The following is a 57,671-nucleotide window of genomic DNA, read 5'->3' as shown; positions in this document are numbered from 1 at the left end:
TGGCTTCCGGTGTCGCTCTCGCAGCGGGCGCCGACATGGGCCAGGTCGAAAAGCAGGCGACCAACTGGACCGCCATCGCCATGTTCGGCATCTTCGTTGCCGGCACGATGTACATCACCAAGTGGGCCGCCTCCAAGACCAAGTCGGCTGCTGACTTCTACACCGCCGGCGGTGGCATCACCGGCTTCCAGAACGGCCTGGCGATCGCCGGTGACTACATGTCCGCCGCGTCCTTCCTGGGTATTTCCGCCGCGGTGATGGCCAACGGCTACGACGGCCTGATCTATGCGATCGGCTTCCTCGTCGGCTGGCCGATCATCACCTTCCTGATGGCAGAGCGCCTGCGCAACCTCGGCAAATTCACCTTTGCCGACGTGGCCGGTTACCGCTTCCAGCAAACCCCGATCCGCGCCTTCGCCGCTTCCGGCACGCTGGTCGTGGTCGCCTTCTACCTCATCGCCCAGATGGTCGGTGCCGGTCAGCTGATCAAGCTGCTCTTCGGCCTCGAGTACTGGATGGCTGTGGTGATCGTCGGCGCGCTGATGATGGTTTATGTGCTCTTCGGTGGCATGACCGCCACCACCTGGGTGCAGATCATCAAGGCTGTGCTGCTGCTGTGCGGTGCCTCCTTCATGGCCTTCATGGTGCTGATCAAGTTTGGTTTCAGCCCGGAAGCGATGTTTGCCAAGGCTGTTGAAATCAAGACTGCACTGGCCGCCAAGGATGCCAAGCTGATCGCCGACGCTGCGGTTGCTGCTGCAGCACAGGGCAAGGACGTGGCTGAAGTGACCGCCGCGATGGCCGCCGCCAAGGGCGACTCCATCATGGCTCCGGGCAACTTCGTCAAGGATCCGATCACCGCCATCTCCTTCGGTATGGCGCTGATGTTCGGTACCGCCGGCCTGCCCCACATCCTGATGCGCTTCTTCACCGTGCCGGATGCCAAGGAAGCCCGCAAGTCCGTGGGTTGGGCAACTGTCTGGATCGGCTACTTCTACATCCTGACCTTCATCATCGGCTTCGGCGCCATCACCTTCGTGCTGACCGATCCGACCTTCCTTGATGCCAAGGGCGTCCTGAAGGGCGGCGGCAACATGGCGGCGATCCACCTGGCCAATGCTGTCGGCGGCAACATCTTCCTCGGCTTCATCTCCGCGGTTGCCTTTGCCACCATTCTGGCTGTGGTTGCCGGCCTGACGCTGTCGGGTGCTTCCGCCGTGTCCCATGACTTGTACGCCACCGTGTTCAAGAAGGGCAATGCGGATTCCGCCGCTGAGCTGCGTGTGTCCCGCATCACCACCATCGTCCTCGGTATCATCGCGGTCGTCCTGGGTATCGCCTTCGAGAAGCAGAACATCGCCTTCATGGTGTCCCTGGCTTTCGCAATCGCCGCGTCCGCCAACTTCCCGGTGCTCTTCATGAGTGTGCTGTGGAAGGATTGCACCACCAAGGGTGCAGTTATCGGTGGTTTCCTCGGCCTGATCTCCTCCGTGGTTCTGACCGTGGTTTCCCCGTCCGTCTGGGAAGTCACCCTCGGCAACCCGAAGGGTTCGGCCTGGTTCCCCTACACCTCGCCTTGCCTGTTCTCGATGACCATCGGCTTCGTGGGTATCTGGCTGTTCTCGATCCTTGATCGCAGCGCCAATGCCCAGCAGGAACGTGCCGACTTCGCTGCCCAGCTGATCCGTTCCGAAACCGGTATCGGTGCATCTGGCGCTTCGGGTCACTAAGCGCAAGACCAACCCGCCGGATCTATGATCCGGTGGGCGTTGCAAACAAAAACCCCGGCATGCCGAAAGGCTGCCGGGGTTTTTGTTTGTTCTGCGAGAACGCTTGCTGATGGTGCAGTGCGTCGACGAGGCGGGCGAAGGGCGTGTCCAGCAGCCCTGTGCTAGACTCGGGCGCAATCGTCTTGGGGCGCGCGGCGGCAGAAGAACTGTGTGGGTTTGTGCGCATCCGCTGAACGCGGGCGGCAGGCATCCAGCCAGGCAGCCGGATGCAGGAAAACCTAAAAAAACGGCGGGGGACTGGGCCGTCGGGCGGTCCAATCCCCCGAGGCCACGTCGCCGCAAACGCAGCAGCATCGCCCCCAAGACCGAGTAAAAGGAGAACAGCGGTTTCAATATGCCGGGCGCCGCTTACTTCAAACTTACACTTCTGCACCGACTGAAAACGCCATGCGCATCCTGTTGGCCGAAGACGATCCGATCATTGCCGACGGCCTTGGCCGGGCCCTGAAAAAGGCGGGTTATGCCGTTGATCATGTGCCCAACGGCGCCGATGCAGATGCCGCCCTGCTGGGCCAGAGTTTCGATCTCCTCATTCTCGATCTCGGCCTGCCCAAGCTTTCCGGAATCGAGGTGCTGCGCCGCCTGCGGGCCCGCAAGGGCGCGCTGCCGGTGCTGATCCTCACCGCCCAGGACGGTGTCGAGGATCGTGTCCGGGGGCTCGATGCCGGCGCCGACGATTACCTCACCAAGCCCTTCGCGCTCCCCGAACTGGAAGCCCGCGTGCGCGCCCTTACGCGTCGCGGCACCGGCCAGGCCCGCTGCATCGAGTACGCCCGCCTGATCTACGACCAGGCCGACCGGGTGGTCAAGATCGACGGGCAGGTGGTGGATCTTTCGGCGCGGGAAATCGGCCTGCTGGAAGTGCTGCTGCTGCGCGCCGGCCGGCTGGTGAGCAAGGAGCAGCTCGTCGATCACCTGTGCGGCTGGGGGGAGGAAGTCTCCAATAACGCCATCGAAGTGTACGTACATCGCCTGCGCAAGAAGCTGGAACGCAGCGGCGTGCAGATCGTCACCGTGCGCGGCCTCGGGTATTGCCTGGAAAAACCGGATGTGGTCGCCTAGGAGGCGCAAGGCGGAGGATGATTCCTCCGCAGACGGCAAGGCCTTCAACTCGCTGTTCGGCGAGATTCTCGACTGGATGCTCGCGCCTCTGCTGTTCCTGTGGCCGATCTCCATCATCGTTACCCACAATGTCGCCAACAGCATCGCCAACCAGCCCTACGACCAGGCGCTGGCGGTCAATGTGCGGGCCATCGCCCGTCTCGTGAAGCTTGAAAACAACCAGGCGCGGGTCAATTTTCCGGCGCCGGCCCGCCTCATCCTGCGGGCCGACGAAGACGACACCGTGTATTACCAGGTGCTCGGTTTCAAGGGCGAACTGCTCGCCGGGGACAAGGACATCCCGCCCGTCAGCGTGCCCGACAGCGTCGAGCCCGATCTGGTGATGTTCCGCGACGAGCAGATTGCCGGCGAGGACGTCCGCGTCGCCTACCAGTTCCTGCAGCCCGCCGAGGGCGCGTCGCCGAAGCGGCTGGTCGTGCTGCAGGTGGCTGAAACCCGCAACAAGCGCAGCACCCTGGCGTCACGGGTTGTTACCGGCGTGTTGCTGCCCCAGTTCGCGATCATCCCGATCGCTGTCATCCTCGTCTGGCTGGGCCTCTCCCGCGGCATTGCGCCCCTCAATCAGCTCCAGAGCCTGATCCGTCGCCGCCGCCCGTCCGACCTGTCGCCGATTTCGGTGGGTGGCGTCCCGGAGGAGGTCCGGCCGCTGATCATTGCTTTCAATGACATGATGGCGCGTCTCGAAGAAAACCTTCAGGCCCAGCAGCGCTTCATTGCCGACGCCGCGCACCAGATGCGCACCCCGCTGACCGGTCTGCGCATGCAAACCGATCTCGCCCTGATGGAAACCGATCCGGCGCAGGTGCATCGCTCCCTGATCCACATTTCCCAGAGCGCCGAGCGCGCCAGCCACCTGATCAACCAGCTCTTGTCGCTGGCCCGCGCAGAGGCCAGCTACGAGAAGATCTACGCCGTCGAACGGGTCGACCTGGAAGTGCTGCTGCGCGCCATGCTCAGCGATTTCGTGCCCCGGGCCCGCCAGAAGAACATCGATTTCGGCCTCGAAACCACCGGGCAGCCCCTGGTCATCGACGGCAACCCGGTGCTTCTCGGCGAACTCATCAAGAATCTCATCGACAACGCCATCAAATACACCCCCGAAGGGGGCTGCGTGACGGTTCGAACCATTGCCACCGAGCGGGCCATTGTCGAAGTTGAAGACACCGGAATCGGCGTGCCGGAAGCCGACCGGGAGCGGGTGTTTGAACGCTTCTACCGTGTGCTCGGCAGCTCCGAAAGCGGCTCCGGCCTCGGCCTGCCCATCGTCCGCGAGATCGCGGACCTTCACCGTGCCCAGGTCAGCCTCATCCCCAACCCCAGCGGCAAGGGCACCATCGCCCAAGTCGTCTTCCCGCGCAGCCGCACCCCCGACAGCGCCCCCCTGCCTGGCCTGGACGCTCCTCGCCCAATCACTTTCCCGCCCGCCTGAATCATCAGGGGATGAAATAAATGCTCGAAATTATTTGACAAGCCTTCGATCGAAGTCTATTATGCGGTCTCTCTCAGGCCAGTTAGCTCAGTTGGTAGAGCAGCGGATTGAAAATCCGCGTGTCCGTGGTTCGATTCCGCGACTGGCCACCAGATTCAAGCAAGAAACGCCGATCCATGTGGTCGGCGTTTTTGCGTTCACGCGGGTAAAAGTCCGTGGGTCGGGGGATGTCCCGGTCTGCTTCCGGCGCGGTGTTATCGCGCCCATGCAGATTGGTCTCCGGGTTTGGAGCGCCTGCGGGGCCGAAGAGGCCAAGGGGCTGGCGTACGGATTGGCAGAGTCCCCGCCCGCGGCAAAGCCATTTTGCCTGAGAGCATGCGCGAACAGGTCGCCATCCCCGGAGGGCGGGGCGTCCTGTTGGTCGCTTCGATGTGATGAAGTGTGGATTACGTCGAAATTAAATCGTATGCCATTTTTGGGTTGGCCTATGATTTGAGCTGGCAAACGAAGCGAGAGCTTCGGACGCAAAGCTACGGGTCCTAAACCAGATTCAACGGAAGGATAGCCGGGTTGCACTGCAGGGTTCCCACCTGCAGTTTCTTCACCCGCCTGGATTTTCCTTTCTGCGCTTCGCGCTCGGACTTTTAGCCATTTCCGATTTCAATAGAAAGGAACAGCCGTGTCCAGGATGACTCCAGAGCAAGAAAGCAAGTGCCATAAGATCATTCATACTGCAGCAGCCGGTGCTGGTGCGGGGAATCTGATACCTGTTCCAGGCACGGGCGTGGCCGCTGACATTGTTGCGATGTCGATGATGGCCATGAGTTTGGCTTCCGTGTTTGGTGGCAACCTCACTGAAGAGGTTGCCAAAGGTATGGCAGTTGCCGCACTCAAGCAGACCATGCTGAAGCAGCCGATCAAAGTCTTGACAAAAGAGTTGTCAAAGCTGATCCCATTCTTGGGGCAAGTTGTTGGCCCTGCAATCAGTGTCGGCATGATCGAGGCGGCGGGTTGGGCGCTTGCGAACGACATGGCGGTGAAGTTCAACAGGGCGCCAATTTCCGCCTGATGGTCGGGATCGGCCTGGGAAGGCGCCAGCGCCCACCGGGTCGTAGGGATGGCGGCGCTCTCGCAGGTTCGCTGCCGCGGCCGGGTTGCGATCCACACGGCCCCACTCCGAGGGCTGCCTGAACGTGGCCGAGGTCAGGGCGAGGCGGCGTGCACTGCGCGCACTTGATGCTGCGCAAGATTCGGGGCGCTGGCTGCGATTAAGGTTTAGTTTCCCCCCGATGGACAACCAGGAGAGACGGCAATGTTCACGCTCCAGCAACTGCTCGCAACGCCCGGCAAGGACAAGCTCGATGCCGTGTCGTCGATTTATCGAAGCGCATTTTTCTGTGCGCAACGGCTGATTCACCTCAACATCAAGGCGACCCAGTCGATCATGGATGGCAACATGTCTGCGATCGATGCGCTGACGAAGGCCAGGGACGCCGGGGCGTGGTACGCGACGCAAACGGTGATGATGCAGCGGCTCGTGGATCAGATCGTCAGCTATGCGGGTGATTTCAACGAGGTCGTTGCCGAAAACCAGCAGGAATTGACCCGTCTGATCAAGGCCCAGACCGATAACCTCGGGCTGGTGGAGGGGGGCTCCGAGTCATCACTGCATGCGGGGCCTGCGGTGATGATCGATGTCGTCAAATCCATGCTCGACGCTGCGCTCAAATCCCGCAATTCCATGTTGGACATGGCCCGGCTGGTCGATGGCAGCCGAAACGTGACTCCGGTGGCGGAGGCTCCGCCCAAAAAGACTCCCAGAGCGCCCGCCAAGCGACGCTGAGCTGGCGTCCTGATGTGCCGGATGGCGGGGGCTGCCGATCCAAAGCGGCATTTCGCGTCAGGGTTGAGGCCGACAGGCAATAATCCAACAATTACAGCGCTCGTGAAGGCGCCGGGCGCCTGAGCTTAATTTCCGGATTTCAATCAATGTACAAAGCCACGCGGGATTTCATCAGGGATCGGCAGCCATTTGCCAAATTCGCGGTCAAGCCGGTGGAGGTCAGGCAGCTCGGAGGCGGAGAAGAGGGTAGCCGCTATATGAACGCCCATCGCTGCATAGACCGCGAGAGGAACATCAAGATCGTCAGCGGATGGCTGGTCAAGCCCTACGACAAGGTGCTGAAGCGAACCGAGATCCTGCAGCACTGGTGGAATGTCGACGCCAGCGCCAAAACTTATTTCGATGTTTCGCCGCAGCTGGGGCGCGACTGGGAATATGTTCTGGATATGGATATCGCCGAATACGGAATAAGCCATTTCGCCGATCCGGCCGACAACGTCTGCCACGCCATTCAGATGAGTGACGGAAAATATACGATGGTCGATCGCATTTTCGGCGAGCTGTTCTACAAACCCATCGAAACGCTTGAAACGACGGCCTTGTTCAAGAAGCCTGTTTAAGACGTTTCTGTTTCCGCAAGACCGGGATCTTTCTGCGCTGCGCGCATCGACGCGGCACTGAAGAGGATTGCCCGGCAACTGGCCACAGCCCTTGGCCAGAACCTGCCGGCAGGCTGGCGCGGGCGAGGCGGGGGTGCTGTTTGCCAGGATTGGCAAAGTTTTGGTGGGCGGACAAAATGCAGGCTTTTGTAGCCACGCTTTTACGCCGAATGCGGGATACTTGCCGCGACGCACCATCGAAAACCTTGCCGTGACCCAAGACCAAAACACTGATTCGCCTCCGCCCCTTCCGCCGGCCGCCGGTTTCCTTCGCCGTCAGGGCTGGCCTCTGGGCGGCCTGCTGTTGTTGCTGCTTCTGGGGGCCGGATATCAGGTCGCCGAAGAGGTGCAGACTTCGCAGTTCCAGGCCCGCCATCTTGCAAGCTACGCCGCGGGGCTCGACTACCACGTGGTGAATGGCGCGAGCGACGCCGTGCGCTTTCCGGCACACGGCCCCTTCGATCAGCGCATGGGTTACGCCGAGCTGCCGCGGATCATCGAGCGCCTTGGTACGCGGGGTTACACGCTGGCGCAGCAGGCGCGCTTTTCCGATGCGCTGATGGATTACACCGGGCGCGGCTTGTCCGCCCCCTATCACGAGAAAACGCGCGCAGGGCTGGACGTGGACGATTGTCGCGGCCAGACGCTGTACCGCTTCCGCTACCCCTACCGCGGCTATGACGACTTTGCCGCCGTGCCACCGCGGGTGGCGCAGGCGCTGATGTTCATCGAAAACCGCGACCTGCTGGACGAGTCACGGCCGATGATGAATCCGGCGGTGGATTGGGTGCGTTTCACGCGTGCGGTGCTGGGCCGGATCGGGCACATGGTCAGCGACGATTTCGACGCGCCGGGCGGAAGCACCCTGGCCACCCAGATCGAAAAATTCCGTCATTCGCCCGACGGCGTAACCCATAACGCGCGGGAGAAACTGCGCCAGATGATGTCCGCCAGCGTGCGGGCCTACCAGGATGGCGAGCAGACCCTGCCGGCGCGGCGCCGGCTGTTGCTGGATTACCTGAATACCGTGCCCCTGTCGGCGGCGCCGGGTCATGGCGAGGTCAATGGCCTTGGCGACGGGTTGTGGGTTTGGTTTGCCACCGATTTCAGCGAGGCGAATGCGCTGCTCGCGTCGGCCGACGCAAGCGGCCCGAAACTGGCGGCGCAGGGCCGGGCACTGCATCAGGTCGTGGCGCTGATGATTGCGCACCGCCGCCCGTCTTTCTATCTGTCGGGCGGAGGCCGCCAAAGGCTCGCGCAATTGTCCGAAAGCTATCTGCGCCTGCTGGCCGAAAACGGCGTGATCAGCCCTCTGCTGCGCGACGCGGCACTTTCCGAGCCCCTGAAGTTTCGCGACATGACGGCAAACCCCGCCTTGTTGCCGGCCGACGTGGGCAAAGGCGCAACCGCCATCCGCAACCGGCTGGCGGGCATGTTCGATGCGTCGCTGTATGAACTCGACCGCTTCGACGTCGACGTTGCCACCACGCTCAACGGAGCGCTGCAGAAGGATGTCAGCGAGTTTCTGGGGCGTCTTTCCGACCCCGAATTCGCGCGCAAGCAGGGTTTGCTCGGCGATCGCATGCTGGTTCCGGCAAAGCTCGGTGCTGTGCGCTATAGCTTCAATCTGGTCGAAAGCACGTCCAGCGGCAACCGTGTACGCGTCCAGACCGACACCACCGACCAGCCCCTCGACATCAACGAAGGCAGCAAGCTTGAACTCGGTTCCACCGCCAAGCTGCGTGTGCTCACGACTTACCTGGAGATCGTTGCCGAGCTGCACCAGCGCCTTGCCGAAACACCCCCGGCCGAGTTGCGCCGCATGCAGCTTGATTCGCGCGATCGCCTGACCCTGTGGGCCGTGCAACACCTCGCGACGGCGTCGGATCGCAGCCTGCCGGCCATGCTGCAGGCGGCCCTTGAACGCAAATATTCCGCCAGCCCCGGCGAAAGTTTCTTTACCGGCGGCGGCGTGCACACCTTCAGCAATTTCCGCAGCGAAGACAACGGCCGCGTGCCCACGGTGCGGGAGGCGCTGCAGGGCTCGATCAACCTGCCCTTCGTGCGCCTGATGCGCGACGTGGTGCGCTACACCATGTACCACGGGCCGGAAAAGATCTCGCAGGTGCTCGAAAACGAGGACGATCCCCGGCGCCAGGATTATCTCGCCCGCTTTGCCGATCGCGAGGGGCAGGCCTTTCTGCGCCGCTTCTGGCACAAGTACCACGGCAAGACGCCCGACGAGATGCGTGAGGAGCTTCTTGACGACCTGCGTCCGGGCATGGACCGCGTGGCTGCCGTGTTCCTCTATTTGTCGCCCAAGGCCACGCCGGCCGAGCTGGGTGCCTTCCTGCGCGAGCGGCTGGGTGGCAAGGAGCTGTCCGCCGAGAGCCTCGAAAAACTCCATGCCCGCAACGCGCCCGAGGCCTACGACCTGCCGGATCGTGGCTACGTCGCCCGCGTGCATCCGCTGGAATTGTGGCTGGTGGGTTACCTTCAGCAAAAGCCCGACGCCGCCTGGACCGACGTGGTGCAGGCCAGCGTTGACGAGCGCCAGGCGGTCTACCGTTGGCTGTTCCGCACCCGCTTCAAGGGGGCCAAGGATTCGCGCATCTACACGATGCTCGAGATCGAGGCCTTTCTCGACATTCATCGTCGCTGGGCGCGGGTGGGTTACCCCTTCGGACACCTCGTGCCGTCGTTTGCCACTGCGCTGGGCAGCTCCGGCGACCGGCCGGCCGCGCTGGCCGAGCTGATGGGCATCATCTCCAATGACGGCATGCGCCTGCCCACGCTGCGCATCGATCACCTGAACTTTGCCGTCGATACGCCTTACGAGACGCGCTTTGCCCATCAATCCACCGAAGGTGAGCGGGTGATGGCGCCCGAAGTTGCGGCGGCCTTGCGCAATGCCCTGTCGGAGGTGGTGGAGGGCGGCACGGCCCGCCGTCTCTCCGGTGCATTCAAGCTGGCCGATGGCGCGCCACTGGCGCTGGGCGGCAAGACCGGCACCGGTGACAACCGCATCGTCATCGGTCGGGGCGGCGCCCGTGGCGTGGCGCTTAACCGGACGGCCACCTTCGTGTTCTACATCGGCCCGCGCCATTTCGGCACGCTCACCGCCTACGTCATCGGCCCCGAGGCCGCCAACTACCACTTTACGTCGGCGGTTCCGGTGCAGATATTGAAGGCGATGGGGCCGGTGCTGTTGCCCTATCTCGAACCGAAGGCCGCTGCAGGCTGCGCCTTGTGACAGTTGCCGGTGCCGGCGGGAGCAATGCCGGAACGCCGGCGGCCATCCACATTTTCACGAGAACGCCTTCATGCTGTTGATCGACATCGCCGACAACATCGGCACCGTCACCTTCGACCGCGACCACCGGCGCAACGCGCTGTGCGAGGAAATGGTCCTCGCCTTTGCGGCGGCCCTGGAATCCTTCCGTTCGGCGGGCGTGCGCTGTCTGGTCCTGCGCGCAAGGGCCGGCAGCAAGGTCTGGTCGGCTGGCCACGACATTGACGAGCTGCCCGCCGCCGGCCTTGATCCGCTGGCCTGGCGCGACCCCCTGCGCAAGCTGATTCGCGATATCGAAGCCTTTCCGGCGCCGGTGATTGCGATGATCGAGGGCAGCGTATGGGGCGGCGCCTGCGAAACGGTGTTTGCCTGCGACCTCATCCTGGCTGCCGACGACGCCACCTTTGCGGCAACGCCGGCCCGGCTTAACGTGCCCTACAACGTGGGCGGCCTGCTCACTTTTCTCAACGCGGCCTCGCTTAATCTCGCCAAGGAGATGCTGTTTACCGCCGACCCGATTTCTGCCCAGCGCCTGTGCAGCCTCGGCGTCATCAACAGGGTGGTCGATAAGGCCGAGCTGGAGGAAGTCACCTACGCCATGGCGCGTCGCATTGTTGCCAACGCGCCGCTTTCCATCTCGGTGATGAAGGAGCAGCTGCGGATCCTGGCCGGTGCCCACACCATGTCGCCCGAAGACTTCGAGCGTATCCAGGGCCTGCGCCGGGTGGTGTACAACAGCCGTGACTACGCCGAAGGCGTGCAGGCCTTCCGGGAGAAGCGCCCGCCCGTGTTCAAGGGCGAGTAGGGCCCGCATCCGCGCGCCACAAGGATGCGTTGCCGGCGGATGTCCGGCAGATAATCCGTCGCCGTCCCGTACCCGCGGCGCCAAACAGGGGCGACAGGCCTGCGCTGTCGTCCCTGTTTCCGTTAAAACAGCGGGTGATATAATCGCCGGCTGAAAAATTGCGCCCTCACCCGGTGCCGCGCATGCAACTCTTCGCCCTTGGTCTCAACCATCACACTGCGCCTGTCTCGATTCGGGAACAGGTGGCTTTCCAGCCTGAACGCCTCGTTCAGGCCCTGGGTGATCTCGTGCGTGCCAAGCCGGTGAAGGAAGCTGCGATCATCTCCACCTGCAACCGCACCGAGCTGTACTTCGCGACCGAAGAGCCCCAGTACGCGGCCGACTGGTTTGCCGAGTACCACCGTATGGCGCTGCACGATCTGGCGCCCTACCTCTACACCTTTCCCCAGCGTGACGCCGTGCGCCACGTCTTTCGCGTGGCCAGCGGGCTGGACTCGATGGTCATCGGCGAGCCGCAGATCCTTGGCCAGGTCAAGGATGCAGTGCGCCAGGCCGAGCAGGCCGGCACGCTCGGCACCACCCTGCACAAGCTCTTCCAGCGCACCTTCTCGGTAGCGAAGGAGGTGCGCTCGACCACCGCCATCGGCGCCAACACGGTGTCGATGGCGGCGGCTGCGGTACATCTGTCGGAGCGGATTTTCGAGCGGGTGAGTGAGCAGCGGGTCCTCTTCGTGGGCGCCGGCGAAATGATCGAGCTGTGCGCCGCCCACTTCGGTGGCGAGCAGCCGAAGAAAATGACCATCGCCAACCGCACGCCAGCCCGCGCCAAGGCCCTGGCCGAGCGCTTCAGCGCCGATGTGCTGCGTCTCGACCAGGTGGCCGAGTCGCTCGCGGCCTACGACATCGTGGTTTCCTGCACCGGCAGCCCGCTGCCCATCATCGGGCTCGGTATGGTCGAGCGTGCGCTCAAGGCGCGCCGCCACCGCCCGATGGTGATGGTCGACCTGGCGGTGCCGCGGGACATCGAACCCGAGGTTGCCGCGCTGGGCGACGTCTTCCTGTACACCGTCGATGATCTCGCCAAGGTTGTCGATTCCGGCCTCGAATCCCGCCACGCGGCAGTGATCGAGGCCGAAGGCATCATCGACGAGCGGGTCGACGGCTTTCTTCACTGGCTCGACAGCCGCGGCACGGTGCCGACCATTCGCGCCCTGCGCGAACATGCCGACCACCTGCGCCAGGCTGAAGTGGAGCGCGCGGTGCGCCTGCTGGCCAAGGGCGAAGATCCCCACAAGGTCATCGAGGCCCTCAGCCACGGCCTGACCAACAAGCTCATCCACGGGCCGACCCGCTTTCTCAACGACGCCGATGGCGACTGCGCCGAGCTGGTGCGGCGCCTCTTCAACCTCCACAAAGATCACTAGCCCACGCCGGGCGCGGTGTTTTTCACGCCTGCGTCCGCGGGCCCTCCACCCATGAAACAGCGCATCCGCGACAAGCTGGACAACCTTGCCGACCGTCTGCAGGAGCTCGACCGCCTGCTCGCCACCAGCGAGGCGGCCAGCGACATGGACAACTACCGCAAGCTGACCCGCGAGCACGCCGAGATCACGCCGGTGGTCGAGCTGTATCGCGCCTACTGCCAGGCCCTCGACGACGAGACGTCGGCGAAGGAGCTCCTCGCCGATCCGGAGATGAAGGAGCTCGCCGTCGCCGAGATCGAATCGGCCCAGGCCGCCCAGCTGCGCATCGAAACGGATCTGCAGACCGCGCTGCTTCCCCGCGACCCCAACGACGAGCGCAACCTTTTTCTCGAAATCCGCGCCGGAACCGGTGGCGACGAGGCCGCGCTGTTCGCCGGTGACCTGCTGCGCATGTACACCCGCTATGCCGAACGCCAGGGCTGGCGCGTCGAGGTCATCTCGGCCAGCGATTCCGAGCTGGGGGGCTTCAAGGAGGTGATCGTGCGCGTGGCGGGCGCCGGTGCCTATTCGCGGCTCAAGTTCGAATCCGGCGGCCACCGCGTGCAGCGCGTGCCGGCCACCGAAACCCAGGGCCGCATCCACACCTCGGCCTGCACCGTGGCGGTCATGCCCGAGGCCGACGAAGTGGGTGAAGTCGAGCTCAATCCCGCCGATCTGCGCATCGACACCTTCCGCGCCTCGGGTGCCGGCGGTCAGCACATCAACAAGACCGACTCGGCGGTGCGCATTACCCACCTGCCCACCGGCATCGTGGCCGAATGTCAGGACGGCCGCTCCCAGCACCAGAACAAGGCCTCCGCCATGCGCGTGCTGGCCGCGCGCATCAAGGACATCCAGGTGCGCGAGCAGCAGGCCAGGGAAGCCGCCACCCGCAAGAGCCTGGTGGGCAGCGGTGATCGCTCCGAGCGCATCCGCACCTACAACTATCCGCAGGGGCGCCTCACCGATCACCGTATCAACCTCACGCTCTACAAGCTCGATGCGGTGATGCAGGGCGAGCTGGATGAAGTGGTGGCCGCGCTTACCGCCGAACACCAGGCCGAATTGCTGGCTGCGCTGGCCGACGAGAATGGCTGATCTGCCGACGAGCGTCGGCGCCGCCCTCGCGCTGGCGCGCGGACGCCTGCCGGCCAGCGAGGCGCGGCTCTTGCTGCGTGAAATCCTCGGCTGCACGGCGGCCCAGATTGCGGCCTATCCCGAGCGCGCGCTGGCTGCCGGGCAGGCCGGGCGTTTCGTCGAGCTGCTGACGCGCCGCGTCGCCGGCGAGCCGGTGGCTTACCTGCTCGGCGAGCGCGAGTTCTACGGGCGCCGCTTCGGCGTGTCGCCCGCGGTGCTGATTCCGCGTCCGGAAACCGAACTGGTCGTCGATCTTGTGCTGGCGCGCGTTGCGCCCGGCAGCGCGCCGGCCATCCTTGATCTGGGCACCGGCAGCGGCGCACTGGCGGTCACGCTGGCCCTCGAGATTCCGGCCGCGCAGGTGACGGCGGTGGATTTTTCGCCCGCCGCGCTCATCGTTGCCCGCGCCAACGCCGCTGCGCTCGCTGCGTCGGTGCGCTTTGTCGAGAGTGACTGGTTTGCGGCGCTGGATGCGGCGGCAGGTTTCGATTTCATCGTCAGCAACCCGCCCTACATCGCCGAGAACGATCCGCACCTGGCCCAGGGGGACGTGCGCTTCGAGCCGGCAACGGCGCTGGCTTCGGGCCCGGCGGGCCTCGATGACCTGCGCCGCATCACCGCCGCTGCGCCGGGTTTTCTTGCGGCCGGCGGCTGGCTGATGATGGAGCACGGCTACGATCAGGCTGCGGCGGTGCGGGCTCTGCTCGTTGCCGCAGGCTTTGTCGAGGTGGCGTCGGCGCAGGATCTGGCCGGTATCGAACGGATCAGCTTTGGCCGTCGCCCTTGACGGCGGTGGCTGGCAAGCCTAGACTTTCCCGACTGAATTGCTCAACTATTTGCGAGATCACGATGGACGTTCAAAAAATCATTCACGAACAAGTCACCACCCACCCGGTCGTGCTGTACATGAAGGGCAGCCCGGCCATGCCGCGTTGCGGTTTTTCCGCTACTGCGGTCCAGATTCTGCAGGCTTGCGGCGCTGGTGAAGTCTTTGCGGTGGATGTGCTGGCCGACGAGGGTATCCGCCAGGGCATCAAGGAATACGCCAACTGGCCGACCATTCCGCAGCTCTACATCAAGGGCGAGTTTGTCGGCGGGTCCGACATCATGCGCGAGATGTACCAGTCCGGCGAACTGAAGCAGCTGATTGCCGATCTGGCCTAAAGCGGTGCGGTTCCGGTAAAAAAAGCGGCTCAGGCCGCTTTTTTTGCGTCCGGTTTTTCGTGGGACTTGTCGTCTGACAGCGGTTTGGTGAGGGCTTCCGGCGGAAAAAGCGCCTTGTGGGCCAGGTGATAGGCCAGCAGGTGAGGCGGCATGCGCAGCCAGTGGGCGCGGATGTAGAGGCTTTTGCGGGCGAGGGGGGAGAGGACGTCGGCGGTGCTCGGGTGTTGCGGGCGCAGCACGCGGGAATAGATCGCGTCGAGCATGCGCTGGCCTGGCCCGCCTGCGCCAAGGCAGTCCAGGGCAGCCGGCACCGGGGTGCCGAGCACGCGGCAGGTGTAGCGCAGGGCGAGGCGCAGCGGGCCTTCCAGCCCGAGTTGCTGAGCCCGTGCTACGAGTGCGTCCCAGTTGCCGGGGGTGGTGCCGAGGTGGCGCAGCAGTGCGTCCAGGTCGGTGAGGTCGCGCAGCAGGTTGTCGGGTTCGCCTTCGTGGAACAGGTGGGTGGCGCTGTGCAGGATCAGGTCGGGCAGGGCGAGGGTGCGCACGCCGGGCAGGCCGGGAATTTCGACGCTGGCTTCGACAAGGAGGCGCGGGTCGGGTTTGAGGCGCGCGGTCGGCGGCAGGATCGTGTGGTGCACATCGAGGGCCGTGCCGCGGAAGATGTGCTGCATGGCCGGCAGTTCGTGCATCCAGCGGCGGTAGTAGCGCTGGTCGTAGGCGTCGAGGGCGGTGCTTTGCCAGCCGGTCATCATCAGTGCTGATTCGGCTTCGCCAAGCTGTTCGCGGGGCACCAGGATGTCCACGTCGGCAAACAGGCGCCCTTCGGCGGCGGGCAGCCCGGCGGCGACGTAGGCCGCGCCCTTGAGCAGGATCAGCGGAATGCCGGCCGGCGCCAGGGCTTCGCGCAGAAAACGGACTTCGCGGCGGATCGAGTGATGCTGCTGCCCGGCCATGACGGCGCCGGACAGGAGATGATTGGCGGGGCGGCGGGGTATCTCGGCGGCCAGTCCGGCTGCCAGCAGGCGGTGGTGGAGCCGGCCGAGCAGGTTGGCGTGACGCGCCTGGCGAACCAGTAGATCCCACTCGTGTGCCTGGAGGCGCCGGATTTGGTCCGGCTGGCGGAACACCTGGACCAGCAGGCTCATCGGGCTTCGCTTTCCGCTTCTGCGGCCAGGCGATCGAACACTGCAATGGCGTCGTCGAGCCGGCTGTATTCGAAGCCGTAGCTCTGGCAGCTGTCCACCATGCGGCCCACCGCTTCGAAGCCCTGCGCGCCGAGGATGTGGTAGTTCATGGCGTTGTCGGCGATCTGCAGGAAGGCGGTGCCGCTGCCCATCGGGGTGAGGGTGGCGTCAGCGCCGGCGCGGTAGCGGGGCAGGATCATCCAGGTGGGCGCGGCCGGTGTGTCGACGGCTTCGACGCTGGCTGCGGTCGGGGCCATCAGGGCCACCGTGCCCTTGGTGGTGTCATGCACGGGCTGGGTCAGGAAGGCGTCGGGCGCGTAGGCGCGGATGATGTCGATCGAGGCGTTCTTGAGGTTGACCGGCCGGGCGAGGCCCATGACCTGGCCGGTTTCGACGCTGATCAGGGTCAGTTCGTCCGACAGCAGACGCCAGCCGCGGTTGACCAGCGCGGCGCACAGGGTGCTTTTGCCGGAGCCCGGCGGGGCAGGCAGGATGGCCGCCCGGTTGCCGCGGGCAACGGCTGCCGCGTGGAGCACCAGGATGTGCTGGCTGTAGGCGGTGACGCACCAGTTGAGGCCCCATTCCAGCATGGGCAGGGCCTGGGCACGGGGAAGCGGGGTGAAGGGCTCGACGGAATCCACCGAGAACAGCGCCTGCGGGCGCAGCCAGCGCCGCAGGCCGTGTCCGGGCTGGACGGCGATGTGGAAATCGGTGAAGGCGGAGCTGTCGACCAGCGTGTGGTGCGCGTAGAGCCGGGCGAGTTCATCGGCAATCTCGCCGATGCCGCTCTGCAGGCGGCAGTTGAACGGCCCCGTCGCCAGGCGGATGCCGTCTCCGCCGAGGCGGGCACGGAAGTCGGACGGGGACAGGTCGCGGATTCTCAAGAGGGACGGTGCTGCTCGATCAGGCGGGCCGCGGCGAGGGCGTCAACGGCTGCGCTGACCGCGAGGCGGCAGTCGTCGGGCGGCGCATCGGGCTCTTCGTGCAGGACGGCGTAAGCGAGATCATCGACCGAAAGGACGCGGCCGGGGAGCGACAGCTGACCGAGCACGAAGCGGCTGATCGGTGCCAGCAGCAGCGTCTGGCCGGCGGTCGGGTCGAAGCGGACCCAGCCTTCGTCGACTTCCTTCCAGAGAACGAACTGCAGCCCTTCGAGAAGGGCTGCAGTGGCGACGTAACCTTGTACAGGCAAAAGGAGAGGCAAAAACGGGCAGGGGTGGGCTGCTTATATGCCCAGGAAATAGTTGAAATAAGCTTCGACCTCAAGTGCATGCCAGGGCTTGGCGCCGACGCTGGGCACATAGCCCGCCCCTTCAAGGCCATCGTAAACAACGGCCTTGAGGGCGGCCCGCTCGGTGGCGTTGGCGTTGAGGTAGACGGCGGCCGCTTTGGCGTAGACAACATCAGAACCGTTGAGCGCACCGAGCAGAGTGCCGAAGCCCTTCGGGTCGCTGCCAAAGGCGGTAGCGTAGTTGATGTCCAGGGTGCTGTCGTTGGTGAGTTTGCTTTTCCAGAACGACACGCCCTGGTTGATGAATTCCGTGCAGACATAGTCGCGCGGACGGCTCAGGTTTCCGGAAACAGAGAAGCCGGACGGCAACTTGCAGTTCGAGGCCAGCACCGGCGTGCTTTTCAAGGCCATCAGCAAAGGGGCACCGGCGAGACCGGCCTGGACGAGTCGGCGACGGCCCTTCTGCGATGCGGCGCTGTCGGACTTGGCGACTTGCGGCGCGGCAGATTTTTCAGTTTTTTCCAGATTCATCCTAAACCTCGTTTTGCTGACGCCAAGACCGGCGTTCTCATGTGCAGTATAGGCAGCCCAGGCTTACGTTGACGTGACGTGGGTCCGCATTTGGTCAATATAGGCCAAGCAAATTTCGTTCCGGATTTCTCAACGATTTTAGCTCGATGATTTTAAAGGAATTAAAACCGCATGGGAAAGATCGGCGCGCGAATCTGCCGGCGTGTGTCAAAAAAGCCGACAGATTCGGATGGCGTTTCTTCGGGCGGCGGAGGCCGTCGCGCCTAGATGCTGGCGATGCGGCTGTTGGCGAGCGACAGGCGGCTGGCCAGAACTTCGAGGAAGCCTTTGTAAAAATGCATTTGGCACAGGCTGGATGCGCGCAGCAGGGCGGGGGCGCGGATGGTCAGGATGCGCGTTTCGGTGGTGGTTTCAACCGAGGCCGTGCGGGCGCCGCGGCCGGGGGAGAAAAGGGCCATCTCGCCAAAACAGTCTCCGGCGCTGAGCACGTTGAGCAGGTGGCTTTTCTTGGCAATGCGCAGCTCGCCCTGGACGACGAAGCAGAAGTAATTACCCGGTTCGCCTTCCTTCATGACCACGGTGCCGGGTGGGATCAGGCGCCATTCGGCAAAGCGGACGATCTCCCAGATTTCGATGTCGCTGAATTCACGGAAGAAACGGAAGGCGCGCAGGCGCTCGAATTTTTCGCTGTCGGGCGGCTCGGTGCTGTCGGCCACCGTGCGGCGGTTGCGATAGACCTCGGCCAGATCGTGGGAGAACTCCCTCCACGCCGCATAGCGCCCGGAGATGTTGCAGCGCATGGCCTTGCAGACGATGGCGTCCAGTTCCGGCGGGATCTCCGGGCGGATGCTCGACGGCGGCGGCGGCGTTTCGTGGGCGATCTTGTACATCAGCGTGGCCTTGCTGCTGCCTTCGAAGGGCAGCCGGCCGGTGAGCAGCTGATACATCACCACGCCGAGGGAGTAGATGTCGGTGCGGTGGTCGAGGGGCTGTTCGCGGACCTGCTCGGGCGACATGTAGGCGGGCGAGCCGAGGCCTGACAGCTGGGTGGTTTCGCTGGCGGTGAAGATTGCCGCGCCGAAGTCGGAAATCTTGATGTCCTGCCCGTCGGGGGCCGTGAGCAGGATGTTGGCCGGCTTGATGTCCCGGTGCGTGACACCCTGCAGGTGGGCGTAGTCGAGGGCCCGGGTGCACTTGAAGATGATCTCGATCAGCCGCTCGAAAGGCAGCAGCGTGTCGGGGCTCGTGAAGGCATCCAGGGTGCCACCGGGCACGTATTCCATGACCACGTAGGCGTCGCGCTCGTCGATGACCGCGTCGTGGATCTGGACGATGTGCGGGTGCTGCAGCTTGCCGGCGAGGGAGGCCTCGTTGAGCAGCATGTGGTGGTACAGGGTGGTGTGGTCGGTGACCCGCAGCATCTCCGGGTGAAGACGCTTGATGGCCACCTCCCGCTGGGCGAAAGGATCGAAGCCGAGATAGACGGTACTGGTCGCGCCTTCACCCAGCTTTCGCCTGACCTCGTATTTGCCGATCCTTTCCATTTTCATCTTTCCTCAGGCCAGACGACTGCGGGCGCGTGCGATGGCTGCGCGAACCTGGTTCGGGGCCGTGCCGCCCACGTGGTCACGCGACGCCAGCGAACCTTCCACGGTCAGTACTTGGAACACATCTTCGGCCAGACGTTCGACGGCGCCCGGCACGTGGGTCATGGCGGCCTTCAGGTCGGCCAGCGGAATCTGCGGCAGATCGCAGCCCGTGAGCTCGGCCGCGCGCACGGCCAGCGCCACGGCTTCGTGGGCGTCGCGGAAGGGCAGGCCTTTCTTGACGAGGTAGTCGGCCAGGTCGGTGGCGGTGGCGTAGCCCTGGGTGAGAGCGGCCTGCATCGCTTCACGCTTCACGCGGACGTTGAAGACCTTCTCGCCGTTGGCTTCGACGCGGCTGCCCATCATGTCGGCGTAGATGCGCAGGGTGTCGATGGCGGTGTCGGCGGAGTCGAACAGGGGCTCCTTGTCTTCCTGGTTGTCCTTGTTGTAGGCCAGCGGCTGGCCCTTCATCAGCGTGATCAGGCCCATCAGGTGGCCGACCACGCGGCCGCTCTTGCCGCGCGCCAGTTCGGCCACATCGGGGTTGCGCTTCTGCGGCATGATCGACGAGCCGGTGCAGTAGCGGTCGGCCAGGTCGATGAAGCCGAAGTTCTGGCTCATCCACAGCACGATCTCTTCACTCAGACGCGAGACGTGCACCATGCAGATGGCCGCGAAGCCGCTGAACTCGAGCGCGAAGTCGCGGTCACTCACGGCGTCCAGGCTGTTCTGGCACACCCCGTCGAAACCCAGCGTGCGCGCCACCCGTTCGCGGTCCAGCGGATAGCTGGTGCCGGCGAGGGCCGCGGCACCCAGCGGCAGGCGGTTGGTGCGCTTCCTCACATCGACAAGCCGTTCGGCATCACGCGCAAACATCTCCACGTAGGCCAGCAGGTGGTGCGCAAAGCTCACCGGCTGCGCCACCTGCATGTGCGTGAAGCCGGGCATCACGGTGTCGGCATGTTGTGCCGCCAGTTCCACCAGCGCGTGTTGCATGGCGCCCAGCAGGGCGGCGAGCTTGTCGATCTCGCCGCGCAGCCACAGGCGCACGTCGGTGGCCACCTGGTCGTTGCGGCTGCGGCCGGTGTGCAGGCGCTTGCCGGCATCGCCGACCAGGGCCGTCAGGCGCTTCTCGATGTTGAGGTGGACGTCCTCGTCGTCGAGGTTCCAGTTGAACTCGCCGCGTTCGATCTCGCCGACGATCTGGGCCATGCCGCGTTCGATGTCGGCCAGATCGGATTGGCCGATGATGCCCTGGCGGGCCAGCATTTTGGCGTGGGCCAGCGAACCGCGGATATCCTGGGCAGCCATGCGGTTGTCGAAGAACACGCTGGCGGTGTAGCGTTTGACGAGTTCGGAGACGGGTTCGGAGAAGCGGCCGGACCAGGCCTTGGCGGTGCCGTCCTGCGGCGCGGATTGATCTGCCATAATAATTAATGCTCTCTGCGATAAAAGCGGCCTATGCCCGGAGAGAATCCCGTGGATTCAAGGTTTTGGCCCGGTTTTTGATACATGAGTATAAAGCAAAACCTGCGCCGCGCCGGGTGGGGCGGGCGTCCTGCGCAATTGCCGGACTTCCGCAATCTCGGTGTGGTGCTGCGCATCCTGCTCCTGGTAAATGCACTTGCCATGGCGGCCGTGCTGGTTCGCAACGCGCAGCTTGATCTGGTTGTCATCGAGGCGCTGGAGATGGCCGTGGACGTCGAGTTTCCGCTGATTCTCGGCGTGGCCGCGTTGTTCCTGCTGCAGCCGGTGCTGCGTCGCCTGCCCTATCGGCCCGGGGTGGTGGCGGTGCTGGGCACGGTGCTTGTGGTGGCCCTGGCCAGTCGCAGCCTGCTGGCGCCCATCGGCACGGGCGGGCAGGTGCGTCCGCTGGTCTGGTCCCTGGTAACCGCCGCGGCAGTGCTGGCGTATTTTTACCAGCGCGGCGCCGCGCAGGCGCCGGCGCTGGCCGAGGCGCGGCTCCTGGCGCTGACGGCGCGGATCCGGCCGCATTTCCTGTTCAACAGTCTCAACGGGGTGCTCGGCGTGCTGCGCAGCAATCCGCGGCGGGCCGAAGAAGCGCTGGAGGAGCTGTCCGATTTGTTTCGGGCGCTGATGCAGGACAGCCGTGAACTGGTGCCGCTGGCCGACGAAATCACCCTGTGCGAGCGCTACCTCAACCTTGAGCGCCTGCGTCTCGGCGATCGCCTGCAGGTGGATTGGCGCCGTGATCCGCAGGCCGATGCGGCCCTCGTGCCGCCGCTGCTGCTCCAGCCGCTGATCGAAAACGCCGTCTGTCACGGCATCGAGCCGGGCGCCGGGCCGGGCACGGTTTCGATTACCATCGAGCGCCGCGGGCCGGCGGTGATCATCGGGATCGCCAACCCGCTTCTCGACGCGGTTCGCCATCATGTGGGCAACCGCATGGCTCTCGACAACATCCGTGAACGACTGATGCTGTTCTACGACCTCGAAGCCGCCCTTGATATCGAGCAAAGCGCCGACGCCTATTGCGTGCGCATCCGCCTGCCATTCCGGAATGAACGATGAGCGACACATTTTCTGCTGCTGATTTCGAGCCGCTGGCCGTGCTGGTCGTGGACGACGAGGCGCCGGCCCGCGAACGCCTGCGCGACCTGCTTGGCGATATCGCCGAAAGCCAGCCGACGCGAATCGTCGGCATGGCCGCCAATGGCGTCGAAGCCCTGGCGCTGCTCGAGCGCGAAACTGTGGATCTGATCCTGACCGACATCCGCATGCCGGTGATGGACGGTATCGAACTGGCGCGTCATGTGGGCCGCCTGCCGCGGGTTCCGGCGGTGATCTTTACCACCGCCTATGACGAATACGCCGTGCGCGCCTTTGAACTGGCCGCGGTGGATTACCTCCTCAAACCGGTGCGCGCAATACGCCTTGCCGAAGCCATTGCAAAGGCCCGCCGCATGCGTCCGCCTGCAGACGAAATCCTGCGTCAGATGGCGCCTGCCAATCGCAGTCACTTCAGCATCAACGAGCGCGGTCGCATTTTGCTGGTGCCGGTGGCGGATGTGCTTTATCTGAAGGCCGAGCAGAAATACGTGGTGGCCCGCAGCCGGGAGCGGGAATACCTGCTGGATGAATCGCTGGTGCAACTCGAGGAAGAGTTTCCCGACCTGTTCTTGCGCATTCACCGCAATTGCCTGATTGCACGGGATGCCGTGAAAGGCGTGGCCCGTGCCACCACCGGCCTGGACGGCGAAGCCCATTGGGTCATTATTCTGGACGGACTGGCCGAACAGTTGCCGGTAAGCCGCCGCCAGTGGCCGGCGGTAAAAGAAGCGCTGGGCGTCTGAAGCAGGCTTCGGACGCAAACAGCAATACAGCGAAAATCAGTTGCCGCTGACGGCGAAATCCTGCAGCGACTTGCCGGCGGCCAGGCCTTCGACGATCCACAGCGGCTTGCGGCCCTTGCCCGACCAGCCAATGCTCGGGTTTTGCGGATTGCGGAAGCGGATTTCGCTCTTGGTCGTGCGGGCGCCGGACGTGGCGCGTGCCGGCTTGGAAGACTTGAAGCCAGGAAATACTTCTTCAAGGCTCAGCCCGTATTCCTGGACGATTTCCTGAACCTGCTGAATTGCCTGGCTGACTTCGTTGCGACGGACTTCTTCAATCTGTTTTGCCAGTTCGGCCTGTTGGGCGAGAAGTTCCTTGAGAGTTGCCATTGAATTGATCCTTTGTGGGTTTGATTCGGGTGTGCTTGCCTGATGTGTTGCGGCTTGAGTCTTTCGACAATTCGATTGTAATGCCAAAGCCGCAATCAAAGGGGGTTTCCGCTGGAAAGGGGAAATACGAATTGCCTGCTTTGTCGAGTCCTGGTGAATATTGAGGGCAGATGAATTGCCGACTGCCGCCACGGATTTCCGGCTTTTCGGCAAGTGATCATGAATAAGGTTTTTTGGGCTGGCGGGTTTGCAGTTTGAATATCCGGTGTTTTGCTGAACCGATTGGCGACTTGTAAATCAAAGTTACATTGCCCGAAAACCGGTCTGGGCTGTCTCCTGTGCCGGCGCGCAATACGCGTGGGCGGCGTGCGCCGAGTAAGGATAGAATCGCGCCGGCCAAGTCGTTAAAAATACATAAATGCCCGCTTGCATCTCCGGATGCGTGTGCATTGCAATCGAGCCCCATGGAAAACCCAGCCCTCGCACCCTCCCTGCTGTCCTACCCCCGCTACCGGCCCGGGCTTGCTCCGGCGCCCTTCCTGCCCATGTCGCGGGCCGAGATGGACGCCCTCGGCTGGGACGCGTGCGACATCATCGTCGTCACCGGCGATGCCTACATCGACCATCCCAGCTTCGGCATGGCCCTGATCGGCCGCACCCTCGAAGCCCAGGGTTTCCGCGTCGGCATCATCAGCCAGCCCGACTGGCATTCCGCCGATGCCTTTCGCGCCCTCGGCAAGCCGCGGCTGTTCTTCGGCCTGACCGCCGGCAACATGGACTCGATGATCAACCGCTACACCGCCGATCGCAAACCGCGCTCCGACGACGCCTACACGGCCGACGCGCTGCCCGACAAGCGTCCCGACCGGGCCGTGGTGGTCTATGCCCAGCGTGCCCGCGAGGCCTACCCGGACGCCAACATCGTCATCGGCAGCATCGAGGCCAGCCTGCGCCGCATCGCTCATTACGATCACTGGTCCGAGAAGGTGAAGCGTTCGGTGCTGCCCGATTCCAAGGCCGATCTGCTGATCTTCGGTTCCGGCGAGCGCGCGACCATCGCCCTCGCGCATCGCCTTGCCGCCGGCGAGCCCATCGAGGCCATCCGCGATCTGCGTGGCACGGCCTTCATGGTCAAGCCCGGCTGGCATCCTGAAGGCTTTGTCGAAGTCGACTCGATCGCCATCGACCGCCCGGGCCCGGTCGAACCCCACCGCGACCCCTACGAGATGGAGCCTGAAGGGGCGACTGCAGGGGCGACTTCAGTCGCCCAGCCCGCGGCCCAGCCGATCCGCATCGTGCCCGCCGCCGAGCGGGTGGCCAGCCGCAAGGCCGACCGGGCCCGTCAGGTCATCCGCCTGCCGGCTTACGAAGTGGTGAAGGACGACAAGGTGATGTACGCCCATGCGTCGCGCACCTTCCACCTCGAATCCAACCCCGGCAACGCCCGGGCGATGGTCCAGGCCCACGGCGTCGGCCCCGGTTGCCGCGACGTGTGGCTCAATCCGCCGCCGATTCCGCTCACCACCGAGGAAATGGACTGGGTCTTCGGCCAGCCCTATGCCCGTCGTCCGCATCCGGCTTACGGCGAGGCGCGCATTCCGGCCTGGGACATGATCCGTTTCTCGATCAACATCATGCGTGGCTGTTTTGGTGGATGTACCTTCTGCTCGATCACCGAGCACGAGGGCCGCATCATCCAGAGCCGCTCGGAAGGCTCGATCCTGCGCGAGATCGAGGAAATCCGCGACAAGACGCCGGGCTTTACCGGAACCATCTCGGATCTGGGCGGCCCCACCGCCAACATGTATCGCATGGCCTGCAAGGATCCGCAGATCGAGGCCTCGTGTCGGCGCCTGTCCTGCGTGTTTCCCGGCATCTGCGAAAACCTCGGCACTGACCACGGCCCGCTGATCAGCCTGTACCGCAAGGCGCGGGCGATTCCCGGTGTCAAAAAAGTGCTGATCGGCTCCGGCCTGCGCTACGACCTGGCCGTGCGTTCGCCCGAATACGTCAAGGAGCTGGTGACCCACCACGTGGGCGGCCTGCTCAAGATCGCCCCCGAGCACACCGAGGAAGGCCCACTCGGCAAGATGATGAAGCCGGGCATCGCCACCTACGACCGTTTCAAGGAGATGTTCGAGCAGTACTCGAAAGAGGCCGGCAAGAAGCAGCACCTGATTCCCTACTTCATCGCCGCCCACCCCGGCACCACCGACGAGGACATGGTCAATCTCGCCCTGTGGTTGAAGTCCAGCAACTTCAAGCTCGACCAGGTGCAGACCTTCATGCCGACCCCGATGGCCATGGCGACCACCATGTATCACTCGGGCAAAAACCCCTTGCGCAAGGTGTCGGAATCATCGGAGGCCGTCGATACGCCGAAGTCCGGTCGTCAGCGTCGCCTCCACAAGGCCCTGCTGCGCTACCACGACCCCGAAGGCTGGCCGCTGATCCGCGAGGCGCTGCGGGCCATGGGGCGTGCCGAGCTGATCGGCAGCGCCCCCCGGCACCTCGTGCCGCGGGATCAGCCGGTGGTCCTCGACCGGGGCCAGGGCAGCGGTGAACAAAAAACCGGCAAGGCGGCCAGCCCGACAGGCGCCCGCCGCGCGCCGCCGCTGCAGCGTGGTGGCGGTGGAGCGGGGCGTCCGCGCGGGCGCTCCTGAATCACGTCCGGTTCCACGCCGCTGCGTGTGTCATGCCCCGGGAATGCCGGCTTCGTCTGCGTGCGATACGGAAGTGGTGCACAAATGCGGTAAACGATTCCGGGTATGATTCGGCCTCCCAAGCCGGGCGGGTGGTCGATCTGCGTCCTTGATTCAAGACACTTTTTGCAACCAGGCCGGCTTCCGTAAACTGCAATACTGTTGCGCTAAAGTCAGGGCGGCTTCCGTCTGCCCTGTGACGATTCTGGTGGCCGCGTGGATAAGTTTGAATACCGAAAGACCCTGGCCGGACGGCTCGATTCGCTGATCGACGTCGGCTTCGCTACCTTTCGGGGTTTTGTGCGACTGGTGCTGGGCGAGCTGGAGTTCGTCAGCGGCCGTCTGCAGCCTTTCGTCCAGATCCGGCCGAAGGAGGTCAGGCGGCTGGTTTTTGTGTGCCTCGGCAACATCAACCGCAGCGCCTTTGCGGATGTCGTGGCCACCGGGCTGGGCGCGCACACCGCGTCGTTCGGCCTGTCCACGAACACCGGCGAGCCGGCCTTCGAAAAGGCCATCAGCACTGCCCCGGTCTACGGCTACGATCTGGCCGCCCACCGTGCGACAAACTTCCCCGATTACACTTTCCAGCCCGGCGACCTGCTGCTGGCGATGGAGGTGCGGCATGTTCGCGAACTCATCCGGCGCGGCATTCCGGAGGATTCGATCGCGCTGCTGGGGCACTGGGCGCGCCCCCACCGCATTCACATCCACGACCCGCATCGTCATACGGATGCGTATTTCCGCACCTGTTTCGCGATCATTCATTCGGGTGTGGCCAACCTCGTCGAAGAACTGCGCCAGGCAGGCAGCCCATGTCTCAAGCGATGAACGTCTATCTGAGCTTCGACATCGAGGTCTGGTGCAACGGCTGGAAGGATCTCGACGGGCAGTTTCCGGCGAGTTTCGAGCGTTACGTTTATGGCCGCTCGCAAAAGGGCGACTACGCGCTGCCCAAGACGCTCGAAATCCTCGAGCGCAACGGGCTCAAGGGCGTTTTTTTTGTCGAGCCGCTGTTTGCCGCGCGCTTCGGGATCGACAAACTGGCCGTCATCGTCGACCTGATCCGCGCCGGCGGGCATGACATTCAGCTTCACCTGCACCCCGAATGGTCGGACGAGCTGCGGCCCATTCCGTTTCCGGGCGCCGTAAAAAAGCGCCAGCACCTTTCCTTCTACACCCTCGACGAGCAGATCGAGCTGATCCGCCTGGGCCTCGACCTGATGGCGCAGGTGGGCGTCGAGGGCATCCGCGCCTTTCGTGCCGGCAGCTTTGCCAGCAATGCCGACACCTACCGAGCGCTGCATGTCTGCGGCATCGATGTGGACAGCAGCCTCAACGCGGTGTGTGCCGACAGCGGCCCCGACCTGCGCGGGCAACTGGATTTCACCTCCCCGCAGGATTTCGAAGGCGTGCGCATCCTGCCGATGACGGTTTTCCAGGATGGAACCGGGCGCCAGCGTCCGGCGCAGCTGGGCGCCTGCAGTTTTGCCGAACTGCGCGGGGCGCTCGAATCGGCCGAAAAGCTGGGGGTCGAGCATTTCGTACTGCTGTCACACAACTTTGAAATGCTCAAGCAGGGCCGCAGCGAGCCTGACGCAATCGTCGTGCGGCGTTTCGAGGCGCTGTGCCGCTATTTGGCAAGTCAGCGTGATAGATTTACTGTCTCCACCATGGCTATGCTGCCAACATCGGCCCCGGCTCAACGGGCTGCTTCGCTGCCTTCTGCGGGCTTGCCGGCAACCCTGTGGCGTCATGGAGAGCAGCTGGCGCGCCGCTTTTTGGGCTAGTCGCCCGGCCATTCGCTGATGTCTCCATGGGCGGTCTCGTTGAGGCTGCTCCTGCCGTGAGCGGCGATCCGGCGGCCCAGCGGCCTAACTCCTCTGTTGAATAGACATTCCAGCCCCCCCGATGACGTCCACTTTCCACCGCCCGGTGACCGGGCAGAGCCCCGCTCCCGCAGCATGGAGCCGTTCGTGAGCGAGGGCGTTGGCGCTCGTCTGACGCCCTTGTTGCGGGCCGTGCGCCGGGCATCGGCGGCGCGCTATGCCATCACCGGCGTTGCGCTGCTGGTGCTCGATATCTGCGTTTTCTTTGTGCTGGCGCGGCTCTTCATGGTTCCGCCGGCGGCGGCGCAACTGGTGGCGCGTAGCGTTGGCGCGGCGGCGGGGTTTTTCGGGCACAAGAATTTTTCATTCAAAAAATCGGGTGACACGCCGGGTGCTCCGCTGCGCCAGGTCGTCCCCTACCTGCTGCTGACGTTGACCACCATCGGCGTGTCGCCGGTGGTCCTGATCGGGCTGCTTGCGCTGCTGGACAACCTGGTGGCGGCGAAACTTGGAACAGAGGTCGTCATGGTCGCCTTAAATTACTTCTGCTTGCGAAGGGTGTTTCGATGAAGCTGCATACAGACAAGGCAGAAATATCGATCGTAGTGCCGGCATTCAACGAGGCAGAAGGGCTTCCCCGTTTCCTCGAAGTGGTCGACCGGGTGCTCGAGCCCCTGAACGTGCGCGCCGAGCTGATCTTTGTGAACGACGGTTCGCGCGATGCGACGGAGAAGGTTCTCGAGGAAATCGCCCGGGGGCGTCCGGACGTGGTGCCGGTCAATTTCTCCCGTAATTTCGGCAAGGAAGCTGCGATGGCCGCCGGCCTCGCGGTGGCCATGGGCGACTGCGTCATTTTCATGGATGCCGATCTCCAGCATCCGCCCGAGGTGCTGGGCGATCTGCTGGCCAAGTGGCGTGAGGGCTATGACGTCGTGAATGGCCGCAAGCGCCAGCGCGGCGAAGAGCCGGCCGCCTACCGGGCATTTGCCAACCTGTTCAACGGCCTGATGAGCCACGCGGTGGGCGGCAACATGGCCGGCGCCAGTGATTTCAAGCTGCTGGACCGCCAGGTCGTGGATACCCTGCTGCAGTTTCCCGAGCGCAACCGCTTTTTCCGCGGGATGGTCACCTGGGTTGGTTTTCGCGTCGCGGATGTGGAGTTCGATGTGCAGGAGCGGGAGATCGGCAGCACCAAATGGTCGCTCGGTTCGCTGCTGCGCTATTCGATCAACAACCTGCTGGCGTTTTCGTCCCTGCCCTTCGTCGCCGTCGGCTACGTGGGTTTCGCCACGGCCGGGCTGGGCGCCTTGTTGCTGTTTCAAACCTTCTACCGGTATTTCACCGGCACGGCCGCCATGGGTTTCACCACCGTGATCGCTGTTCAGGTGATGCTGGGCGGCATGATCCTGACGGCCCTCGGCGTCATTGCGGTGTATCTCGCCAGAATGTATGACGAGCAGAAAAGGCGGCCGATGTTCATCATCCGGCGCCCCCGCCCGCTGACTGCACGTGTGGATGCGGCGGCGGAGCGTAGTGCAGGTGCCCGGCCGGTGATGGCCGGTCAGCATTCCGGAGAGGCATCATGATGGGGACGGCTGTCAATTCCCGGCTGAGCTTGCGGGAGTCGCTCGCCGCATTCGGCGTATTTCTCGCGCTGGCGCTCATGCTGCATTTTCCGCATTACGGCTCCCATTACGGCGATCCCAATTTCGATTTTTACCTGCACTACCACTGGGCCAGGGAATTCGCGGATGGCGTCAGCCACGGCTGGCTTTACCCCCGCTGGACTTTCTTCGACCGCTTCGGGCTTGGCGAGCCGGTATTCGTCTTCTATTCGCCGCTCTATTATTTTCTTGCGGCGCTCGTCTCGTTGGCGGGGGTCACAACCTGGGCGTCCATGCATGTCGTGGAAGTGCTGACCAACGCATTATTCGGCTTTTGCGTTTATCTCACCTGCCGGTATTACGTCTCGTTCCGGGTGGCGCTGCTGGCGGGTTTTGCCGCTGCTGCAAATCCATTTCTGGTGATGCTGCATTACAAGTTTCAGGGCTTTGCCTGGGCCTCGGTCGGCTATGCGGCCCACGGCTTGCTGCTGTGGTCGCTGTTCCGGCCGAAGGCTTCGTTCGACCGGGTGAATCTTCCGGCCGCCGCGGCAATCGGAATCGCCGTCATCGGCCACACCATGAGCGCCCTGGTGCTGCTGATGTGCTATTCGGCAGTGGCCTGCGTGGCGCCGACGGCAGACGGCGGGGTGTCGCTGCGCGGCATCGTGCGCCGTATGCTGGCCTGGGGGGGAACGGTGGCGCTGGGCCTGGGCCTGGGCAGTATCTACCTGGTGCCGGCCCTCGGCTCCACGTCGCTGATCAATACCGATGCCTGGACGGGCTCGCACATCCTGCAGGCCTTTGCGTGGCCCACCTTCTCGGCGGTCTGGCACGGGGTTCAGTGGTTTTCGTTCCAGTGGCCGATTGCCGTTCCGGTGCTGCTGCTGGTGCTGGCCTCGGGCTGGTACGTCTTCCGGCTGAAGGGGGCTGCGGGGTCGCCCGCGCGCCCGGTTGTGCTGCGGCTGTTTCTGGTGCTGGCGGTGGCGGTGTTCTTCGGGTCCGAGCTGTCGTATCCGCTCTGGACGATGAAGTCCTCGCCGCTGCTCAAGATCCAGCTGCCGTATCGTTTTCTTTCCATCGCCTACGTGATGGTGATCGTTATCTGCGCGCTGTTGATTCCCTCGGCGCAGCTTTCCGGCCGGCGCATCTGGAAAAAGGTGTTTGTGTTCTCGGTGGCGGCCATCGGGGTGCTCGGCGTGGTGATGGCCGGCAAGGCGACATACCTCGACGGGGTCAAACTGGTGCCGGCGCTTGCCAGCAATCAATATCTCTTCGAGCTGCTGCCCCAGTGGTCGCGCACGCCAAACGGGGGCTTCAAGTGCTCGGCCGACAAGAGCGCCTGCGAGCGCCTGCCGCTCAGCGCCGGCGCTTTTCGCGGCACGCCGGAATACGTGACGAAGCTGTCCGCGCCGGGTTATCTCGACTACGCGGTGGGCGGCTTCGAGCAGGAATGCAGCAGCCGCCAGGCGCACTGCGGGCCGGCCAGGTTCGTGGCCAATACCGTGGCCTGGCGCATCGAGGCGCTTGCCGACACCCGCCTGAGGTTGCCGGTGTTTTTGCTGCCCATGTGGAAGGTGATGATCGACGGTAAATCCGTGCCGGCTGTCCATGACGTGAATAGCGGCTTGATCGAGGTGTCGCTGGCGCCCGGGGCCCACGAGGTCGAGCTGGTGTGGACCGAGACCTCGCTGTTCGCCACCGCCCGCTGGATTTCGATCGCGTCGCTGGTCGTGCTGATCCTGCTTGCCGTTTTTGGCCGGCTGCGCACCCGTGCTGCGGCCGGGCCGGCGTTTCGCTGAGTGTCTGCCGATGAATGAGACGCAAACCCGCCCGCCCTGCTATGTGCTGGGCATCGAGACGCAGATTGGCCTGAGCCTGGTGCGCGAGTTGGGCGAAGCCGGCATTCCGGTCGTCGGTATCGCGGTCGATCCCAATGCCATCGGCCTGAAGTCCCGTTATCTCACCCACGGAGAAATCCTGGACAAGCCGCGTACCGACGAGGGCCTGGCGGAATTGCGGGCCTTGGGCGAACGTTACGGCGCCGGCTATCTGCTGACCGTTTCGGAGGCCAACACCGCCTGGCTGATCGACAACCACGCGCGCCTCGGCAAGATCACGCCGCTGCTTCCGTCGAAGGAGGCATTCGCAATCGTCCTCGACAAGACGCGCACGCTCGAGGCGGCGGCCGCCCTCGGGCTGGATGTGCCGCAAAGTGCGTGCCCCAACGACTGGAACGAGGTGGAGCAGCTGGCAAGGGGTTTCCGTTTTCCGGCCGTGCTGAAATGGGCCGACCCCAATGCGGTGGCCGGTGCGCTGCATGCCGCGGGGATCGAGTTGATCAAGGCCGAATACGTTTACTCGGCCGAGGAGTTTCTGCGTGCGGCCGAACGCTATCGGCCGGTGGGCGCATGGCCGCTGGTCCAGGAATACTGCGCCGGTGTCGGGCTCGGGCAGTTTTTCTTCATGCACCGCGGTCAGGCGGTGCGGCGCTTTCAGCACCTGCGGATCGCCGAATGGCCGCCGGAAGGCGGTTTTTCGAGCGTGTGCGATGCGGTGCCGCTGGACCAGTTCCGCGATCTGCAGGAGCAATCCATCCGCCTGCTCCAGCACATTGGCTGGGACGGTGTGGCGATGGTCGAATATCGTTACGATCCGGCAAGCGGGCGGGCCGTGCTGATGGAAGTGAACGGCCGTTTCTGGGGCAGTTTTCCGCTGGCGATGTACTGCGGCGCGGGCTTTGGTGTGCTGGCCTATGGTCTGCAGGGCGAGGGGCGCATGCCGGCGCTGCCGCCCGTGCGCGAAAACCTGCGCTGCCGCATGGTGGCCACCGAGCTGAAGCGCCTCAGGCGCATCCTCCTCGAGCCCGGCAAGATTCGTGACCGGACCTTCCAGGTTCGCCCGGTGCGCGAAACCGTGCGCTTTCTGGTGGATTTCCTTCGTCCGTCGGTGCGTTACTACGTTTGGAGCCTGAAGGACATCAAGCCCTTCATCCGCGATGTGAGGAACGCGCTCGGCATGTAGGGCTTTTAAAGCAGGGGGGCGCCATGAGCATTCACCGCAAATCCATCCTCGAGCGCATCGACTGGCTCCATGACGTGGCGCGCAGGTATTCGGCGGCCTACTGCGACCCGGAGGCCTGCATGGCGCGGGAGCGCCACCGGGCCCGGCACCCGACAGCGATCGCGGTGCTCAAGTGCATGGACGGGCGGATCAACATTCCGATCGCCACCAACACGCCGCCGGGCATCATCCAGCCCTTCCGCAATCTGGGCGGCTTCTTCGACCTGGGCTGGCCCCATCTGGGCGAGGTGCTGGAGCACTACGTGCATGACCGCGTGCGTGGTGGCCAGCGGGTGTTGATGATCATCACCTATCACTTCTCCCGCGGCGCCGAACACCGCAGTTGTGCCGGGTTCGACTACCACACGAAGGACGCGGTGGCCCACGTCTTCGGCGTCAAGGCGCAGGTCGAGCACGTTTTCGGACGCGGACATGGCACGGTGTATCCGCTGGTGTGCGGCTTCGAGACGGACGAGGATGCGCTGATCCTGCACGGCGCGGGCGGCGCGACGCTCGATGTGTCCACGTTGCCGGCCACCGAAGACGAAGCCGGCCTGCGCTCGCGCCTGCAAACGCTTTTTCCCGACATGCCGCAGCAGATGCTGGCCGACCTGGCGCGCCTGGTGGCCGGCAACATCGCCCACGTGGCGGCGGTGCGCCAGACCGACCGGCAGCTCGACATCGAGCACCGCGAATGGATGATCTGCGTCGGTCGCGGTTTCGATTTCCTGCACGCGCCCAACCTGGCCCTGATCATCGGCCCCTACAGCCCGGATCTGGCCGACCCGATACGCAAGGCGGGCGGAATCATTGCCGGCAACATGAAGAGCGGGCGGATTCCCGACGACGGTTTTCTGCTGCTGGCCTCGGCGCCCTATCAGGAAATCGGTTCCGATCGTGCCCGGGCCGAACTGAAAGTGCGCTTCATGGCCCGCTTTGCGGCCGACGTGATTCGTCGTGACCTGCCGGAGCTGGCCCCAAAAATGACGGTGCACACCGCGGTGCTCAACTGGGCCACGCGGGGGCTGGAGACGATTACCGGGTGAGGCGCCGCGCCGCACCCGGTGCGCGCACGCTCAGCCGCTGTTGCGAAGGCCCGCGGCGATGCCGTTGATCGACAGCAGGATGCCGCGCCGCACGCGTTCGTCCTGATGGCCTTCGCGGTAGCGGTGGAGGAGTTCGACCTGCACGTGGTTGAGCGGGTCGAGGTAAGGGAAGCGGTTGCGCATCGAACGCTTGAGAAGCGGGTTGGCGTCGAGTAGCGCGGCCTGGCCGGTGATGGTGAGCAGCATGCCCTGGGTGTCGGCATGCTCGGCTTCGATGCGCGGAAAAATCGCTTCGCGCAGGTCGGCGTCCTTCACCAGGTCGGCGTAGCGGCTGGCGATGGCAATGTCGCTCTTGGCCAGCACCATGTCCATGTTTGAAAGCAGCGTTGCAAAGAACGACCATTCTTTGTGCATGGCCTTGAGGCGCTCGAGGCCGGCCTCGCCGTGCTTGGCCACGTAGGCCTTGACGGCCGAGCCGAAGCCGTACCAGCCCGGCAGCATCAGTCGGCACTGGGCCCAGCTGAACACCCACGGAATGGCGCGCAGGTCTTCGATGGCCGTCGACTTCTTGCGCGAGGCGGGGCGGCTGCCGATGTTCAGCGCGGCGATTTCCGAGATCACCGTGGATTCCCAGAAATAGCGCTCGAAACCGTCGGTTTCGTAGACCAGCTTGCGGTAGGCCTGGAAGGCGGCGTCCGAGAGTTCGTCCATCGCCTCAAGGTATTCCGGCCGTGGCGCGGGATCGCGCGGGGCGAAGAGGGTGGCTTCCATCGTCGCGGCGGCCAGCACTTCGAGGTTGCGGCGGCCGACTTCCGGGTTTGCGTACTTGGAGGCGATCACCTCGCCCTGCTCGGTCAGGCGGATCTGCCCCTGCACGGCGCCGCCCGGCTGGGCCAGGATGGCCTGGTAGCTGGGGCCGCCACCACGGCCGACCGAACCGCCGCGGCCGTGGAAGAGGCGCAGGCGCACAGCGTGGCGGGCGAAGGTGTCGACCAGGCCGATCTCGGCCTTGTAGAGCTCCCAGCCGGAGGTGAGGAAGCCGCCGTCCTTGTTGCTGTCCGAGTAGCCGAGCATCACTTCCTGCTCCTTGTGGCGTGATTCGAGCAGCGCCATGTAGGTGGGCAGGCTGAACAGGCGGTCCATCACGCCGGCGGCGTTCTGCAGATCGCCGATGGTTTCGAAGAGCGGAATGATGTTCACATCCAGCACGCCTTCGGCCGGACGCAGCAGGCCGGCTTCCTTGGCGAGCACGGCCACTTCGAGCATGTCGGAGACGTCGTCGGTCTTGGAGATGATGCAGTTGGGCACGGCGGCCTTGCCGTAGCGCAGATGGGCGGCGCGGGCCGCATGGAGGATCGCCAGCTCACCACGGGTTTCGTCCGAGTATTCCAGCCACGGCGAGGCCAGCAGACGCGGGGTGGCCAGCTCTTCGAGCAGCATGGCGGTGCGCCCGGCCTCGTCGGCGGCGAGGTAGTCGCGGTTCGGGTCGATGGCCTTGATCAGCTCGGCGACGACGCGCTCGTGCACATCGGAGTTCTGGCGCAGATCGATGGGGGCCAGGTGGAAGCCGAACACCGCGACGGCGCGGCGCAGGTGGCGCAGGCGGCCGCGGGCGAGGGCGCCGAGCCCGTTGGCGGTGAGCGAGCGGTGGATGGTTTCGAGTTCGTCGGCGAGGGCTTCCGGCCCGGCGTAGGGGACGGCAGGGGCCACGGCGTGGCGCGGCGGCTGATGGCCGAGGAGCTGGGCGTAGGTGGCGGCGAGGCGGGCATAGACGCCGGTGAGGGCGCGCCGGTAGGGCTCGTCGCTGCGGTGGGGCGAGCCGTCCGGCGAGGCGTCGGCGAGGCGCAGCAGCGCATCGGAGGCGCTGACCAGGCCTTGGGCAACCGAGAGCTGCGAGCCGAGCGTGTGCACTTCGTCCATGTAGTAGGTGAGCACCTTTTCGGCCTGCACGGCGAGGGCCTTTTCGAGGACCTCGGCGGTGACGAAGGGGTTGCCGTCCCGGTCGCCGCCGATCCAGCTGCCCACCTGCATGAAGTTGGGCAGCTCCAGCGCGTTCCAGCTGCGGTCGCGGCTGGCCAGGCGGTCTTCGACGCCGGCGTAGAGGCGCGGCAGTTCGCGCAGGAAGGTGTAATCGAAGTACGACAGGCCGTTGCTGACCTCGTCCATCACCGACAGCTTTTCGGTGCGCAGCATGCGCGTCTGCCACAGCGTGAGCACGGCGCGGCGCAGGCCGTCGAAGTTGGCTTCCTGCTCGTCCGGGGTGAGCTGCATGCGGTCCCGCTCGTCGAGCAGGCGGGCGATGGCCATCTGGCAATTGAGGATGCTCTTGCGCTGAACCTCGGTCGGGTGGGCGGTGAGAACCGGGATCACATGTGCGGTATCGAAGAAGGCCGCCAGTTCGGCGCTGCCCATGCCGGCGTCGAAGGCGCGCTCGATGGCGTGGGCGAGGCTGCCTTCCTTTGGCGCCGAGCCGGCGATCTGGTGGGCGCGGGAGCGGCGGATGTGGTGCTGGTCCTCGGCGATGTTCGAGAGGTGCGAGAAATAGCTGAAGGCGCGTACCACGTCGATGGTCTGGTCGCGGGAGAGGGAGTCCAGCGTGGCCTCCAGCTCGCGGCGGGCGGCGCGGTCTTCGTGGCGACGGAAGCGGATCGAGCTCTGGCGGATGGTCTCGACGAGGTCGAACACCGCCTCGCCTTCCTGGGCGCGCACGGTGTCGCCCAGCACGCGGCCGAGCAGGCGGATGTCGTCGCGGAGGGGAAGGTCTTTGTCGTCGCTCGTCGTCTGTTCGCTCATCGGAAAATCCTGTCCTGTCGGTTAGGGTCGGCGCGGGGGAAGCGCATCAGGCCCCCATGCTAGAATCCCGACCCGAATGCTTGCCATTGGTGCCTACCCTGATGCTGCACTGCGAGAGCGTGCAGATTGCCCCGGTTGCACCCTGCTTGTCCATCGCCACATGTCCGATCACCCTTTACGCCAGCCGAGCCCGAATACCGTGAGCGCCCCTACGCCTGAACGCATCGTCATTGCCACCCGTGAAAGCCGCCTCGCTCTGTGGCAGGCCGAACACGTCAAGGCCCGCCTCGAAGCCCTGTACCCGTCCTGCCGCGTCGAGTTGCTGGGCATGACCACCCGGGGCGACCAGATCCTCGACCGTCCGCTGGCCAAGATCGGCGGCAAGGGCCTGTTCGTCAAGGAGCTCGAAAACGCGCTCTTCGACCGCAGTGCCGACATCGCCGTGCATTCGATGAAGGACGTGCCGATGACCCTGCCGCCCGAATTCGCGCTGGTCGCGATCGCCGAGCGCGAAGTGCCTCTCGACGCCTTCATTTCCAACAAGTACGAAAGCCTCGACGACATGCCGCCGGGTGCCGTGGTCGGCACCTCCAGCCTGCGCCGCGAATCCCAGATCCACGCCCAGTACCCGATGCTGGCCGTCACCAGCCTGCGCGGCAATCTCGACACCCGCCTGCGCAAGCTCGACGAAGGCCAGTACGACGCGATCATCCTCGCGGCAGCCGGCCTCACCCGTCTCGGTCTCGCCAGCCGCATCCGCGCCACACTGCCGGCGGAGGTCTCCCTGCCGGCCGCCGGCCAGGGCGCGCTGGGCATCGAAGCGCTGTCCGACCGTCCCGAAGTGGCCGCCTGGATCGCCCCGCTGGCCGATGCCCGCTCCGCCGCTTGCGTGCGGGCCGAGCGTGCCACCTCCCGTGCGCTGGCCGGCAGCTGCGAAGTGCCGCTGGGCGCCTACGCCGAAGTGAAGGATGGCGAATTGTGGCTGCGCGGCTTCGTGGCGCTGCCCGATGGCTCGCGGATTGCCCGTGCCGAACGGCGCGGCCCCCTCGACGCGCCGGAAGCGCTCGGCCTTGCGCTGGCCGACGACCTGCGCGCCGACGGTGCCGACGACATCCTCGCCAGCCTGTAGTTTTCAGCCATGGGTGGCCAGCCTCTCCACGGGCGCTCCATCGTCGTGACCCGCCCGGCCGGGCAGGCAGACAGCCTGTGCGCGGCGCTCGCAGCCCTTGGCGCCGAGCCCCTGCGGTTTCCCCTGCTCACCATCTCGCCGGTGGCCGATCCGGCCCCGCTCGAGGCGGTCGCCCGGCGTCTTGCCGAGTTTGAGCTGGCGTTCTTTGTCAGCCCCAATGCTGTCAATTTCGCACTCGACGTGATGCTGCCGGTGGCCCCGTGGCCGGCTGAGCTGCGGGTGGCCACGGTTGGCAAGGGCAGCGAGGCCGCACTCGCCGCGCGCGGCTTCACGCGCGTGATCGCCCCGCAAAGTGGTTTCGACAGCGAATCGGTGCTCGCGCTGCCCGCCTTTCAGGCCCCGGCGCTGGCGGGCCGGCGGGTGCTGATCCTGCGCGGCGACGGCGGACGTGATCTGCTGGGCGACACGCTTTCAGCTCGCGGCGCAATCGTCGAATACATCACCTGCTACCACCGCGGCGGCCCGGCCGACGACCCGGCTCCGCTCATCGAACGAGCCTCTGCCGGCCGTCTCGACGCCCTGACCCTCACCAGCAGCGAAGGCGTCGCCCATCTGCGGGCCCTGCCGGGGGCGACGACGCTGAGCGGGGTGCCGGTCTTCGTGCCGCACCCGCGCATCGCCGCCGCCGCCACGGAGGGCGGATTTACCCGCGTGATCGCCACCGGGCCCGGCGACCAGGGCCTTCTCGATGGCCTCGTCGCCCACTTTTCCGCCCGCAACCACTCCACTTATCCGGGTTAAACTCGTACCCATGAGCAGCGAAATCCCCAGCCTTCCGCCTATCGACGCAGCGCGACCGGTGTCCCAGCCACCGTCGTCCTGGCGCCGCCCGTCCGCCCTTATTGCCGCCATCGCGCTGGCCCTGCTCGGCTGGCAGTGGCTTGAAACGCGCAGTCGCCTGGGCGATCTGCAGGATGAACTGGCGCGGCGCCTGTCCGACGGTGATTCGGTCGCCAAGGAGGGCCGCGCCCTCGCCAGGCAGGCCCAGGAAAACCTCCAGGACCTGCAAACCAAGTTTGGCGCGCTCGAATCCCGCCTCGCTGAATCCCAGGGCCACCAGGTGGCTCTCGAAGCGATGTACCAGGAGTTTTCGCGCACGCGCGACGACCGGGTGCTGGCCGAAGTCGAGCAGGCGGTGGTGATCGCCGCCCAGCAGCTCCAGCTTGCCGGCAACGTGCAGGCCGCGCTCTTTGCGCTGCAAACCGCCGACGCCCGCCTGGGCAGCATCGATCGCCCGCTGTGGCTGCCTCTGCGCAAGGCCATCGCCAGTGATCTCGACGCCCTCAAGGCGCTGCCGCAGGTGGACGCGGCCGGCATCTCCCTCCGGCTCGAAACCCTCATCGGCCGACTCGACAGCCTGCCGTTGGCCTTCGAAGCCAAGCCCCGCGCCAGTGCGCCGCCGGTCGGCGCGGCCGAGCCCACGTGGGCCAAGCGGCTGTGGCTGGATTTCTGGGCCGAGTTCAGCCAGCTGGTCCGTGTCGAGCGCATGGATCGTCCCGATCCGGCGCTGCTGGCGCCGAGCAATGCCGTGTTCCTGCGTGAAAATCTCAAGCTGCGGCTGATGAACGCCCGCCTGGCACTGCTCTCGCGGGACGGCAACACCTTCCGCGAAGACGTGCGCATCTGTGCCGACTGGCTCGAGCGCTATTTCGATCTGAAAAACGCCGCGGTCGCCGCTGCGAAGGATGATCTCGCCGAGATCCAGAAGACCCCGGTGGGTGTGGATCTGCCCAGCCTGCAGGCCACCCAGAACGCCCTGCGCAGCCTGCAGGCCGTGCCCGAACGGCGCGCCGATCTTGCTGCTCCGGCGCCCAGGGCCGACAAGCCCGCTGCCGCCCCGGCGAAGAAGAACTGAGGCCCGGCATGCGTGGATTGCTGTGGTTGCTCGGCCTCTTTGCCCTGGCTGCCGCCCTCGCGGTGGCCGGGCGTTACAACGAAGGCTACGCCTTGCTGGTGTGGCCGCCCTATCGTGTCCAGATTTCCCTCAACCTGCTGATCCTGTTGCTGCTTGGCGGTTTCGTGGCGATCTATTCCCTGTCGCGGCTGGTTGCCCGCACCATGGCGCTGCCCCGTGCCGTGCAGCAGTTCCGTGCGCGCAAGAGTCGCGAACGGGCCTCGCAAGCCATCTACGACGCCGTCCGCCTGCGCATCGAGGGGCGTTTCGGCCAGGCTCTCAAGCAGGCCACCGCGGCCTATGAAGCCGGTGAGGCGCCCGGTCTTGCGGCGCTTCTTGCCGCCCGCGCCGCCCATTCGCTGCGTGATCAGGACCGCTATCGTTTCTGGCTCGGCAAGGCTGCCGCCCACGACAACGAAGTGCGCCTCGCCCGTGTCATGACCGAAGCCAAGCTGGCCGTTGAGGAGCGCCGCTTTGACGAAGCCGCCGAACGCATCGCCGACCTGCAGGCCGGTGGCCAGCGCCACATCGCAGCGCTACGCCTCGCCCTGCGCACCGCCCAGGCCAAGGGCAACTGGTCCGAGGCCGTGCGCGTCGTGCGCCAGCTGGTCAAGGTCAAGGCCCTTACCGCCGAGCAGGCCGATCCGGTCAAGCGCCGCGCCCACCAGGAAGGGCTGCGCCAACGTGCCGGCGACGCCCTGGCGCTCAATGCCTACTGGCAGGACATGCCCCGCGACGAGCAGCGCGACCCCCGTCTGGTGGGCGAGCTGGCCCGCGCCCTGATTGCTTCCGGCGACAGTGCCGGTGCCCAGAAGGCCATCGAAAGCCAGCTGGCCCTCGGCTGGGATTCCACGCTGGCCGACATTTACGGGCGCTGCGAAGGCGGCGATATTCGGGCTCGCCTGATCAAGGCCGAGGAATGGCTCAAGCGCGAGCCCCGCGATCCGCTGCTGCTCCTGACTCTTGGCCGGCTGTGCGTGCAGTCGCAGCTGTGGGGCAAGGCGGAGAGCTATCTCGACGCATCCCTCGCCATTGCGCCGGGCTGGGAAGCCCACGTCGAGCTCGCACACCTGGCCGAGCGCATCAGCCGAACCGACGACGCCAACCGGCATTACCGGGCTGCTGCCGAGCTTTCGCGCCGTTGATGCACATTGGGGCGGACGTCTGTTCCGCCCCGTCTTTGCTCTTTCAAGATAGCGGAATAAGATAACCGGGCTGTACCCGGCTCTCGAAGGGCCAGGTTGTCCGATAGTTTTAGACAATACAGATCATTTCATCAATCAATTTGAACGATGGTGTGGTCCGGCCTATCATGTGATCTCCAAGTCTTCTCAACCCGTGAAGGAAACGCTATGTCCCTGATCAACACCGAAATCAAGCCGTTCAAGTCCACCGCTTACAGCAATGGCAAGTTCGTTCCGGTTTCCGACGCCGACCTGAAGGGCAAGTGGTCCGTGGTTTTCTTCTACCCGGCCGACTTCACCTTCGTCTGCCCGACCGAGCTGGGCGATCTGGCTGATGTCTACCCCGAATTCAAGAAGCTGGGCGTGGAAATCTACTCTGTTTCCACCGACACCCACTTCACCCACAAGGCCTGGCACGACGCCTCCGACACCATCAAGAAGATCCAGTACCCGATGATCGGCGACCCGACCGGCGCCATCACCCGCGGCTTCGACGTGATGATCGAAGAAGAGGGCCTGGCCCTGCGCGGTACCTTCGTGATCAACCCGGAAGGCGTGATCAAGGTCGCCGAAATCCACGACCTGGGCATCGGCCGTGACGCCAAGGAACTGCTGCGCAAGGTGCAGGCTGCCCAGTACGTGGCCTCCCACCCGGGCGAAGTCTGCCCCGCCAAGTGGACCCCGGGCGACGCCACCCTGTCCCCGTCGCTGGATCTGGTCGGCAAGATCTAAGCATCAAGACAGCATTACTGCTGGTCTGAAACGCCCGGGCGTCTTTGACGCCCGGGCGTTTTTTCATGTGCGCATCCGCCTGGATGCACGCCTTGGTGTGCAAGTTCCACCGTAGGTTGCTCAGAGCGAACGAAGTGAAGCGCAACTGCGTGAAGGCGACGTGCCGCCGAGGAAACTGGCAGAGGCGCGGCGCGTCACCTATAGTCCAATGACGTATTCACCGCTGTTTCCGGGAGAGCGATCATGGCCAGCCTTACCCGTGCCGTCGGACGTGGTGCAGAAAACCCGATCAAGAGCGAGGTTCTGCTCGTCCAGCAGCTGCTCAACCGGCATCGCCCTCCAAGCCTCAAACCCATCGGTGAGGATGGTCAGCAGGGTGATGAAACCTGCAAGGCGATCGAGGAATTCCAGCGTCGCATCATGAAACTGGCAAAGCCGGACGGCCGCGTCGATCCGGGTGGAAAAACCTTCAAGGCCCTGTGTCAGCCGCCTGCAGGGCTAACACCGCCGCCGGTGGCAGGGCCGGCAGCCGGCGGAATGAGACTCAGCGATGCAGGGCGTAAATTGCTGCGGGGGGTCGAGGCCCTGTCGCTGACCCCCTACGATGACCAGTCCAGGAGCAAGGCGCACATTACCGCCTGGGTGAAGGGGGCGACCATTGGCTATGGTCACCTGATCTCCCGGGCCGAATGGGACACCTACCGGAACGGGATCAGCGAAGCGGGGGCCAACGCACTTTTTGACCGGGATCTGGCGCCTTTCGAAGCCGTGGTGCGGGACAGCATCAAGGTGGCGCTTTCCGCAAACCAGTTCGATGCGCTTACCATGCTGGCCTTCAACATCGGCGCGGGCAGTTTTGCCCGCTCATCGGTCGTGAAGCTGGTCAATGATCCGACGGCCAATTCCACCTACAAGAGCCTCGAGGCGGCCTGGAAATCCTGGAACAAATCCCAGGGCAAGGTCATGAAAGGGCTCGATAACCGACGTCAGTGCGAATGGGATGTTTATTCCAGAGGGGTGTACAACAGGTGGTGAGCATTCATTTTCAGAAGAACATCGTGCCGGCGCTGCGGCTGCTGCTGGTGTGCTGGGGCTTGCAGTCGGCGCCGGTCTTTGCGATCGACAACCCTGACCGGCCCGATCCGGTGGCGGAGTTTTCCGGCAGGGCCGAGGTCTATGAGAAGCAGCTTGCCGACGCGCCCACCGACAAGGACGCGTTGGCTGTCTATGCGCAGTACGAGTTGTTCCTCGACCGGGAACTCAATCAGGCCTACACCGCGCTGATCCGGCAAACGCGGGAAACCCGCAAGCAGGATCTGGTGCGATCCCAGAAAAGCTGGCTGGTGTTCCGCGACGCAGAAATGCGCTTTATCGCCAACAACTGGACGCGGCAGGATTTCGGCTCGTCGTCGGCGACTGCGCGGGCAGGTTACCGTGCCGCGCTGCTCAAGGAGCGGGTGACGGCCCTTCTCAACTACCTGCGCAGCTACCCGCCGGGCGGCTAGAGCCAGGCGCCGTCAGGCCCACTCGCGATGGACGAGGAATTCGGTGTATAGGCGCTCTTCCGGGCTGCCGGCTTCGGGCTGCCAGTCGTAGCGCCATTTCACGATGGGCGGCATCGACATCAGGATCGATTCCGTGCGCCCGCCGGACTGCAGGCCGAAGAGCGTGCCGCGGTCGAAAACCAGGTTGAATTCGACGTAACGGCCCCGGCGGTAGGCCTGGAAGTCGCGTTCGCGATCAGAGTAAGGCGTGTCGCGACGGCGTTCGACGATGGGCATGTAGGCGGGCAGGAAGGCGTCGCCGACGCTGCGTGTCATGGCGAAGGCGTCGTCGAAATCGAGCGTGCCGTCGGCGCCGTGGTCGTCGAAGAACAGACCGCCGACGCCGCGGGGTTCGTTGCGGTGCTTGAGAAAGAAGTAGCGGTCGCACCAGTCCTTCAGGCGGCGGTATTCGGCCTCGCCCCAGGGCAGCACAGCGGCCTTGCAGGTGGCGTGGAAGTGACGGACGTCGTCCTCGAACGGGTAGTAGGGCGTGAGATCCATGCCGCCGCCAAACCACCACACATCATCCTTGCCTTCGCTGCTGGCGATGAAGAAGCGCACGTTCATGTGCACGGTGGGGCAGTAGGGATTGCGCGGGTGCAGCACCAGCGAGACGCCCATCGCCTCGTAGCTGCGGCCGGCCAGTTCGGGGCGCGCGGCCGTTGCGGAGGGGGGCAGGCCCTGGCCCATCACGTGGGAGAAATTGCAGCCGCCGCGTTCGAAGAAATTGCCCTCCTCGACGAGGCGCGTGAGGCCGCCGCCACCGGCCGGACGGGTCCAGCTGTCGGTAACGAAGGGCGTGCCGTCGAAGGCTTCGAGGCTTGCGACGATGCGCGCCTGGAGATCGAGGAGGTAGGCTTTGACGGCGTTGCGGTCAGGCATGGGTGTTCTCTCGGGGATATAAAAACGCCGGCTCGTGGCCGGCGGTCTGGGTCAGGCGCCGGCGATGAGGCGCTTCGAATACGTGTCCCGGTGCATCTCGCGGGCTTCCGAGGTGATCTGCACGGGCTGCGGCCCCGGCGCAACGAGGGCTGCGATGCAATCGACGAGCGCGCCGGTGAGGCGTTTGCGGGTGGCTTCATCGCGGCCCGAATGCAGGGCCAGGCCGGCGTGGATGAAGCCCTGGTCGCTGCCGTCTCCGACCCGGAAATGCTCGACCGGAATCAGGCGCACCTTGATCGAGTCGGCCGGGCTGAAGACACCGCTGGAGAGCAGCGTCTTGCACGCGGCTTCGACCAGCGTGGCCGGCTCGAAGCGCCCGGCCACGCTGGCGCTGTACTCGATGCGCAGGTGGGGCATGGTGACGTTCAGCCCTTGCGGGCGACGGCGCGATAGCCGATGTCGCGGCGGCACTGCATGCCGTCGAAGTGGATCTGGTCGACCAGTTCGTAAGCGCGTTTTTGGGCGCTGCGGACATTGTCGCCAAGGGCCGTGACGCACAGCACGCGGCCGCCGCTGGTGCGGATTTCGCCGTCGGCTTCGGTGGTGCCGGCATGGAAGACGTGGCTGTCTTCGGTGGAGGCGGAGGGCAGGCCGTGGATGGCATCGCCCTTGCGGGGGCTGTCCGGGTAGCCGGCGGCGGCCATCACCACGCCGAGGGAGAAGCGGCGGTCCCACTCGGCTTCGATCTTGTCGAGCTTGCCGTTGACGGCGGCTTCGACCAGGTCGACGAGGTCGGACTTGAGCCGCATCATGATCGGCTGGGTTTCCGGGTCGCCCATGCGGCAGTTGAACTCGACGACGCGGGGCGCGCCCTTGGCGTCGATCATCAGGCCGGCGTAAAGGAAGCCGGTGTAGGGCAGGCCTTCGGCAGCCATGCCGACAAGGGTCGGCATGATGATCTCGCGCATGGCGCGGGCGTGCACTTCAGGGGTGACCACCGGAGCGGGTGAGTACGCCCCCATGCCGCCGGTGTTGGGGCCCTGGTCGGCGTCCTTGAGGCGCTTGTGATCCTGGGAGGTGGCCAGCGGCAGGGCATGGCGGCCGTCGGCCATCACGATGAAGCTGGCTTCCTCGCCATCCATGAACTCCTCGATCACCACCCGCGGGCCGCGCTCGTCGTACTGCACGCCCAGCGTATTGTGGGTGAGCATGGCGTCGATGGCCTCGTGGGCCTCGGCCAGCGTCATGGCCACGACCACGCCCTTGCCGGCCGCCAGACCATCGGCCTTGATGACGATCGGGGCGCCTTCCGCATCTACGTAGGCATGGGCCGCGGCAGAGTCGGAGAAGGTCTGGTACCTGGCGGTGGGGATCTTGTGGCGCTCGAGGAACTGCTTGGCGAAGTCCTTGGAGCTTTCCAGCTGGGCGGCGAGTTTCGTCGGTCCGAAGATCGGCAGCCCGGCGGCACGGAAGGCATCGACGACGCCGGCGGCCAGCGGGGCTTCGGGGCCGACCACGGTGAGACCGATCTGCTCCTTGCGGACGAACTCGATGAGATCGGGAATGGCCGTGATGGCCACATTCTCGATGCCGGGTTCGCGGGCTGTGCCCGGGTTGCCCGGGGCGACGAAGACTTTCTGGATGCGCGGCGAGCGGACGAGCTTCCAGGCCAGCGCGTGTTCGCGCCCGCCGGAGCCGATGACGAGGATCTTCATGAACGTGTCCGGATCAGTGACGGAAATGGCGGAAGCCGGTGAGGACCATGGCGATGCCCTGCTCGTCGGCAGCGGCGATCACTTCGGCGTCGCGCATCGAGCCGCCCGGCTGGATGACGGCGGTGGCGCCGGCCTGGGCCAGCACGTCAAGGCCATCACGGAACGGGAAGAAGGCATCGGAGGCGACCACGCAGCCGGGGATCACCAGGCCGGCGTTTTCGGCCTTGATCTTGGCGATGCGGGCTGAGTCGACACGGCTCATCTGGCCGGCACCGACACCGATGGTCTGGCCGTCCTTGCAGTAAACGATGGCGTTCGACTTGACGTACTTGGCGACGCGCCAGGCGAACAGCAGGTCGGACATTTCCTGGGCGGTCGGAGCACGCTTGGTGACCAGCTTCAGGTCGGCTTCGGTGATCGGCGCAAAGTCGGCGCTCTGCACCAGCAGGCCGCCGCCAACGCGCTTGTAGTCGGCTTGCTTGACCACGCCCAGCGGCACGATCAGCACGCGGACGTTCTGCTTGGCCTTGAGGAGTTCGAGGGCTTCGTCGGTGTAGGCGGGGGCGATCAGCACTTCCAGGAACTGGGCGCTGACGGCTTCGGCCGCGGCACGATCAACGGTGGTGTTGAAGGCGATGATGCCGCCGAAGGCCGAGGTCGGGTCGGTCGAGAAGGCCCGCTTGTAGGCTTCCAGCGGGCTGGCAGCAACGGCCACGCCACACGGGTTGGCGTGCTTGACGATGACGCAGGCGACGCCGTCGAAGGCCTTGACGCATTCCCACGCAGCATCGGAGTCGGCGATGTTGTTGTACGACAGCTCCTTGCCTTGCACCTGGGTGTAGGCGGCGATGGCGCCGGCCGGGGCGCTGGATTCGCGGTAGAAGGCGGCGGACTGGTGGGGGTTCTCGCCGTAGCGGAGATCCTGCACCTTGTCGAAGGCCAGCTGGAAGCGCTCCGGGTAGGCCATCTTGCTGCCGTCTTCGGCGAGGGCGGTGAGATGGTTGGAGATGGCCGAGTCGTAGCGGGCGGTGTGGGTGAAAGCCTTGCGGGCCAGGTCGAAGCGGGTTTTGTAGCTCAGCGCGCCGCCGTTGGCCTGCAGTTCGGCGACGATGGCCGCGTAGTCGGAAGGTTCGGTCACGATGCCGACGCCGCCGGCTTCGTTGCCGTGGTTCTTGGCGGCTGCGCGGACCATGGTCGGGCCGCCGATGTCGATGTTCTCGATGGCGTCTTCAAGGGTGCAGTCGGGCTTGGCGACGGTGGCCTGGAAGGGGTAGAGGTTCACCACCACGAGGTCGATGCGCGGAATGGCGTGCTCTTCGAGCTTGGCCAGGTGCTCGGGCAGGTCGCGACGGGCGAGGATGCCGCCGTGCACCTTGGGGTGCAGGGTCTTGACGCGGCCGTCGAGCATTTCCGGGAAGCCGGTGTAGTCGGAGACGTCGGTAACCGGCAGGCCGGCTTCGCGCAGGGACTTGGCGGTGCCGCCGGTGGACAGCAGCTTGATGCCGAGGGCGGACAGTTCACGGGCGAATTCGATGACGCCGGTTTTGTCGGAAACGCTGAGCAGGGCTTGGGTGACTTTCATGGGGTTTCTCTGGTAGGCCGCGAGCTGCGCGGCGCTGGAATGACGGAAAACGGTGGCAGTTCGCGGTGGCAGTTCGGGCTTACAGGAGTTCGTGTTCGGACAGCTTGCGGCGCAGGGTGTTGCGGTTGATGCCGAGCATCTCCGCGCACAGGGTCTGGTTGCCGCCGGCTTGCTTGAGGACGAACTCGAGCATCGGACGTTCGACGTTCTTGATCACCATCGCGTAGAGCGCGTTGGGCTTTTCACCGTCGAGATCGCGGAAATAGGTGTCCAGCGCGCGACAGACGGAATCGGCGATGTCATTGCTGGTACTGCTCATGCTGCAAGCTCCTGGGGCAATTCTTCGGGGTCGGTATAGACCAGTCGGCTGTCTCTGTCGGCGAGCCGGCCGAAGAACTCGTCAATGGCGGCAGTCTGTTCTTGTACGGTGGGCAGGGTGTTCATGACGCGGCGGAACTGCGCCGATCCGACCAGCCCCCGGGTGTACCAGCTGATGTGCTTGCGGGCGATCTTGACGCCGGTTTCCTCGCCGTAGAAACCGTAGAGGTCGGTGAGGTGATCCCTGCACACCTGAAGGATTTCCGAGACCAGCGGGGGCGGGAGCTCTTCACCGGTTTTCAGGAAATGTTCGATCTCGCGGAAGATCCACGGGCGGCCCTGCGCGGCACGGCCGATCATCACGCCGTCGGCGCCGGTGTAATCGAGCACGAACTTCGCCTTTTGCGGCGTGGTGATGTCGCCGTTGGCAATCAGCGGGATGCGCACGCGGGTCTTGACGTCGGCGATGGTGTCGTACTCGGCGTGGCCGGTGTACTGGCAGGCGCGGGTGCGGCCGTGAATGGCGATGAGCTGGATGCCGGATTCTTCGGCAATGTGCGCAATCATCGGGGCATTCTTGTTGGCGGTGTTCCAGCCGGTGCGGAACTTGAGCGTGACCGGAATGTTGCCGGCAGCGCCGACGACGGCTTCGAGGATGCGGGCAACCAGGAGTTCGTCCTGCATCAGCGCAGAGCCGGCCATCACGTTGCAGACCTTCTTGGCCGGGCAGCCCATGTTGATGTCGATGATCTGGGCGCCGCGATCGATGTTGTGGCGGGCCGCCTCGGCCATCATGGCCGGATCGGCGCCGGCGATCTGCACGGAAATCGGGTCGGCTTCCCCGTCGTGGTTGGCGCGCCGCTGTGTTTTGGCGCTGCCGTAGAGCAGGGAATTGGAGGTGACCATTTCGGACACGGCGAGCCCCGCGCCCATCTTCTTGCAGAGCTGGCGGAAAGGACGGTCTGTGACGCCGGCCATGGGCGCGACGAACAGGTTGTTTCGCAAGGTGAATCCGGCGAATTGCATCGGGGAGGCGCGTTTGGGAAAAGCAGCGCATTCTACCCGAAGGGGCTGCCGTCGGGCAGGGGCTGACTCCCCGCAATGAAGGTACGAGTGCCTGATAGCTAACGCTTTTCAGGGCAGCTCGGCGTTTTGCATGCGGCCCTGGATGCGTGCCGCATGGGCCGCCAGGCGGGGGCCGAAACTCTTCTCGTACTTGCGCGGGTTGGGCAGCATGACGGCCAGCCGGGCGGCCTGGGGCGGGGTCAGCTGAGCGGCGGAAACGCGGTAGTAGCGCTGGGCTGCGGCTTCGCAGCCGAAGACGCCGTTGCCCCATTCGACGACGTTGAGATAGACCTCGAGGATGCGCCGCTTGTCCCACAGGGCTTCGATCATCACCGTGATGACGGCTTCCTCGGCCTTGCGGAAATAGCTCTTGGTCGGAGACAGGAAGAGGTTCTTGGCGAGTTGCTGGCTGATCGTCGAGCCGCCGGCAACGGTCTTGCCCTTCTTCTGGTTTTTTTCGATGGCTTTCTGGATGCCTTCCCAGTCGAAGCCTTCGTGGTCGACGAACTTGTCGTCCTCGGCGGCAACCACGGCCCGCTTGAGATGCACCGAGATCTTGTCGTAGGGCACCCAGCGGTAGTGCAGCTCGGCGTCGGGGGCCTTGGCGTTGAGTTCGTCCAGCCGCAGGCTCATGAAGCTGGTGCCGGAGGGGGGCATCCACTTCCACCACACCACGTGGCCAAGCAGCCACAGCTGGTAGGCCACGACGGCCAGCACCAGGGCGAGGAGGGCACGTCGGGTCCAGCGCCAGAGTGTCGTCATCGCGGGGTGGTTCGGGCGCGGGATGGCATCGGGCTCACTCTTTCCTGGCCGAGGTCTGCAGCATGTCGGAGTTGGTGAAAGTCCAGGTGCGGGTGATCTCGATCACGTCGGTGTCCTTGCGGATGTCCGGCGGAAAGTTGGCGTAGGGCGCGGCGAGCTGGACGATGCGGCGGGCTGCGTCGTCCAGCACCTTGTGGCCGGACGAGCGCAGGACTTCGATTTTATCGACCGTTCCGTCGGCGCGGATCGTGACCGACAGCAGCAGGCTGCCGTACAGCTTGCCCCGGGCCGCGTCGGGGTAGTTGAGGGTGCCGACCCGCTCGATCTTCTGGCGCCAGTCTTCGGCGTATTGGGCGAAGCGGTATTCGTGGGCGCGGGCGCCGATGAATTTCTTGCGCGGCCGGGACGCGTATTCGAGCAGATCCTTGTCGATCTGGGCTTCGATGCGGGCCACCGCCGCCGAGCTGTCGAGGAGATCGTAGCCAGAGGGCGTGCGCGGGGCTTCTGTCGGGTTGACCTGCTGGGTGTCGACGGCGAGGGCGGCCTTGCTGCGCGCTGCCGTCATGGCCTGAACCTGCTGCGTGCGTGCATCCTCGCTACGCCGCTGGGCTTCGACGAGGCTGTCGCCAACGCGGGTTTGCTCCTGGGGGGGCAGCGGGGTGGCCGGGCGGGATTTTTTGTCGGTGTTGCCGCCGGCGTCCAGATTGGTCTGGGCGAGGATGTCGGCGGTGTCGGGCCGCTGGGCGTGGCGGGCGTTGACCAGCACCACTTCCAGGCCCTTGTCGCTGTGCTTCATCTTGCTGAAGTCGGGCATCCCGAAGTGGATGGACAGCAGCAGTGCGTGCAGCGCCAGTGACACGCCGACGCCCCATTCGAGCGCGTAGCGCGCCGTGCGACCGGTGAAGGCCGGCCAGGCGTGCGCCGGCCCCGCGGAGGGCGGGGTGGGGGCGGGCGGAGTGGGCTGACGGAGTAACTGCTGCATGGCGGACTCAGGCTGCGGCGGCGGGCGGGGCCTCGACGTCTGTTGCCGGGGCTTCCGGTGCCGCCTCTTCGGTCTCGTCCTGGGCTTCGTCCTCGATCTCGATGGGTTCGCTGCTGGTGCCCGCGAGTGTTTCCAGGTAGGTGGCGCGCAGGTCCACGTCGATCAGGTCGGTGCTGTCGATGGCCAGCTGCACGCGGGTTCCCGGCGGCAGGGTCGGCATCGAGGGCACCTTGAAGACCAATGGAATCTCTTCGAGGCGGACCAGGCTTTCACGCAGTACGCGGGCGCTCATCCGCGGATGGCCGGCCTGGCGCAGCCAGCGCAGACACCAGTAGCGTTCCATGCCGCGCTGGAATTCGGCGTAGGCGGCATAGGTGAGTTCAAAGTCGCGCATTGCGGCGAGGAGGTCGGGCGACTTGGGCGGGAAGGCCGGGGCGGTGCCCTTGATCCAGCCGATCAGTTGCCACTGGTTGACGAGGTCTACATAGCGGCGCAGCGGCGAGCTGGACCACGCGTAGCAATCGACGCCAAGGCCTTCGTGGGGGGCGCTCGCGGTGGTCATGCGCACCTTGCCGCCGGTCTGGGCACGGTACAGCGCCGGGATGCCGGCATTGGAGAGTGCCTTGCCCCAGGTGCTGTTGGCCGCAATCATCAGTTCGGCGACCAGCTTGTCCAGCGGGGAGCCACGGGAGCGGCGGCCGATTTCGATTTTGCCGGGGCCGTCGGGGGTGATTTCGTTCCAGTCGACGCTGAAGTTGAAATCCACCATGTTCTGGTTGGCCGCGGGCTTGCCACGGCCGGCCTCGAGAACGGTGGCGAGCTCCCACAGCAGGGTCAGCTCTGCTTTCCACGGAAAGTCGGGGCCGCCTTCGACGAGGGTGGTTTCGTTGAAAACCGGCTCGATGTCGTGGTGGCGCAGGTTGGCGACCACCGGCACGCGCTCGATGCGCGATTCGTTGCCGGTGACGATGAAGTCGCGGCTCACGTCGAGGTAAAGCGACAGGGCCGGGCAGTCGCGCCCTTCGCCGAGGGTGAAGCGCTCGACCATGTGGTCGGGCAGCATGGTGATCTTGTTGCCCGGCATGTACACCGTGGACAGGCGGTTGCGGGCGATGCCGTCGAGGCCGGACTCGCGACCGAAGCCAAGACCGGGGGCGGCGATGTGGATGCCGATGCGCCAGCCTGCGGCGGTGGGCGTGACCGAGAAGGCGTCGTCGATCTCGGTGGTGGCCGCGTCGTCGATGGAGAAGGCGCGCACCTCGGCGAGCGGCAGGTCGACGGGCTCGACGGGATCGTCGACGGTCGGGAAGCCGGTGCCGTCCGGGAAGTATTCGAACAGGAAGCGGTCGAAGTGCAGCTCGTGGGACGAGGGCAGGGCGCCACAGGCCAGCATCAGGCGGGCTTGCGATTTGCCGGAGTCGGCGCTGGCGGCTTCTAGTGCCTTGGTTTCGAGACGGTTGCGGTCGGGCTTGTAAAGCAGCTGGCGGACAAGCGGCTTGAACTCTTCGGGCAACTGGCCGGCGAGCAGTTCGTCGCGCATGCGCTCGATGGCTGCGGCTTGCTGGCGCTTTTTCTCGAGTCCGATGAGGGCGGCCTGGAGGATTTCGGCCGGCGCCTTGCGGAAGCGGCCGCGGCCCTTGCGGTGGAAGTAGATCGGCGAGGCGTGCAGGCGCAGCAGCACGGCGGTGGATTCGACCGGGCTCGGTACGTGACCGTAGTATTCCTTCGCGAAGTCGACAAAACCGAATTCGTCTTCGCCACAGACTTCCCACAGAAATTCGGTGTCGAGGCCTTCGGCTTCGGTTTCGGCGCGGTCGAGCAAATCACCGGCCGAAGGCTGGGTGAAACGCATCAGAACGTGGTTGCTCTTCAGCTTGAGGCGCTTGCCGTGGGGCGTTTCGACCTGCAGGGAGGCGTCGTTGTCGGTCAGGATGGTGCCGGTCTTGAAGGCACCGTCCTCTTCGAAGAGCAAATTCATGGATTGGCGAGGGTCTGTTGACAGTCATTTCGGATGCCCCGTGAAATGACTGTCAACAGACCCTGGGCTGGAAAACAGCCGATTATAGCCAAGCCGCGGGCAAGCCCGGTCGAAAGCGGTGCTTTCGGCCGGGTCAGTGCGTGGTTTGGGTGACGAAATCCCGGATCAGGCCGAGCAGGATGTCTTCGTCGTAGGGCTTGCCGAGGTAGTGGTTGACGCCGATTTCTTCGGCGTAGCGCTTGTGCTTCTCGGCGGTGCGGGAGGTGATCATGATGATCGGCACAGCCTTGAGGCGCTTGTCGGCGCGGATGTTGCGGGTCAGGTCGAAGCCGTCCATGCGCGGCATTTCGATGTCGGCGATGATGACGTCCGGCGTGGCGGTGAGAAGCTGCTCCAGCGCGTCGACGCCATCCTTGGCCGTGATGACCCGGTAGCCTTCCCGTTCGAGCAGGCGGCCGGTGATCTTGCGCACGGTGAGGGAGTCATCGACCACCATGACCGTCGGTATGGCGGGGGCAGCGGGGGCCTGAGGCGTTACCGGCAGGTCGTCGTTGCCAGCGGGGCTGCGGCCAGCCAGCGCGACCGGGTTGAGAATCAGCACGATCTCGCCGTCACCAAGCACCGTGGCGCCCGAGTAGCCGACCATCCGGGCGTATTGCGGGCCGGCGTTCTTGACGACGATTTCCTGGTTGCCACGCAGCGCATCCACATGGAGCGCCAGGGTTTCGCTGCCGGCACGCAGCAGCAGAACCCAGTTGAAGCGCTCGACCTGCGCCTGCGACTGGTGGTCGCCGAGCAGGCGGGGCAGGTAGCGGTAGTTGAATCGCTCGCCGAGCCAGTCGGTGCCCTTGTTGCGGCGGACTTCCTCGAGGGGCTGGGGCTTGAGTTCGAGCACCTGGGCGACCATCGAGGAGGGGATCGCAAAGGTGCGTCCGCCGGCCCGCACGAGCAGGGCCTGGGTAACGGCGAGGGTGAGCGGCAGGTGGATGCGGAAAGTGGTGCCCTGGCCCGCCTCGGTGGTGACGCTGATACGTCCGCCGACGGCGGCGGTTTCGCTCTTGACCACGTCCATGCCGACACCGCGACCGGCCAGGCTGGACAGGCTTGCGGTGGTGAAACCGGGAACGAAGATCAGGTTGGTGAGGCGCTTGTCGTCGGCTTCCTCGTCCGGGTCGATCAGGCCGGTTTCGACGGCGTGGGCGCGGATGCGTGCGAAGTCGAGGCCGGCGCCGTCATCGCGGAACTCGATCACCACGTCGTTGCCTTCGTGGGTTACTTTGAGGGTGATCTGGCCGAGTTCGGGCTTGCCGGCTGCGCGGCGGACTTCCGGCGGCTCGATGCCGTGGGCGACCGCGTTGCGGACCAGGTGGCCGAGCGGGCCGGTCATCACTTCGAGGACGGTGCGGTCGATTTCGATCTGCCCGCCGATGATGTCGAGGTTGGCGCGGCGGCCGAGTTCCTTGGCGGTCTGGCGGACCAGGCGGTAAAGCCGCTCGGCAAGGCTGTCGAAGGGCACCATGCGCACGTGCATCAGCGATTGCTGGAGCTCGCGGGCCATGCGTGACTGGGCGTGGAGGGCGACTTCGGCGCCGTCCAGGTTCTTCAGCAGGTTTTGCTGGACGGTGGTCACGTCGCCGACGCTCTCCGCCATCATCCGCGTGAGTTCCTGGAGGCGGGTGTAGCGGTCCATCTCCAGCGGGTCGAACTCGGTGTGATGGGTCTCGACCTGGGACAGGCGGGACTGCATCTGGGTGTCGGCCTGGATTTCGACTTCACGCAGCTGGTTGCGCAGGCGGATGACGTTCTCAGTGAGGTCGAGCAGCGAGCGGCGCAGGGTGCGCAGTTCGCCTTCGATGCGGGTGCGCGCGATGCTGATTTCGCCCGCTTCGTTCACAAACTGGTCGATGCGGCCGGCTTCGACGCGCAGCTGCGTGCGCGAGGCCTGGGCGGCGATTTCGCCGGGTAGGGGGGCTGCGACTTCGTCCAGGGGGATCGCCGTTTCGACGACGCCTGCCGCTGCCGGTGCTGCCGCAGGTTGCGGGTGCTCAAGGGTGTCGAGCGTCTGGCGTGTCTGGTCGAGCGCGGTTTCGAGCTCGTCGATGATCTCGGTGCCGGACGGGCTCTGGCTGCGGGCGCGTTCGAGCCGTGATTCCAGGTCGTGCAGGCTTTGGCCGAGGGTCATTGCGCCGACCATCCGGGCGCTGCCCTTCAGGGTGTGGAGCAGTCGGGCGACGCTGGCGGCGTGGGCCGGATCGGCAGGGGTCTCACGCCAGTTGCGCAGGGTCGTGTCGAGCTGGTCGAGCAGTTCGCTGCCTTCGTCGAGGAAGATGGGCAGCAGGTCGGTATCGAGTTCGTCGCGCAGCTGTGGCGCCGGCGCGGCCGGCTCGGCGGGCCGGGTGGCGATGGGGGCCGTGGCGAGAACGGGGGGCGTGGCTTCGGGACGCAGGCTGATGACTTCTGCCAGGTGGGAGGCGAGGATGTCGTTCAGTTGGGCGACGAGTTCGGGCGTCTCTTCGGGCAGCTCGCGGGCGTTGAGCTGGACGAGCATGCTTTCGAGCGCGGTTGCGGCGTCGTTGAGTACCGTTGCCTGTTCGGCCGCCGGTGCGCGGTCGTGGTCGGCAAGGCGTTGCTGGGCGAGTTCCAGGGCCTTGGCAAGGTGGTGGGGCGCAGCAAAGCGGGCCGTTCCGGAGATTCCGGACAGGGTATGTGCCGCGCGAATCGCCACAAGGGGCGGAATCAGGCTCGGGTTGACCGACAGACGGGCCAGTTCATGCCGCAGGGTGGCGATGTGCTGGCGGGCCTCGACGAGATAGAGATCGAACAGCGGCCGCGAAAGGATGACGTCACCGAGGCGTACTTCGTCCTTGTCGAGCTCTTCGGCGGGCTGTGCGATCTCTTCGACAGGCGGCGGGATCTCTTCGACGGCGATTTCTTCCATGTCGCCGAGTTCGAAGGATTCTTCGATGTCCGGTTCGGCAAACGCCTCGGAAGGCAACTCCAGGGGCTCGTCGCTGGAGGGGGCGGGAAGCTCGATGGTTTCGTCGAGTTCTGCCAGGGCTTCCTCGACGGTGAGGATGTCCTCGGGGAGTTCGGGCAGCGGCTCGGTTTCGGGTGCTTCGGCGACGGGCTCGGCGAAGGGGAGCTCGACGAAGGGGAGCTCGGACGTGGGCTCCTCGTTCAGGGCTTCTTCAAGGCCGAGGTCTTCGAAAGGCAGGTCGAAGTCGAAATCGAGGGGCGCGGCTTCGATGGACTCTTCTGCCGCAGGCTCGGCGTCTTCCAGGGGGGCCGGCTGGGGTGACACAACCGGGGCGGGTTCCGCGGGCAGGGCTTCGCCGAAGCTGATTTCGGGGAAGTTGAGCTCGATGGGCTGGGCGGCTTCTTCCGGCTCCAGAGCGAAGGACAGCGGGCTGGCCAGGTCCGTTTCGGTGAAGTCGTGGTCGTCGGGCACCGTGATCGTGGCTTCGAGATCGAAAACCTGAACGTTCTCGTCGCTCGACGGGAGGCTTGCGGTGACCTTCTGAGCAGGCGCAGCAGGCGCCGGTGCCGCCACGAGGGGCGCTTCGCCCTCGCTGCGCAGGCGTTCGGACTCTGCCAGCAGGGGGGCGACGTTTTTGTGGATGCCGTCGCCAGCCTTGATCTGGTCGATCCAGGCGGAGAACGCTGCGTGGGCGTCAGCGATGAGCGCCAGCAGCTCGTTACCGACCGGCAATTCAAGGCGCAGCCAGTGGTTCAGGGTTTGTTCGATGCTCCAGGCGGCTTCGCCCAGATCCTTGAGGCCGACCATGCGGCCGCTGCCCTTGAGGGTGTGGAAGCTGCGCCGGATGGTGGTGAGCACTTCGGCGTCGTGGGGATTCCGCTCGAGTTGTTCGAGGGCGTCGGCCACGGTGGCGCGGACTTCGATGGCTTCTTCGATGAAGATGGCCAGCAGTTCGGCGTCGATCTCTTCTTCGCTGGCCTCAAGCAGACGACTCGCCTCGGCCGAAAGGGCAGGGGCTTCGGGGGCTGCGGGGATGGGGGTCGGCGCGTTGAACAGCTCGCCGGCGTCGAGCATCGTGAGCGCCTGGCGGGCCTGCTTTTCGAGTTCGAGATCGGCGGTAAGCGACGCGTCCTGGCGCAGGCTTTCGAGGTTCAGCTGAAGCTCGGTGCGCAGGCCGAAGTCGTCCGGATTGTCCTTGAAGGCTGCGGTGAGGGCCGCGGTTTCGCGCTTTTGCTGGACCAGCTCGGCTTCGACGCTTTCTTCGGCGGCTTCCTGGCTGGCTTCCGGCCGCAGGATGCGTTCGAGATCGGCGGGGCCGTGCTGCAGGGCTTCTATGTAGACACCGAGGGCGGACAGCCGGTGGGCGATTTCCTCGAAGGCGCGACCACTGGTGTCGGCGTCAGGCGCCGACAGGGTTGCGATGCGGGCGGCGGCGTCCTGGACGAGGCGCACGGCGGCGTCCTCGTTCATGACCGACAGGGCGCCTTCTACCTGCTTGAGTGGCGTGCGAACGGCGGCGAGGATGTCGGTACGGCTTGGCGCGCGGAAGAAACCGTCGAGGCTTTGTTCGACTTCGGCGAGGCTGTTGAGTATTTCGTGGGCGAGCTGGCGACTGACCTGTCGGGCCTGAGCATCAGGCTCGGTGAGCGTGAGCGGTGCCAGCTGTTCGCCGCGCTGGTGGGCTTTGAGGCGCTGGAGCAGCAGGTCGATCTGGGCGTCTTCGCGGTTGTCGGCGCGGGCATGGGCGTCGAGGCGGGTGTCCAGCACCAGCATCGTGGTGGCAACGTCCATCGACAGTGCGTCGGTAAGGCGCAGCGGATCCTGACGCAGCCAGCGAGCCGTTTCGCCAAGGGCGCCGGCCAGTTGGGCGACTTCGGGCTGGCCCAGGGTGAGGGCCTGTTCGATGACGGGTGCGATGGTGTCCTGGAAGCGCGGCAGGCCGATTGCGCCGCCTTTCGAGAACTGTGCCCAGGCTTCGCGGGCGTCGGAAAGCTCTTCGCGCAGCTTGCGCAGGATCGGTGCAAGGGGCGTGTCGCTGATGCCGTGGTTGGCGGCAGGGATGAGTTCCTGAAGCGCGTAGGCGTCGCGGATGGCGTCGATGACCGGGCTGTGGGCGTCGGCAGTGGCGACGTGGTAAAGCACGTCGCGCATCAGGCGCTCGGCGACGATGGCCGAGCCTTCCATGAAGCGGCGCATCTGGGCGTCGATGCGCCCGCACAGGCGCTTGGTGGCCGCGTCGGCCGGGATGGCCTGCTGTCCGAGCGCGTCGAAGAAGGCTGTGGTTGCAAACCAGAAGGCCCGCGAGGCCGGAACGCCCTGCTGGCTTTCGATGCCGGCCACTGCGTCACGCATTTCCAGGGGGCCGGTCGGGTCTTCGCCGTTGCGGAACCACTTGAGCAGGCCCCGTTCGAAGCGGCCGCGCAGTGCGCGCAGGTGCTTCGGGTCGTCGTTTATCCGGAGCGGGGCAGGGAAGGCCGGGCGCAGGCCGAGGTTGGGGAAGAACAGTTCGCCGGGCGTAGGGATTTCCTGGCCACGGGCCCGGGCGAGCTCGGAGTAGAGGTCAAACAGTCGCAGGGCCTGGTCGGGCTGGCCGCGGACGAGTTCGTCCAGGTAGTTGCCGATGGCTGCGATGCAGCGGCTCGCGAGGCGGAGGGTGTCCGGTGTGCCCGCTACCTGCTGGCTGGCCATCTCGCCAAGCATGCGGTCGAGCTGCTCGGAGAACTGGGTCAGGCCATCCAGGCCGACAATGGAAAGGGCGCCGTGGGCCTGGTGCAGATGGGTCTGGGCGAACTTGATCCTGCCGGGGCGATCCGGGGCGGTTCCGGCTTCGGCGAGTGCCTCCAGCGCCCGTTCAAGGGCCAGGTTGATCTCGCCTTTGACCCAGGTCAGCGGACCCAGGTCGAGTTCATGTGCTGAGCTC

Annotated in this window: 47 protein-coding genes, 1 tRNA gene and 1 riboswitch (1 of these 49 running past the window's edge); of the genes, 30 read left to right on the top strand and 18 right to left on the bottom strand. The window is 65.2% G+C overall.

All coding sequences use genetic code 11. The annotated features are described in order from the left end of the window. The 13 genes from Q1W26_RS08015 to grxD all read left to right on the top strand — a co-directional run. Nucleotides 1–1,730, top strand: partial view of a cation acetate symporter gene (locus Q1W26_RS08015; protein WP_300438212.1) — the 3' portion only. Its footprint begins 40 nt before the window's first position; only the last 1,730 of its 1,770 coding nucleotides appear in the window; the start codon falls outside the window, past its left edge; the stop codon is at nucleotides 1,728–1,730. Between the two features lie 447 nt (nucleotides 1,731–2,177). Further along, nucleotides 2,178–2,852, top strand: a complete 675-nt coding sequence (locus tag Q1W26_RS08010; protein ID WP_300438209.1) for a response regulator transcription factor — start codon at nucleotides 2,178–2,180, stop codon at nucleotides 2,850–2,852. After that, on the top strand, nucleotides 2,839–4,341 hold the full coding sequence (locus Q1W26_RS08005; RefSeq protein WP_300438206.1) for a sensor histidine kinase: 1,503 nt from the start codon (nucleotides 2,839–2,841) through the stop codon (nucleotides 4,339–4,341). The genes Q1W26_RS08010 and Q1W26_RS08005 overlap by 14 nt, the downstream gene beginning before the upstream one ends. 76 nt (nucleotides 4,342–4,417) lie before the next feature. Continuing rightward, nucleotides 4,418–4,493 (top strand) — tRNA-Phe (locus tag Q1W26_RS08000). 337 nt (nucleotides 4,494–4,830) lie between these two features. Beyond that, nucleotides 4,831–4,919: riboswitch (cyclic di-GMP riboswitch) on the top strand. 110 nt (nucleotides 4,920–5,029) lie between these two features. Beyond that, nucleotides 5,030–5,410 (top strand): hypothetical protein, encoded by a 381-nt coding sequence (locus Q1W26_RS07995; RefSeq protein WP_300438203.1) that lies wholly within the window; start codon nucleotides 5,030–5,032, stop codon nucleotides 5,408–5,410. Nucleotides 5,411–5,653: 243 nt separating this feature from the next. After that, the gene (locus Q1W26_RS07990) at nucleotides 5,654–6,184 is read left to right on the top strand and encodes a phasin family protein (protein WP_300438200.1); all 531 of its coding nucleotides are present in this window, start codon (nucleotides 5,654–5,656) and stop codon (nucleotides 6,182–6,184) included. 146 nt (nucleotides 6,185–6,330) lie between these two features. Then, nucleotides 6,331–6,804 (top strand): hypothetical protein, encoded by a 474-nt coding sequence (locus tag Q1W26_RS07985; protein WP_300438197.1) that lies wholly within the window; start codon nucleotides 6,331–6,333, stop codon nucleotides 6,802–6,804. A gap of 343 nt (nucleotides 6,805–7,147) precedes the next feature. Next, nucleotides 7,148–10,096 carry a transglycosylase domain-containing protein gene (locus tag Q1W26_RS07980; RefSeq protein WP_300438226.1) on the top strand — a complete coding sequence of 983 codons (2,949 nt, stop codon included), beginning with the start codon at nucleotides 7,148–7,150 and terminating at the stop codon, nucleotides 10,094–10,096. Between the two features lie 70 nt (nucleotides 10,097–10,166). After that, nucleotides 10,167–10,940 (top strand): methylmalonyl-CoA decarboxylase, encoded by a 774-nt coding sequence (scpB, locus tag Q1W26_RS07975; RefSeq protein WP_300438194.1) that lies wholly within the window; start codon nucleotides 10,167–10,169, stop codon nucleotides 10,938–10,940. A gap of 182 nt (nucleotides 10,941–11,122) precedes the next feature. Beyond that, nucleotides 11,123–12,364, top strand: a complete 1,242-nt coding sequence (gene hemA, locus Q1W26_RS07970; protein WP_300438192.1) for a glutamyl-tRNA reductase — start codon at nucleotides 11,123–11,125, stop codon at nucleotides 12,362–12,364. A 51-nt stretch (nucleotides 12,365–12,415) separates the two neighbouring features. Continuing rightward, on the top strand, nucleotides 12,416–13,501 hold the full coding sequence (gene prfA, locus Q1W26_RS07965; protein ID WP_300438189.1) for a peptide chain release factor 1: 1,086 nt from the start codon (nucleotides 12,416–12,418) through the stop codon (nucleotides 13,499–13,501). Further along, the gene (gene prmC / locus Q1W26_RS07960; protein WP_300438186.1) at nucleotides 13,494–14,327 is read left to right on the top strand and encodes a peptide chain release factor N(5)-glutamine methyltransferase; all 834 of its coding nucleotides are present in this window, start codon (nucleotides 13,494–13,496) and stop codon (nucleotides 14,325–14,327) included. Before prfA ends, prmC begins: the two co-directional genes overlap by 8 nt. Before the next feature lie 62 nt (nucleotides 14,328–14,389). Beyond that, a complete protein-coding gene (gene grxD, locus Q1W26_RS07955; protein WP_300438183.1) occupies nucleotides 14,390–14,704 on the top strand; it encodes a Grx4 family monothiol glutaredoxin in 315 nt (104 codons plus the stop codon). Between the two features lie 29 nt (nucleotides 14,705–14,733). On the opposite strand, the gene Q1W26_RS07950 is transcribed toward grxD, so the two are convergent. The 6 genes from Q1W26_RS07950 to argH form a co-directional block, all read right to left on the bottom strand. Beyond that, nucleotides 14,734–15,846, bottom strand: coding sequence for a nucleotidyltransferase family protein (locus Q1W26_RS07950; protein ID WP_300438180.1), 1,113 nt, complete (start codon nucleotides 15,844–15,846; stop codon nucleotides 14,734–14,736). After that, entirely contained in the window at nucleotides 15,843–16,769 is a 927-nt protein-coding gene (locus tag Q1W26_RS07945) for an HprK-related kinase A (RefSeq protein ID WP_300438177.1), read from the bottom strand. Before Q1W26_RS07945 ends, Q1W26_RS07950 begins: the two co-directional genes overlap by 4 nt. After that, nucleotides 16,766–17,077 (bottom strand): hypothetical protein, encoded by a 312-nt coding sequence (locus tag Q1W26_RS07940; RefSeq protein ID WP_300438174.1) that lies wholly within the window; start codon nucleotides 17,075–17,077, stop codon nucleotides 16,766–16,768. The genes Q1W26_RS07945 and Q1W26_RS07940 overlap by 4 nt, the downstream gene beginning before the upstream one ends. A gap of 33 nt (nucleotides 17,078–17,110) precedes the next feature. Next, entirely contained in the window at nucleotides 17,111–17,647 is a 537-nt protein-coding gene (locus Q1W26_RS07935; RefSeq protein WP_300438172.1) for a hypothetical protein, read from the bottom strand. A 263-nt stretch (nucleotides 17,648–17,910) separates the two neighbouring features. Further along, nucleotides 17,911–19,191, bottom strand: a complete 1,281-nt coding sequence (locus tag Q1W26_RS07930; RefSeq protein WP_366143648.1) for a serine/threonine-protein kinase — start codon at nucleotides 19,189–19,191, stop codon at nucleotides 17,911–17,913. 12 nt (nucleotides 19,192–19,203) lie between these two features. After that, nucleotides 19,204–20,661: an argininosuccinate lyase gene (argH, locus tag Q1W26_RS07925; RefSeq protein ID WP_300438166.1), complete on the bottom strand. Its 1,458-nt coding sequence runs from the start codon at nucleotides 20,659–20,661 to the stop codon at nucleotides 19,204–19,206. Nucleotides 20,662–20,745: 84 nt separating this feature from the next. On the opposite strand from argH, the gene Q1W26_RS07920 reads away from it, so the two are divergent. Both Q1W26_RS07920 and Q1W26_RS07915 read left to right on the top strand, forming a co-directional pair. Beyond that, nucleotides 20,746–21,765, top strand: coding sequence for a histidine kinase (locus tag Q1W26_RS07920; RefSeq protein ID WP_300438163.1), 1,020 nt, complete (start codon nucleotides 20,746–20,748; stop codon nucleotides 21,763–21,765). Continuing rightward, entirely contained in the window at nucleotides 21,762–22,547 is a 786-nt protein-coding gene (locus Q1W26_RS07915; RefSeq protein ID WP_300438162.1) for a LytTR family DNA-binding domain-containing protein, read from the top strand. Before Q1W26_RS07920 ends, Q1W26_RS07915 begins: the two co-directional genes overlap by 4 nt. Nucleotides 22,548–22,583: 36 nt before the next feature. Here the strand turns inward: Q1W26_RS07915 and Q1W26_RS07910 are convergent, their stop codons facing one another. Next, complete coding sequence (locus tag Q1W26_RS07910) at nucleotides 22,584–22,916, bottom strand: H-NS histone family protein (RefSeq protein ID WP_300438160.1); 333 nt, start codon at nucleotides 22,914–22,916, stop codon at nucleotides 22,584–22,586. A gap of 545 nt (nucleotides 22,917–23,461) precedes the next feature. On the opposite strand from Q1W26_RS07910, the gene Q1W26_RS07905 reads away from it, so the two are divergent. The 8 genes from Q1W26_RS07905 to Q1W26_RS07870 all read left to right on the top strand — a co-directional run bounded on the left by Q1W26_RS07905 (nucleotide 23,462) and on the right by Q1W26_RS07870 (nucleotide 33,154). Further along, nucleotides 23,462–25,579, top strand: a complete 2,118-nt coding sequence (locus Q1W26_RS07905) for a YgiQ family radical SAM protein (protein WP_300438223.1) — start codon at nucleotides 23,462–23,464, stop codon at nucleotides 25,577–25,579. 255 nt (nucleotides 25,580–25,834) lie between these two features. After that, entirely contained in the window at nucleotides 25,835–26,446 is a 612-nt protein-coding gene (locus Q1W26_RS07900; RefSeq protein ID WP_300438157.1) for a hypothetical protein, read from the top strand. Further along, nucleotides 26,431–27,405, top strand: a complete 975-nt coding sequence (locus tag Q1W26_RS07895) for a hypothetical protein (protein WP_300438154.1) — start codon at nucleotides 26,431–26,433, stop codon at nucleotides 27,403–27,405. The genes Q1W26_RS07900 and Q1W26_RS07895 overlap by 16 nt, the downstream gene beginning before the upstream one ends. 186 nt (nucleotides 27,406–27,591) lie before the next feature. Next, nucleotides 27,592–28,014, top strand: coding sequence for a GtrA family protein (locus tag Q1W26_RS07890; RefSeq protein WP_300438152.1), 423 nt, complete (start codon nucleotides 27,592–27,594; stop codon nucleotides 28,012–28,014). Beyond that, nucleotides 28,011–29,030: a glycosyltransferase family 2 protein gene (locus Q1W26_RS07885; RefSeq protein ID WP_300438150.1), complete on the top strand. Its 1,020-nt coding sequence runs from the start codon at nucleotides 28,011–28,013 to the stop codon at nucleotides 29,028–29,030. Before Q1W26_RS07890 ends, Q1W26_RS07885 begins: the two co-directional genes overlap by 4 nt. Next, entirely contained in the window at nucleotides 29,027–30,847 is a 1,821-nt protein-coding gene (locus Q1W26_RS07880) for a hypothetical protein (RefSeq protein WP_300438148.1), read from the top strand. Before Q1W26_RS07885 ends, Q1W26_RS07880 begins: the two co-directional genes overlap by 4 nt. 10 nt (nucleotides 30,848–30,857) lie before the next feature. Further along, complete coding sequence (locus Q1W26_RS07875; protein WP_300438146.1) at nucleotides 30,858–32,069, top strand: hypothetical protein; 1,212 nt, start codon at nucleotides 30,858–30,860, stop codon at nucleotides 32,067–32,069. A gap of 23 nt (nucleotides 32,070–32,092) precedes the next feature. Continuing rightward, nucleotides 32,093–33,154: a carboxysome shell carbonic anhydrase domain-containg protein gene (locus tag Q1W26_RS07870; RefSeq protein ID WP_300438143.1), complete on the top strand. Its 1,062-nt coding sequence runs from the start codon at nucleotides 32,093–32,095 to the stop codon at nucleotides 33,152–33,154. Between the two features lie 30 nt (nucleotides 33,155–33,184). Here Q1W26_RS07870 and ppc read toward each other — a convergent pair whose 3' ends face one another. Beyond that, entirely contained in the window at nucleotides 33,185–35,947 is a 2,763-nt protein-coding gene (gene ppc / locus Q1W26_RS07865; protein WP_300438141.1) for a phosphoenolpyruvate carboxylase, read from the bottom strand. A 199-nt stretch (nucleotides 35,948–36,146) separates the two neighbouring features. On the opposite strand from ppc, the gene hemC reads away from it, so the two are divergent. The 7 genes from hemC to Q1W26_RS07830 all read left to right on the top strand — a co-directional run bounded on the left by hemC (nucleotide 36,147) and on the right by Q1W26_RS07830 (nucleotide 42,451). Beyond that, nucleotides 36,147–37,076: a hydroxymethylbilane synthase gene (gene hemC / locus Q1W26_RS07860; RefSeq protein ID WP_300438138.1), complete on the top strand. Its 930-nt coding sequence runs from the start codon at nucleotides 36,147–36,149 to the stop codon at nucleotides 37,074–37,076. Between the two features lie 9 nt (nucleotides 37,077–37,085). Next, complete coding sequence (locus tag Q1W26_RS07855; RefSeq protein ID WP_300438135.1) at nucleotides 37,086–37,877, top strand: uroporphyrinogen-III synthase; 792 nt, start codon at nucleotides 37,086–37,088, stop codon at nucleotides 37,875–37,877. Between the two features lie 10 nt (nucleotides 37,878–37,887). Beyond that, a complete protein-coding gene (locus Q1W26_RS07850) occupies nucleotides 37,888–38,991 on the top strand; it encodes a uroporphyrinogen-III C-methyltransferase (protein WP_300438133.1) in 1,104 nt (367 codons plus the stop codon). A gap of 8 nt (nucleotides 38,992–38,999) precedes the next feature. After that, nucleotides 39,000–40,175, top strand: a complete 1,176-nt coding sequence (locus Q1W26_RS07845; protein WP_300438130.1) for a heme biosynthesis HemY N-terminal domain-containing protein — start codon at nucleotides 39,000–39,002, stop codon at nucleotides 40,173–40,175. 207 nt (nucleotides 40,176–40,382) lie between these two features. Continuing rightward, nucleotides 40,383–40,946 carry an alkyl hydroperoxide reductase subunit C gene (gene ahpC / locus Q1W26_RS07840; RefSeq protein WP_300438127.1) on the top strand — a complete coding sequence of 188 codons (564 nt, stop codon included), beginning with the start codon at nucleotides 40,383–40,385 and terminating at the stop codon, nucleotides 40,944–40,946. 243 nt (nucleotides 40,947–41,189) lie between these two features. After that, nucleotides 41,190–41,981: a glycoside hydrolase family protein gene (locus Q1W26_RS07835; protein ID WP_300438124.1), complete on the top strand. Its 792-nt coding sequence runs from the start codon at nucleotides 41,190–41,192 to the stop codon at nucleotides 41,979–41,981. Next, on the top strand, nucleotides 41,978–42,451 hold the full coding sequence (locus Q1W26_RS07830; protein ID WP_300438121.1) for a lysozyme inhibitor LprI family protein: 474 nt from the start codon (nucleotides 41,978–41,980) through the stop codon (nucleotides 42,449–42,451). The genes Q1W26_RS07835 and Q1W26_RS07830 overlap by 4 nt, the downstream gene beginning before the upstream one ends. 12 nt (nucleotides 42,452–42,463) lie before the next feature. Here Q1W26_RS07830 and hemF read toward each other — a convergent pair whose 3' ends face one another. The 10 genes from hemF to Q1W26_RS07780 all read right to left on the bottom strand — a co-directional run. Then, nucleotides 42,464–43,372: an oxygen-dependent coproporphyrinogen oxidase gene (hemF, locus tag Q1W26_RS07825; protein ID WP_300438118.1), complete on the bottom strand. Its 909-nt coding sequence runs from the start codon at nucleotides 43,370–43,372 to the stop codon at nucleotides 42,464–42,466. A gap of 51 nt (nucleotides 43,373–43,423) precedes the next feature. Then, nucleotides 43,424–43,789: a 5-carboxymethyl-2-hydroxymuconate Delta-isomerase gene (locus tag Q1W26_RS07820; protein WP_300438115.1), complete on the bottom strand. Its 366-nt coding sequence runs from the start codon at nucleotides 43,787–43,789 to the stop codon at nucleotides 43,424–43,426. A gap of 8 nt (nucleotides 43,790–43,797) precedes the next feature. Next, entirely contained in the window at nucleotides 43,798–45,087 is a 1,290-nt protein-coding gene (gene purD / locus Q1W26_RS07815) for a phosphoribosylamine--glycine ligase (protein WP_300438113.1), read from the bottom strand. Between the two features lie 13 nt (nucleotides 45,088–45,100). Beyond that, nucleotides 45,101–46,669, bottom strand: coding sequence for a bifunctional phosphoribosylaminoimidazolecarboxamide formyltransferase/IMP cyclohydrolase (gene purH / locus Q1W26_RS07810; protein ID WP_300438110.1), 1,569 nt, complete (start codon nucleotides 46,667–46,669; stop codon nucleotides 45,101–45,103). A 79-nt stretch (nucleotides 46,670–46,748) separates the two neighbouring features. After that, entirely contained in the window at nucleotides 46,749–46,988 is a 240-nt protein-coding gene (locus Q1W26_RS07805; protein WP_298603410.1) for a helix-turn-helix domain-containing protein, read from the bottom strand. Next, nucleotides 46,985–48,013, bottom strand: a complete 1,029-nt coding sequence (gene dusB, locus Q1W26_RS07800; RefSeq protein ID WP_300438107.1) for a tRNA dihydrouridine synthase DusB — start codon at nucleotides 48,011–48,013, stop codon at nucleotides 46,985–46,987. Before dusB ends, Q1W26_RS07805 begins: the two co-directional genes overlap by 4 nt. A 108-nt stretch (nucleotides 48,014–48,121) precedes the next feature. Continuing rightward, entirely contained in the window at nucleotides 48,122–48,814 is a 693-nt protein-coding gene (mtgA, locus tag Q1W26_RS07795) for a monofunctional biosynthetic peptidoglycan transglycosylase (RefSeq protein WP_300438104.1), read from the bottom strand. Nucleotides 48,815–48,848: 34 nt separating this feature from the next. Then, nucleotides 48,849–49,796: a TonB family protein gene (locus Q1W26_RS07790; protein ID WP_300438101.1), complete on the bottom strand. Its 948-nt coding sequence runs from the start codon at nucleotides 49,794–49,796 to the stop codon at nucleotides 48,849–48,851. A gap of 7 nt (nucleotides 49,797–49,803) precedes the next feature. Further along, nucleotides 49,804–51,774 (bottom strand): RNB domain-containing ribonuclease, encoded by a 1,971-nt coding sequence (locus tag Q1W26_RS07785; protein ID WP_300438099.1) that lies wholly within the window; start codon nucleotides 51,772–51,774, stop codon nucleotides 49,804–49,806. A gap of 133 nt (nucleotides 51,775–51,907) precedes the next feature. Next, nucleotides 51,908–57,671, bottom strand: a 5,764-nt coding sequence (locus tag Q1W26_RS07780) for an Hpt domain-containing protein (protein WP_366143645.1), incomplete at its 5' end; no start/stop codon positions are given.

The organism is Zoogloea sp., from assembly GCF_030157465.1.
Lineage (GTDB): Bacteria > Pseudomonadota > Gammaproteobacteria > Burkholderiales > Rhodocyclaceae > Zoogloea.
This window is presented reverse-complemented; position numbering and strand designations above follow the sequence as displayed.

Bases quoted from the DNA above. Each gene is read 5' to 3' on its own strand.
- Q1W26_RS08010 (WP_300438209.1), top strand. From the start codon at position 2,178: ATGCGCATCCTGTTGGCCGAAGACGATCCGATCATTGCCGACGGCCTT.
- Q1W26_RS08005 (WP_300438206.1), top strand. From the start codon at position 2,839: ATGTGGTCGCCTAGGAGGCGCAAGGCGGAGGATGATTCCTCCGCAGAC.
- Q1W26_RS07995 (WP_300438203.1), top strand. From the start codon at position 5,030: ATGACTCCAGAGCAAGAAAGCAAGTGCCATAAGATCATTCATACTGCA.
- Q1W26_RS07990 (WP_300438200.1), top strand. From the start codon at position 5,654: ATGTTCACGCTCCAGCAACTGCTCGCAACGCCCGGCAAGGACAAGCTC.
- Q1W26_RS07985 (WP_300438197.1), top strand. From the start codon at position 6,331: ATGTACAAAGCCACGCGGGATTTCATCAGGGATCGGCAGCCATTTGCC.
- scpB (WP_300438194.1), top strand. From the start codon at position 10,167: ATGCTGTTGATCGACATCGCCGACAACATCGGCACCGTCACCTTCGAC.
- hemA (WP_300438192.1), top strand. From the start codon at position 11,123: ATGCAACTCTTCGCCCTTGGTCTCAACCATCACACTGCGCCTGTCTCG.
- prfA (WP_300438189.1), top strand. From the start codon at position 12,416: ATGAAACAGCGCATCCGCGACAAGCTGGACAACCTTGCCGACCGTCTG.
- prmC (WP_300438186.1), top strand. From the start codon at position 13,494: ATGGCTGATCTGCCGACGAGCGTCGGCGCCGCCCTCGCGCTGGCGCGC.
- grxD (WP_300438183.1), top strand. From the start codon at position 14,390: ATGGACGTTCAAAAAATCATTCACGAACAAGTCACCACCCACCCGGTC.
- Q1W26_RS07950 (WP_300438180.1), bottom strand. From the start codon at position 15,846: ATGAGCCTGCTGGTCCAGGTGTTCCGCCAGCCGGACCAAATCCGGCGC.
- Q1W26_RS07935 (WP_300438172.1), bottom strand. From the start codon at position 17,647: ATGAATCTGGAAAAAACTGAAAAATCTGCCGCGCCGCAAGTCGCCAAG.
- Q1W26_RS07930 (WP_366143648.1), bottom strand. From the start codon at position 19,191: ATGGAAAGGATCGGCAAATACGAGGTCAGGCGAAAGCTGGGTGAAGGC.
- argH (WP_300438166.1), bottom strand. From the start codon at position 20,661: ATGGCAGATCAATCCGCGCCGCAGGACGGCACCGCCAAGGCCTGGTCC.
- Q1W26_RS07920 (WP_300438163.1), top strand. From the start codon at position 20,746: ATGAGTATAAAGCAAAACCTGCGCCGCGCCGGGTGGGGCGGGCGTCCT.
- Q1W26_RS07915 (WP_300438162.1), top strand. From the start codon at position 21,762: ATGAGCGACACATTTTCTGCTGCTGATTTCGAGCCGCTGGCCGTGCTG.
- Q1W26_RS07910 (WP_300438160.1), bottom strand. From the start codon at position 22,916: ATGGCAACTCTCAAGGAACTTCTCGCCCAACAGGCCGAACTGGCAAAA.
- Q1W26_RS07905 (WP_300438223.1), top strand. From the start codon at position 23,462: ATGTCGCGGGCCGAGATGGACGCCCTCGGCTGGGACGCGTGCGACATC.
- Q1W26_RS07895 (WP_300438154.1), top strand. From the start codon at position 26,431: ATGTCTCAAGCGATGAACGTCTATCTGAGCTTCGACATCGAGGTCTGG.
- Q1W26_RS07885 (WP_300438150.1), top strand. From the start codon at position 28,011: ATGAAGCTGCATACAGACAAGGCAGAAATATCGATCGTAGTGCCGGCA.
- Q1W26_RS07880 (WP_300438148.1), top strand. From the start codon at position 29,027: ATGATGGGGACGGCTGTCAATTCCCGGCTGAGCTTGCGGGAGTCGCTC.
- Q1W26_RS07875 (WP_300438146.1), top strand. From the start codon at position 30,858: ATGAATGAGACGCAAACCCGCCCGCCCTGCTATGTGCTGGGCATCGAG.
- Q1W26_RS07870 (WP_300438143.1), top strand. From the start codon at position 32,093: ATGAGCATTCACCGCAAATCCATCCTCGAGCGCATCGACTGGCTCCAT.
- ppc (WP_300438141.1), bottom strand. From the start codon at position 35,947: ATGAGCGAACAGACGACGAGCGACGACAAAGACCTTCCCCTCCGCGAC.
- Q1W26_RS07855 (WP_300438135.1), top strand. From the start codon at position 37,086: ATGGGTGGCCAGCCTCTCCACGGGCGCTCCATCGTCGTGACCCGCCCG.
- Q1W26_RS07850 (WP_300438133.1), top strand. From the start codon at position 37,888: ATGAGCAGCGAAATCCCCAGCCTTCCGCCTATCGACGCAGCGCGACCG.
- Q1W26_RS07845 (WP_300438130.1), top strand. From the start codon at position 39,000: ATGCGTGGATTGCTGTGGTTGCTCGGCCTCTTTGCCCTGGCTGCCGCC.
- ahpC (WP_300438127.1), top strand. From the start codon at position 40,383: ATGTCCCTGATCAACACCGAAATCAAGCCGTTCAAGTCCACCGCTTAC.
- Q1W26_RS07835 (WP_300438124.1), top strand. From the start codon at position 41,190: ATGGCCAGCCTTACCCGTGCCGTCGGACGTGGTGCAGAAAACCCGATC.
- hemF (WP_300438118.1), bottom strand. From the start codon at position 43,372: ATGCCTGACCGCAACGCCGTCAAAGCCTACCTCCTCGATCTCCAGGCG.
- Q1W26_RS07820 (WP_300438115.1), bottom strand. From the start codon at position 43,789: ATGCCCCACCTGCGCATCGAGTACAGCGCCAGCGTGGCCGGGCGCTTC.
- purD (WP_300438113.1), bottom strand. From the start codon at position 45,087: ATGAAGATCCTCGTCATCGGCTCCGGCGGGCGCGAACACGCGCTGGCC.
- purH (WP_300438110.1), bottom strand. From the start codon at position 46,669: ATGAAAGTCACCCAAGCCCTGCTCAGCGTTTCCGACAAAACCGGCGTC.
- Q1W26_RS07805 (WP_298603410.1), bottom strand. From the start codon at position 46,988: ATGAGCAGTACCAGCAATGACATCGCCGATTCCGTCTGTCGCGCGCTG.
- dusB (WP_300438107.1), bottom strand. From the start codon at position 48,013: ATGCAATTCGCCGGATTCACCTTGCGAAACAACCTGTTCGTCGCGCCC.
- mtgA (WP_300438104.1), bottom strand. From the start codon at position 48,814: ATGACGACACTCTGGCGCTGGACCCGACGTGCCCTCCTCGCCCTGGTG.
- Q1W26_RS07790 (WP_300438101.1), bottom strand. From the start codon at position 49,796: ATGCAGCAGTTACTCCGTCAGCCCACTCCGCCCGCCCCCACCCCGCCC.
- Q1W26_RS07785 (WP_300438099.1), bottom strand. From the start codon at position 51,774: ATGAATTTGCTCTTCGAAGAGGACGGTGCCTTCAAGACCGGCACCATC.